Origin of the sequence: Bradyrhizobium sp. UBA2491 (assembly GCF_002341725.1) — a bacterium.
In the GTDB taxonomy this organism is placed as follows: Bacteria; Pseudomonadota; Alphaproteobacteria; order Rhizobiales; family Xanthobacteraceae; genus Bradyrhizobium.
On the sequence record NZ_DDOP01000028.1, the window covers coordinates 1 to 45,707 of the forward strand.

General features: G+C 65.2%; 49 protein-coding genes and 1 pseudogene. 31 read left to right on the forward strand and 19 right to left on the reverse strand.

Annotation, left to right across the window (positions count from 1 at the left end):
• The coding region (locus B2W55_RS08125) for a GyrI-like domain-containing protein (protein WP_291532210.1) at window positions 1–562 on the forward strand (562 nt) is incomplete at its 5' end.
• A gap of 5 nt (window positions 563–567) precedes the next feature.
• Window positions 568–1,287 carry an SIMPL domain-containing protein gene (locus B2W55_RS08130; RefSeq protein ID WP_024583231.1) on the forward strand — a complete coding sequence of 240 codons (720 nt, stop codon included), beginning with the start codon at window positions 568–570 and terminating at the stop codon, window positions 1,285–1,287.
• A gap of 145 nt (window positions 1,288–1,432) precedes the next feature.
• On the opposite strand, the gene B2W55_RS08135 is transcribed toward B2W55_RS08130, so the two are convergent.
• Window positions 1,433–2,497 carry an MBL fold metallo-hydrolase gene (locus B2W55_RS08135; protein ID WP_024583230.1) on the reverse strand — a complete coding sequence of 355 codons (1,065 nt, stop codon included), beginning with the start codon at window positions 2,495–2,497 and terminating at the stop codon, window positions 1,433–1,435.
• 464 nt (window positions 2,498–2,961) lie between these two features.
• Here B2W55_RS08135 and ffh point away from each other — a divergent pair, with 464 nt between their 5' ends.
• From ffh to rimM, 3 genes are all read left to right on the forward strand, one after another.
• Window positions 2,962–4,509, forward strand: a complete 1,548-nt coding sequence (gene ffh, locus B2W55_RS08140) for a signal recognition particle protein (RefSeq protein WP_024583229.1) — start codon at window positions 2,962–2,964, stop codon at window positions 4,507–4,509.
• An 82-nt stretch (window positions 4,510–4,591) separates the two neighbouring features.
• Entirely contained in the window at window positions 4,592–4,924 is a 333-nt protein-coding gene (rpsP, locus tag B2W55_RS08145; protein WP_024583228.1) for a 30S ribosomal protein S16, read from the forward strand.
• 17 nt (window positions 4,925–4,941) lie between these two features.
• The gene (gene rimM / locus B2W55_RS08150) at window positions 4,942–5,463 is read left to right on the forward strand and encodes a ribosome maturation factor RimM (protein ID WP_024583227.1); all 522 of its coding nucleotides are present in this window, start codon (window positions 4,942–4,944) and stop codon (window positions 5,461–5,463) included.
• Window positions 5,464–5,470: 7 nt separating this feature from the next.
• Here rimM and gcvA read toward each other — a convergent pair whose 3' ends face one another.
• Window positions 5,471–6,376, reverse strand: a complete 906-nt coding sequence (gcvA, locus tag B2W55_RS08155; RefSeq protein ID WP_024583226.1) for a transcriptional regulator GcvA — start codon at window positions 6,374–6,376, stop codon at window positions 5,471–5,473.
• Between the two features lie 171 nt (window positions 6,377–6,547).
• Here gcvA and B2W55_RS08160 point away from each other — a divergent pair, with 171 nt between their 5' ends.
• The 3 genes from B2W55_RS08160 (at window position 6,548) to rplS (ending at window position 9,080) form a co-directional block, all read left to right on the forward strand.
• Window positions 6,548–7,747: an MFS transporter gene (locus tag B2W55_RS08160; protein ID WP_024583225.1), complete on the forward strand. Its 1,200-nt coding sequence runs from the start codon at window positions 6,548–6,550 to the stop codon at window positions 7,745–7,747.
• A gap of 95 nt (window positions 7,748–7,842) precedes the next feature.
• Window positions 7,843–8,589 carry a tRNA (guanosine(37)-N1)-methyltransferase TrmD gene (trmD, locus tag B2W55_RS08165; protein ID WP_024583224.1) on the forward strand — a complete coding sequence of 249 codons (747 nt, stop codon included), beginning with the start codon at window positions 7,843–7,845 and terminating at the stop codon, window positions 8,587–8,589.
• A gap of 110 nt (window positions 8,590–8,699) precedes the next feature.
• Entirely contained in the window at window positions 8,700–9,080 is a 381-nt protein-coding gene (rplS, locus tag B2W55_RS08170) for a 50S ribosomal protein L19 (protein WP_024583223.1), read from the forward strand.
• A gap of 143 nt (window positions 9,081–9,223) precedes the next feature.
• Here the strand turns inward: rplS and B2W55_RS08175 are convergent, their stop codons facing one another.
• Window positions 9,224–9,421 (reverse strand): hypothetical protein, encoded by a 198-nt coding sequence (locus tag B2W55_RS08175; protein WP_157817084.1) that lies wholly within the window; start codon window positions 9,419–9,421, stop codon window positions 9,224–9,226.
• Here B2W55_RS08175 and leuC point away from each other — a divergent pair.
• Together leuC and B2W55_RS08185 are read left to right on the forward strand one after the other, a co-directional pair.
• Window positions 9,420–10,826 (forward strand): 3-isopropylmalate dehydratase large subunit, encoded by a 1,407-nt coding sequence (leuC, locus tag B2W55_RS08180; RefSeq protein ID WP_024583222.1) that lies wholly within the window; start codon window positions 9,420–9,422, stop codon window positions 10,824–10,826. The genes B2W55_RS08175 and leuC overlap by 2 nt on opposite strands.
• Window positions 10,827–11,030: 204 nt before the next feature.
• Complete coding sequence (locus B2W55_RS08185) at window positions 11,031–11,243, forward strand: hypothetical protein (protein WP_024583221.1); 213 nt, start codon at window positions 11,031–11,033, stop codon at window positions 11,241–11,243.
• A gap of 119 nt (window positions 11,244–11,362) precedes the next feature.
• On the opposite strand, the gene B2W55_RS08190 is transcribed toward B2W55_RS08185, so the two are convergent.
• Window positions 11,363–11,938: a hypothetical protein gene (locus tag B2W55_RS08190; protein WP_024583220.1), complete on the reverse strand. Its 576-nt coding sequence runs from the start codon at window positions 11,936–11,938 to the stop codon at window positions 11,363–11,365.
• A gap of 159 nt (window positions 11,939–12,097) precedes the next feature.
• On the opposite strand from B2W55_RS08190, the gene B2W55_RS08195 reads away from it, so the two are divergent.
• Window positions 12,098–12,391, forward strand: a complete 294-nt coding sequence (locus B2W55_RS08195) for a DUF1330 domain-containing protein (RefSeq protein ID WP_024583219.1) — start codon at window positions 12,098–12,100, stop codon at window positions 12,389–12,391.
• Window positions 12,392–12,452: 61 nt separating this feature from the next.
• On the opposite strand, the gene B2W55_RS08200 is transcribed toward B2W55_RS08195, so the two are convergent.
• The gene (locus tag B2W55_RS08200) at window positions 12,453–12,788 is read right to left on the reverse strand and encodes a hypothetical protein (protein WP_024583218.1); all 336 of its coding nucleotides are present in this window, start codon (window positions 12,786–12,788) and stop codon (window positions 12,453–12,455) included.
• A gap of 129 nt (window positions 12,789–12,917) precedes the next feature.
• Window positions 12,918–13,148 carry a hypothetical protein gene (locus B2W55_RS08205; RefSeq protein WP_024583217.1) on the reverse strand — a complete coding sequence of 77 codons (231 nt, stop codon included), beginning with the start codon at window positions 13,146–13,148 and terminating at the stop codon, window positions 12,918–12,920.
• Between the two features lie 316 nt (window positions 13,149–13,464).
• Here B2W55_RS08205 and B2W55_RS08210 point away from each other — a divergent pair, with 316 nt between their 5' ends.
• Window positions 13,465–13,716, forward strand: a complete 252-nt coding sequence (locus tag B2W55_RS08210; RefSeq protein ID WP_145987160.1) for a hypothetical protein — start codon at window positions 13,465–13,467, stop codon at window positions 13,714–13,716.
• Here B2W55_RS08210 and B2W55_RS08215 read toward each other — a convergent pair.
• Window positions 13,713–14,039, reverse strand: a complete 327-nt coding sequence (locus tag B2W55_RS08215) for a hypothetical protein (protein ID WP_029879677.1) — start codon at window positions 14,037–14,039, stop codon at window positions 13,713–13,715. The two genes, B2W55_RS08210 and B2W55_RS08215, sit on opposite strands and share 4 nt — an antisense overlap.
• A gap of 115 nt (window positions 14,040–14,154) precedes the next feature.
• Here B2W55_RS08215 and B2W55_RS08220 point away from each other — a divergent pair, with 115 nt between their 5' ends.
• From B2W55_RS08220 to B2W55_RS08230, 3 genes are all read left to right on the forward strand, one after another.
• Window positions 14,155–14,553, forward strand: a complete 399-nt coding sequence (locus B2W55_RS08220) for a metallopeptidase family protein (protein WP_024583214.1) — start codon at window positions 14,155–14,157, stop codon at window positions 14,551–14,553.
• 87 nt (window positions 14,554–14,640) lie between these two features.
• Entirely contained in the window at window positions 14,641–15,243 is a 603-nt protein-coding gene (gene leuD / locus B2W55_RS08225) for a 3-isopropylmalate dehydratase small subunit (protein ID WP_024583213.1), read from the forward strand.
• A 90-nt stretch (window positions 15,244–15,333) separates the two neighbouring features.
• Window positions 15,334–16,122 carry a hypothetical protein gene (locus B2W55_RS08230; protein WP_024583212.1) on the forward strand — a complete coding sequence of 263 codons (789 nt, stop codon included), beginning with the start codon at window positions 15,334–15,336 and terminating at the stop codon, window positions 16,120–16,122.
• A 168-nt stretch (window positions 16,123–16,290) separates the two neighbouring features.
• Here the strand turns inward: B2W55_RS08230 and B2W55_RS08235 are convergent, their stop codons facing one another.
• The gene (locus B2W55_RS08235) at window positions 16,291–17,169 is read right to left on the reverse strand and encodes an HpcH/HpaI aldolase/citrate lyase family protein (RefSeq protein ID WP_024583211.1); all 879 of its coding nucleotides are present in this window, start codon (window positions 17,167–17,169) and stop codon (window positions 16,291–16,293) included.
• A 144-nt stretch (window positions 17,170–17,313) separates the two neighbouring features.
• Between B2W55_RS08235 and B2W55_RS08240 the strand changes: the two genes are divergently transcribed.
• Window positions 17,314–17,967, forward strand: a complete 654-nt coding sequence (locus B2W55_RS08240) for a carbonic anhydrase (RefSeq protein ID WP_024583210.1) — start codon at window positions 17,314–17,316, stop codon at window positions 17,965–17,967.
• Window positions 17,968–18,030: 63 nt separating this feature from the next.
• Here B2W55_RS08240 and B2W55_RS08245 read toward each other — a convergent pair whose 3' ends face one another.
• Both B2W55_RS08245 and B2W55_RS08250 read right to left on the reverse strand, forming a co-directional pair.
• Complete coding sequence (locus B2W55_RS08245) at window positions 18,031–18,585, reverse strand: TIGR00645 family protein (protein ID WP_024583209.1); 555 nt, start codon at window positions 18,583–18,585, stop codon at window positions 18,031–18,033.
• Between the two features lie 32 nt (window positions 18,586–18,617).
• On the reverse strand, window positions 18,618–19,652 hold the full coding sequence (locus tag B2W55_RS08250) for an aspartate-semialdehyde dehydrogenase (RefSeq protein WP_024583208.1): 1,035 nt from the start codon (window positions 19,650–19,652) through the stop codon (window positions 18,618–18,620).
• Window positions 19,653–19,768: 116 nt separating this feature from the next.
• Here B2W55_RS08250 and B2W55_RS08255 point away from each other — a divergent pair, with 116 nt between their 5' ends.
• Window positions 19,769–20,563, forward strand: coding sequence for a hypothetical protein (locus B2W55_RS08255; protein WP_024583207.1), 795 nt, complete (start codon window positions 19,769–19,771; stop codon window positions 20,561–20,563).
• A 178-nt stretch (window positions 20,564–20,741) separates the two neighbouring features.
• Window positions 20,742–21,149, forward strand: a complete 408-nt coding sequence (locus B2W55_RS08260; protein WP_024583206.1) for a hypothetical protein — start codon at window positions 20,742–20,744, stop codon at window positions 21,147–21,149.
• A 113-nt stretch (window positions 21,150–21,262) separates the two neighbouring features.
• On the opposite strand, the gene leuB is transcribed toward B2W55_RS08260, so the two are convergent.
• Window positions 21,263–22,375, reverse strand: coding sequence for a 3-isopropylmalate dehydrogenase (leuB, locus tag B2W55_RS08265; protein ID WP_024583205.1), 1,113 nt, complete (start codon window positions 22,373–22,375; stop codon window positions 21,263–21,265).
• 149 nt (window positions 22,376–22,524) lie between these two features.
• Between leuB and B2W55_RS08270 the strand changes: the two genes are divergently transcribed.
• Both B2W55_RS08270 and B2W55_RS08275 read left to right on the forward strand, forming a co-directional pair.
• A complete protein-coding gene (locus B2W55_RS08270) occupies window positions 22,525–23,388 on the forward strand; it encodes an EamA family transporter (protein WP_024583204.1) in 864 nt (287 codons plus the stop codon).
• An 89-nt stretch (window positions 23,389–23,477) separates the two neighbouring features.
• On the forward strand, window positions 23,478–24,656 hold the full coding sequence (locus tag B2W55_RS08275; protein ID WP_024583203.1) for a YbfB/YjiJ family MFS transporter: 1,179 nt from the start codon (window positions 23,478–23,480) through the stop codon (window positions 24,654–24,656).
• Between the two features lie 127 nt (window positions 24,657–24,783).
• Here B2W55_RS08275 and B2W55_RS08280 read toward each other — a convergent pair whose 3' ends face one another.
• From B2W55_RS08280 to B2W55_RS08290, 3 genes are all read right to left on the reverse strand, one after another.
• Window positions 24,784–25,569, reverse strand: coding sequence for a molybdopterin-binding protein (locus B2W55_RS08280; protein WP_024583202.1), 786 nt, complete (start codon window positions 25,567–25,569; stop codon window positions 24,784–24,786).
• A 10-nt stretch (window positions 25,570–25,579) separates the two neighbouring features.
• Window positions 25,580–26,218: a cytochrome b/b6 domain-containing protein gene (locus B2W55_RS08285; protein WP_024583201.1), complete on the reverse strand. Its 639-nt coding sequence runs from the start codon at window positions 26,216–26,218 to the stop codon at window positions 25,580–25,582.
• Between the two features lie 180 nt (window positions 26,219–26,398).
• On the reverse strand, window positions 26,399–26,986 hold the full coding sequence (locus tag B2W55_RS08290) for a fasciclin domain-containing protein (protein WP_024583200.1): 588 nt from the start codon (window positions 26,984–26,986) through the stop codon (window positions 26,399–26,401).
• A 368-nt stretch (window positions 26,987–27,354) separates the two neighbouring features.
• Here B2W55_RS08290 and B2W55_RS08295 point away from each other — a divergent pair, with 368 nt between their 5' ends.
• Window positions 27,355–28,755, forward strand: a complete 1,401-nt coding sequence (locus tag B2W55_RS08295) for an MFS transporter (RefSeq protein ID WP_024583199.1) — start codon at window positions 27,355–27,357, stop codon at window positions 28,753–28,755.
• A 102-nt stretch (window positions 28,756–28,857) separates the two neighbouring features.
• Here the strand turns inward: B2W55_RS08295 and B2W55_RS08300 are convergent, their stop codons facing one another.
• Window positions 28,858–29,619, reverse strand: coding sequence for an SDR family oxidoreductase (locus B2W55_RS08300; protein ID WP_024583198.1), 762 nt, complete (start codon window positions 29,617–29,619; stop codon window positions 28,858–28,860).
• 86 nt (window positions 29,620–29,705) lie between these two features.
• Here B2W55_RS08300 and B2W55_RS08305 point away from each other — a divergent pair, with 86 nt between their 5' ends.
• Window positions 29,706–31,235, forward strand: coding sequence for a malonate--CoA ligase (locus B2W55_RS08305; RefSeq protein ID WP_024583197.1), 1,530 nt, complete (start codon window positions 29,706–29,708; stop codon window positions 31,233–31,235).
• Window positions 31,236–31,263: 28 nt separating this feature from the next.
• A complete protein-coding gene (locus tag B2W55_RS08310) occupies window positions 31,264–31,761 on the forward strand; it encodes a hypothetical protein (RefSeq protein WP_024583196.1) in 498 nt (165 codons plus the stop codon).
• Window positions 31,762–31,868: 107 nt separating this feature from the next.
• Here B2W55_RS08310 and B2W55_RS08315 read toward each other — a convergent pair whose 3' ends face one another.
• The gene (locus B2W55_RS08315) at window positions 31,869–32,729 is read right to left on the reverse strand and encodes a sulfite exporter TauE/SafE family protein (protein WP_024583195.1); all 861 of its coding nucleotides are present in this window, start codon (window positions 32,727–32,729) and stop codon (window positions 31,869–31,871) included.
• Between the two features lie 691 nt (window positions 32,730–33,420).
• On the opposite strand from B2W55_RS08315, the gene sdhC reads away from it, so the two are divergent.
• The 4 genes from sdhC to B2W55_RS08335 are packed head-to-tail and all read left to right on the forward strand — an operon-like array spanning window position 33,421 to window position 36,857.
• Complete coding sequence (gene sdhC, locus B2W55_RS08320) at window positions 33,421–33,819, forward strand: succinate dehydrogenase, cytochrome b556 subunit (RefSeq protein WP_024583194.1); 399 nt, start codon at window positions 33,421–33,423, stop codon at window positions 33,817–33,819.
• Window positions 33,820–33,833: 14 nt separating this feature from the next.
• A complete protein-coding gene (sdhD, locus tag B2W55_RS08325; RefSeq protein WP_024583193.1) occupies window positions 33,834–34,208 on the forward strand; it encodes a succinate dehydrogenase, hydrophobic membrane anchor protein in 375 nt (124 codons plus the stop codon).
• A gap of 3 nt (window positions 34,209–34,211) precedes the next feature.
• On the forward strand, window positions 34,212–36,053 hold the full coding sequence (sdhA, locus tag B2W55_RS08330; protein WP_024583192.1) for a succinate dehydrogenase flavoprotein subunit: 1,842 nt from the start codon (window positions 34,212–34,214) through the stop codon (window positions 36,051–36,053).
• Window positions 36,054–36,071: 18 nt separating this feature from the next.
• Window positions 36,072–36,857 (forward strand): succinate dehydrogenase iron-sulfur subunit, encoded by a 786-nt coding sequence (locus B2W55_RS08335; protein ID WP_024583191.1) that lies wholly within the window; start codon window positions 36,072–36,074, stop codon window positions 36,855–36,857.
• A gap of 28 nt (window positions 36,858–36,885) precedes the next feature.
• Here the strand turns inward: B2W55_RS08335 and B2W55_RS08340 are convergent, their stop codons facing one another.
• The 3 genes from B2W55_RS08340 to B2W55_RS08350 form a co-directional block, all read right to left on the reverse strand.
• Window positions 36,886–39,636 (reverse strand): bifunctional acetate--CoA ligase family protein/GNAT family N-acetyltransferase, encoded by a 2,751-nt coding sequence (locus tag B2W55_RS08340; protein ID WP_024583190.1) that lies wholly within the window; start codon window positions 39,634–39,636, stop codon window positions 36,886–36,888.
• Window positions 39,637–39,749: 113 nt separating this feature from the next.
• Window positions 39,750–41,624, reverse strand: a complete 1,875-nt coding sequence (feoB, locus tag B2W55_RS08345; RefSeq protein WP_024583189.1) for a ferrous iron transporter B — start codon at window positions 41,622–41,624, stop codon at window positions 39,750–39,752.
• Window positions 41,621–41,908 (reverse strand): FeoA family protein, encoded by a 288-nt coding sequence (locus B2W55_RS08350; RefSeq protein WP_024583188.1) that lies wholly within the window; start codon window positions 41,906–41,908, stop codon window positions 41,621–41,623. Before B2W55_RS08350 ends, feoB begins: the two co-directional genes overlap by 4 nt.
• Window positions 41,909–42,187: 279 nt before the next feature.
• Between B2W55_RS08350 and B2W55_RS08355 the strand changes: the two genes are divergently transcribed.
• The 4 genes and pseudogenes from B2W55_RS08355 to B2W55_RS08370 form a co-directional block, all read left to right on the forward strand.
• On the forward strand, window positions 42,188–44,332 hold the full coding sequence (locus B2W55_RS08355; RefSeq protein WP_024583187.1) for a hybrid sensor histidine kinase/response regulator: 2,145 nt from the start codon (window positions 42,188–42,190) through the stop codon (window positions 44,330–44,332).
• Window positions 44,333–44,512: 180 nt separating this feature from the next.
• Window positions 44,513–44,899 carry a VOC family protein gene (locus B2W55_RS08360; RefSeq protein WP_024583186.1) on the forward strand — a complete coding sequence of 129 codons (387 nt, stop codon included), beginning with the start codon at window positions 44,513–44,515 and terminating at the stop codon, window positions 44,897–44,899.
• Window positions 44,900–44,984: 85 nt separating this feature from the next.
• A complete protein-coding gene (locus B2W55_RS08365; protein WP_080890900.1) occupies window positions 44,985–45,218 on the forward strand; it encodes a hypothetical protein in 234 nt (77 codons plus the stop codon).
• Window positions 45,219–45,448: 230 nt separating this feature from the next.
• A pseudogene (locus B2W55_RS08370) lies at window positions 45,449–45,707 on the forward strand (OmpA family protein); the annotation flags it as partial.

The window sequence follows — 45,707 nt, forward strand, 5'->3', positions numbered from 1 at the left end:
CTCGGCAACCCCGGTGCCCCCGCCGGCCGAGACCAAGTCGCCAGCCGACAGTCCTGCCGCATCGCAGAGCCCGACGCCGCCGGCCGCGCCGGTCCAGACCGCCGATCCGTTCGGCGAGCCGTTCACGCTGGAGCCGAAAAAGGTCGTGATGCTGAAGGGCACCGCGAACTGGGATTCGGCCTTCGACGCGCTGATCGAGGCGTTCAAGCAGCTCACCGCGCTGCTCGACAAGGATGGCATCAAGGCGTCAGGCAATCCGATGATCGTCTACACGTCGACCGACGATACCGGCTTCACCTTCATTGCCGAAATCCCGGTCGACCAGGACGTGAAGAACCTCGGCAAGAGCATGAGCATGGGCAATTCGCCCGACGGCAAGGCGCTGAAGTTCGTCCATCGCGGCTCCTACGACAACATGGACAACACCTATGAGGCGATCACCAATCACCTCGACGACAAGAAGCTCGAAGCCAAGGACACCTTTATCGAGGAATACATCACCGATCCGCTGAAGACTGCCGAAGACAAGCTTGTGATCAACGTCTATGTCCCCCTGAAGTGAGCCAGATGACCCATCGCCTCCCGTTTGCCGCCGCCCTCCTCGCAACCACCCTGCTCGCCGCCCCCGCAATGGCCGATTCCGACTTCCCGCCAGCGATTTCTGTCACGGGCGAGGCCACCGTCTCGGTGCCGCCCGACCAGGCCCAGCTCGATGCCGGCGTCACCACCGACGCCAAGACCGCGCGCGAGGCCTCCGACGCCAACAACGTGACGATGGGCAAGGTGCTGGCGGCGCTGAAGGGCGCCGGGATCGCGGAGAAGGACTATCAGACCTCGCGGCTGTCGCTGCAGCCGCAATTCGCCAACCGTCCGCCATCGTCGCCGACCGCGCCGCCGAGCATCGTCGGCTACCACGCGAGCAACCGCGTCACGATCAGGCTGCATGACGTCAGCAAGGTCGCCAGCGTGATCGACGTCCTGGTCGGCGCCGGCGCCAACGACATCGGCGGCATCAACTTCTCGGTGTCGCAGGCCTCCAAGCTGCTCGACGACGCCCGCGAGAAGGCGGTCGCCGATGCCCGCCGCAAGGCCGAGATCTACGCCAAAGCCGCCGGCGTCACCCTCGGCGCGCCGCTGAGCATTTCGGAAGTCGGCTCGGCGCCTGTTCCGATGTTCCGCGCCAAGATGGCCACGGCAGGATTCGCTGCACCCACGCCGGTCGCGCAGGGCGAGGAAACGCTGACGGTCAATGTGAGCGTCTCCTGGGCGATCAAGGCCAATCAATAAGCCCGGCTGTCGTCCCTGCGAAAGCAGGGACCCATAACCACAGGCCCCAGTCGTTCTAGCGGGCTGTGGCTCCAGCGTTGTCCGACAATCAGCCTTTGTGGTTATGGGTCCCGGGTCGCGCTTCGCTTGCCCGGGACGACAGCTGTCAAATCTCGAACACCTGTCCCGGCTTCAGCGTCAAGAACCTCTCCCGCGGCACTTTCGCCGCATCCAGCGCCTCACCCAGCGCAATCACAGGCGCGTCGATCGCCTCGTCGGTCAATTGAAACGTGCCGTGGTGATGCGCCAGCGCCTGGGCTGCGCCGCAATCGGCCAGCGCCTTCACCGCATCTTCTGGGTTCATGTGCTGGTCCTGCATGAACCAGCGCGGTTCATAGGCGCCGATCGGCAGGATCGCGAGCCGCAACGGGCCATGCGCGTCGGCGACGCGGCGGAAATGCCGGCCGTCGCCATAGCCGGAATCGCAGACGATGTAGAGCTTGCCGCCCGGCGTCTCGAGGACAAAACTCGCCCACAGCGCCTTGTTGCGATCGTACAGGCCGCGCGCCGACCAGTGCCGCGTCGGCACCAGCGTCACCGCGAGCCCGCTGCCGAGCTCGGCGCGCTGATGCCAGTCGAATGCCTCGGCCCTGATCGCGGAATCCGCCGCGCGCATCGTGATGTCGTTGCCGAGCGGCGTGATCACGCGCGGGCCGAACGCGGCAGCAAGTTTCGACAGCGTCGCCGTGTCGAGATGGTCGTAGTGACCGTGCGACACAAGCACGACGTCGATCTTGGGCAGTTTCTCGAACGCGATGCCGGGATCGTTGTGCCGCTTGGGACCGGCGAAGCTGAACGGCGAGGCCCGCATCGACCACACCGGATCGACCAGGATGTTGAGGCCGCCAGCCTGGATCAGCCAGCTGGCATGGCCGACGAAGCACAGCCGCACCTTGTCGCCCTCGACGCGCGGCGGCGGCGTATCGGCATAGGGACTGGGCGCCCATTCCGGCCACACCTCGCGCTTGCCTCGTCCCCCTAACTGCCAACGCAGCACCTCGCCGAGCGACTTCGGCGGCGAACCATCCGGATCGAAGAAGTGCAGGCCGTCGAAATGATCCGAGACGGGGCCGTCGTAGGTTTTCATGTAAGTCATCCAGATCGAGGGCACGCCGATCGCAGCGGCGGCTCCGGTCAAGGTTGCAAGAACGCGGCGGCGGGTGATGGGCAAGCGGGTTCCCGAACAGGAGGCAGGCTCCGTTCATATGGGTGGCCCCAGCGAAATCGGAACCAATTCGGCAAACCGACGTGATTTCAGTACCTTAAAGCCAGGACCACGCGAATCGCGGCGAAACTTTCCTTGACTTTGCCGTCCCGGCAGCGTTTAACGCGGCGACTTTCTCGGAAAGCTCCGTCTTTTCGACCCGCCCACTGGTCCTGGAGGCCAGAGGCCAACGCCCGACAGCGCGATGCGCCCTCGGGCGCGAAAGTGTTTGGACCATCGTCTTGGCGCGCCGTCTTGGCACGCTTCCAAGGCGGACTATGTGGTCATCACCCGCGAAAGCGGGTGATCCAGTACTCCAGAGGCAGCGCGGGTTGAACCGAGCCGCCGCGGCGTACTGGATACCCCGCTTTCGCGGGGTATGACGAGCAACGAGTGACGCGCGCTCACGGGCGCAACGAAGGACAACGGCATTGTTCGACAATCTGTCGGAACGGCTTGGTGGCATTCTCGATCGTCTGACGGGGCGCGGTGCGCTGACCGAAAAGGACGTCGATGCCGCGATGCGCGAGGTTCGCCGCGCGCTGCTCGAGGCCGACGTCGCGCTCGAGGTGGTCCGCAGCTTCATCGACCGGGTCCGCGAGCAGGCGATCGGCGCAACCGTCGTCAAATCGGTGACGCCGGGCCAGATGGTGGTCAAAATCGTCCATGACGAACTGGTCGCCACGCTTGGCTCCGACGGCCAGACCATCGACATCAATTCCGTGCCGCCGGTTCCGATCATGATGGTCGGCCTGCAAGGTTCCGGCAAGACCACCACCACCGCGAAGCTCGCGCGCCGCATGGTCCAGCGCGACAAACGCAAGGTGCTGATGGCCTCGCTCGACGTCTACCGCCCGGCTGCGATGGAGCAGCTCGCGGTGCTCGGCCGCGACCTCGACATCCCGACCCTGCCGATCGTCGCCGGCCAGATGCCGCCGCAGATCGCCAAGCGCGCGCTCGAGGCCGGCAAGCTCGGCGGTTACGACGTGGTGCTGCTCGACACCGCCGGCCGCACCACGCTCGACGAAGACATGATGAAGGAGGCAGCCGAGATCAAGGCCGCCGCCAACCCGCACGAGGTGCTGCTGGTCGCGGACTCGCTCACCGGCCAGGACGCGGTCAACCTCGCGCGCTCGTTCGATGAGCGCGTCGGCCTCACCGGCATCGTGCTGACGCGCGTCGACGGCGACGGCCGCGGCGGCGCCGCGCTGTCGATGCGCGCGGTCACCGGCAAGCCGATCAAGCTGATCGGCACCGGCGAAAAGACCGACGCGCTGGAGGACTTCCATCCGAGCCGCATCGCCGGCCGCATCCTCGGCATGGGCGACGTCGTCTCGCTGGTCGAGAAGGCCGCCGCCAACATCGACGCCGAAAAGGCCGCGCGCACCGCCGAGCGCATGCGCAAGGGCCAGTTCGACCTCAACGACATGCGCGAGCAGCTACAGCAGATGGCCAATATGGGCGGCATCGGCGGCCTGATGGGCATGATGCCCGGCATCTCCAAGATGAAGAACCAGATCGCTGCCGCCGGCATCGACGACAAGATCCTGAAGCGCCAGGTCGCGATCATCGATTCGATGACGCGGCAGGAGCGCAAGAACCCGGACATCCTGAAAGCGAGCCGCAAGAAGCGGATTGCGGCCGGTGCCGGCCAGAACGTCGAGCAGATCAACAAGCTGCTGAAGATGCATCGGAACATGGCCGACATGATGAAGGCCATGGGTAGCGGCAAGCGCGGTCCGCTCGCCGGCATCGCGCAGGCGATGGGCTTTGGCGGCGGTATGAAGCCGCCGTCGCCGGAAGAGATGAAGGCGCTCGCCGAGAAGATGCAGGGCGGCGCCGGCGGCGGCCTGCCCAACCTGCCGAAGGATCTGCCGGCCGGACTGCGCGGCGGCCTGCCCAACGTTCCGGGCCTGACCGGCCTCAGCGGCAAGCCGATGCTGCCGGGCCTCGGCGGCTTCCCGGGCAAGAAGAAATGAGGAATTCGTCGCGACGGCTGAGATGCCGGCGCGGCGCGGAATGCCAATCAATCGAACACATCGACCTTTGAAGGAGAACTGAATGTCCGTTGTTATCCGCCTCGCTCGCGCAGGCACCAAGAAGCGTCCGGTCTATCACGTCGTCGTCGCCGACTCGCGCTTCCCGCGCGATGGCCGTTTCATCGAGCGTCTCGGCCACTTCAACCCGCTGCTGCCCAAGGACAGCGAAGCGCGTCTGAAGCTCGACATGGACAAGGTGAAGGCCTGGCTCGCCAAGGGCGCGCAGCCGTCGGACCGCGTGACCCGCTTCCTCGACGCCGCCGGCGTCAAGAAGCGCGCGCCGCGCAACAACCCGGAAAAGGCCGTGCCGCGCAAGGAGCGCAAGGCGCAGGCCGAAGCCGCCGCCAAGGCGTAAGCTGAACGGCGACGATCGTGGCCGCATCGGTCTGTGTCGCCCGGATCGGCGCTGCGCATGGTGTGCGCGGCGCCGTCAGGCTATGGACCTTCACCGAAGACCCGCTGGCCGTGAAGGATTACGGCCCGCTGATGACCAAGGACGGCGCGCGCCAGTTCGAGGTCACGCATCTCCGTGAGGCCAAGGACCATCTGGTGGTGACGCTGAAGGGCGTCGCCAGCCGCGATGATGCCGAACGGCTCAACGGCCTCGAGCTCTACGTCCCGCGCGAGCGGCTGCCGGACACCGACGATGGCGAATACTACCACACCGACCTGATCGGGCTCGCCGCGGTGACATCGGACGACCGGCCGCTCGGCAAGGTGATCGCGATCCATAATTTCGGCGCCGGCGACATCATCGAGATCGCTCCGCCGCAGGGCGCGACGATGCTGCTGCCCTTCACCAACGCCGTGGTGCCGACCGTCGATCTCGACGGCGGCCGCGTCGTGATCGACCTGCCGCAGGAAATCGACGGCGACGATCCGTCGGCGGCCTGATCAAAACTTAGCTTCGGCCCTGCTGCTCGAGCCAGTCGCAGAACACTGCGCTGTGCGGATCGTTGCTGCGCCCCGCGGGAAAATAAGCGAAGTAACTCCGCGCCGGCAGGCTGACGTCCGGAAACGGCGTCACCAGACGCCCGGCCACGAGATCGTCCGCGATCAACGCGGTCGGCCCCATCGCGACGCCGAGACCATCGAGCGCAGCCTGGATCGTCAGATAGAAATGATCGAAGGTCAGCGAGGCCGCCGGCTCCAGCGCGGATTGCCCGGCCTCGGTGAGCCAGTCGCGCCACAACCGCGGCATCGACGTGACATGCAGCAGCGTGTGCCGCGAGAGGTCCGCGATCTCATGCAGCGGCAATTGCGCCAGCAACGACGGACTGCACACCGGCAACCGCCGCTCTGACACCAGGAAGCGCGACGAGAAGCCGTGAAAACTATCCGGGCCACCGCGGATCACGACGTCGAATGACTCTGGCAATGCATCGACCGGATCGTTCGACGTGCTCAAGCGCACCTCGATGTCGGGATGCTCGGCGCGAAACCGGCTCATCCGTGGCAGCAGCCAGCGCAGGCTGAAGGTCGCGAGCGCATTGACGCGCAACACCGCGACCGCCGTATCGCCGCGCCGCTCGCGATGCTGCTGCACGGCGGCGGAAATCCGGTCGAGCGCGGGTGCGAATTCGGCCAGCAGCGCGGCGCCCGCCGGCGTCAGCACCACGCGCCGCACTGACCGCCGGAACAGGGCCGGCGCACCGAGCCATTCTTCGAGGAGGCGGATCTGCTGACTGACGGCGCCATGGGTCACGCTGAGCTCGGCGGCCGCTTCCTTGAAGCTGCCGAGCCGTGCGGCGGCCTCGAAGGCGCGGACCGCATTGAGTGGCGGCAGGCTGCGGCGTGGGATGAACATGACTCCTCAATACCAGATTTTCTAACCCATGATCCGATTATTACTGATTTGTGACAGCGGCATTAGCGGCGCATAGTATCCGGCAAGCTGCTTACATAGCTTTCTTTTTAAGGACCTCTGCGAAATGCATCGCCTCCCAATCTATAGATTTTCTTGCATCGAGCGGCGGCAATGAGCGTGTCAGCGGAAACCGGCATCTCGCGCCCCGCCGACCGACGGGCCACCCGCACGCTGACGGTGACCGGGCTCAACCACGCCCTCCACGACGGCTACACCGACCTGATCTACGTGCTGCTGCCGGTCTGGCAGGCCGAATTCGCCCTGAGTTATGGGCTGCTGGCGCTGCTGCGCGGCCTGTATGCCGGCGCCATGGCCGGTTTGCAGATTCCGGTCGGGCGCATCGCCGAGCGGATCGATGGCAAGATCATCCTGATCGCAGGCACCGCGCTGTCGGCGCTCGGCTACGTGCTTGCCGGATTTTCCGGCGGCGTGATCGGCCTTGGCCTGGCGCTGGCGCTCTCCGGCGCGGGCTCGAGCACGCAGCATCCGATCGCCTCCGCTGCGGTGTCGCGTGCGTATGGCGCGGCGGCGCGCGGCCCGCTCGGCATCTACAATTTCACCGGCGATCTCGGCAAGGCGGCGATTCCGGCCCTGACCTCGATCCTGCTCGTGGTCATGACGTGGCGGCACACGCTGCTGGTGCTGGCGCTGGCGGGCGTGCTGGTCGCAGCCTGCATCGCGCTCTGGATGCCGGCGGTCGGCAAGGGCGCCGAACACAAGAAAGCCGCCGCATCGCGCCGCGAGCGCGCGGGCCGCGGCTTTCACTGGCTGCTCGCGATCGGCATCCTCGACACCGCGGTGCGGATGGGCTTCCTCACCTTCCTGCCGTTCCTGTTGCGCGACAAGGGCGCCTCGCTGCCGACCAACGGCCTTGCGCTGGCGCTGGTCTTCATCGGCGGCGCCGCGGGAAAATTCACCTGCGGCTGGCTCGGTGCGCGCGTCGGCACCCTGCGCACCGTGCTGATCACCGAAGGCGGCACGGCGACGCTGATCGTCGCGGTGTTGCTACTGCCACTGGCGCCGGCGATCGTGCTGCTGCCGTTGCTCGGCGTGATGCTCAACGGCACCTCCTCGGTGCTCTATGGCACGGTGCCCGAGCTCACGCCGCCGCACCAGACCGAACGCGCCTTCGCGCTGTTCTATACGGGCACCATCGGATCAGGCGCGATCGCGCCTGTTATCTACGGCCTGCTTGGCGATGCGCTCGGCCCGACGCTCGCGACGGCTGCGACCGCGCTGACGGCGCTCGCGATCTGTCCGCTTGCGATAGCCCTCGCCCGGCATCTGGGCGACGATCCAAAGGCGGCGTGAAGCGCAGCCAACAAAGCCCGTAGCCCGAGATCCAGGGTCGCTTCTCATTGATGCAGAGTCTCGACCTCACGGCCGTGGTGCCGTAACCAGAGGCCATGACATCGCAACAGCCCATCTGGCGCGCCACCGTGCTGACCCTGTTCCCGGATATGTTTCCGGGACCGCTCGGCGTCAGCCTCGCCGGCAGGGCGCTGGCGTCGGGCCTTTGGGCGCTGGAGGCCCGCGACATCAGGGCGTCGGCGACCGACAAGCACCGCAGCGTCGACGACACCCCGGCCGGCGGCGGCCCGGGCATGGTGCTGCGGGCCGACGTGCTGGCGGCAGCGATCGATGCCGCTGAGGCCGCGGCTGACCGCCCGCGCCTGCTGATGAGCCCGCGGGGCCGGCCATTGGCCCAGGGCCAGGTCATAGAGCTGGCCGCCGGACCCGGCCCGCTGATCGTCTGCGGCCGTTTCGAGGGCATCGACCAGCGGGTGATCGAGGCGCGGGGGCTGGAGGAGGTCTCGATCGGCGATTACGTGCTGTCGGGCGGCGAGATCGCTGCGATGGCGCTGATCGACGCCTGCGTCCGTCTGTTGCCGGGGGTGATGGGCAAGCTGGCCTCGGGAACCGAGGAAAGCTTCTCCGAAGGACTACTGGAATACCCCCAATACACCCGGCCGCAGGAGTTTGAGGGCCGCCAGATCCCGGAAATCCTGATTTCCGGCGACCATGCCAAGGTCGCGGCCTGGCGGCTGGCCCAATCCGAGGCCCAGACGGCGGCCCGGCGGCCGGATCTCTGGGCCAGGCGTGCCGGCCAAAAAGCCGCGCCGCGACGGACAAAAAACACGACAGACGGGTGACAAACCCTGCGCTTTGCCTTATACGGGCGGCCAAATCCGCACACGCGCAGGATAGATGGACGTTTGCGCAGCCCCCATTCAGGCTGGGCGCGCCGCCGATGGAGATTTCGATGAACCTCATTCAGCAGCTCGAAAAAGAGCAGTTCGACAAGCTCGCCGCCACCAAGACCATTCCGGAATTCGGCCCCGGCGACACCGTGATCGTCAACGTGAAGGTGGTCGAAGGCGACCGCACCCGCGTGCAGGCCTATGAAGGCGTTTGCATCGGCCGCTCCGGCCACGGCCTCAACGAGAGCTTCACCGTGCGCAAGATCTCCTATGGCGAAGGCGTCGAGCGCGTCTTCCCGGTGATGTCGCCGATGATCGACTCGATCAAGGTGGTGCGTCGCGGCAAGGTGCGTCGCGCCAAGCTGTATTACCTGCGCAACCTGCGCGGCAAGTCGGCCCGCATCGTCGAGAAGCAGGACCGCCAGACCGCCGTCGGCGAGTAATCCACCCCGCAAGGGTTTGACGGAAAGCGCGGGGCCTGCCCCGCGCTTTTTTGTTGCGGCATACCTATCTGACGTGCAGGTCCGCGCATCGATCGATTGTCGCGGGCGCGAGCCCTGTGATAGAAATTTAGAATGGTTCCGGATCAAGCAAACCAGCCCTGCAAGCGCGTCGTGATCGACGATCGCTCGCGGCTGCCCGGCCGGTTCTTCGGACGCTTCGCGACGTCGGCGACATCAGAGCTTAGGCCCGCAGCGTAACGCTGCCTGGACCCTTTCGCCTGCTCGCGCGCGATGCGCTCAACGCCATCAATCAATGAATTTCTTCTGGAGCCGAAGCTCATGTCCAAACCGACCACGCTGTACGACAAGATCTGGAACGACCATCTGGTCCACGAAGCCGAGGACGGCACCTGCCTGCTCTATATCGACCGCCATCTGGTGCACGAGGTGACCTCGCCGCAGGCGTTCGAAGGCCTGCGCGCCGCCGGGCGCAAGGTGCACGCGCCGGAGAAGACGCTCGCCGTCGTCGACCACAACATCCCGACCACCGACCGCTCGAAGCCCAATCCGGACCCCGAGAGCATCGAGCAGATGCGGGTGATGGCTGAGAACGCCAAGGAATTCGGCATCGAATATTACAACGAATTCGACAAGCGCCAGGGCATCGTCCACGTCATCGGCCCGGAGCAGGGCTTCACGCTGCCTGGCACCACCATCGTCTGCGGTGACAGCCACACCTCGACGCACGGCGCGTTCGGCGCGCTGGCGCACGGCATCGGCACGTCAGAGGTCGAGCACGTGCTGGCGACGCAGACGCTGATCCAGAAGAAAGCCAAGAACATGCGCGCGATCGTCGACGGCAAGTTGCCGGACGGCGTGACCGGCAAGGACATCATCCTGGCGATCATCGGCGAGATCGGCACCGCCGGCGGCACCGGCTATGTGCTGGAATATGCCGGCGAGGCGATCCGCGCGCTGTCGATGGAAGGCCGCATGACGGTCTGCAACATGTCGATCGAAGGCGGCGCGCGCGCCGGCCTGGTGGCGCCGGACCAGAAGGCGTTCGACTTCCTGCGCGATCGTCCGAAGTCGCCGAAGGGCGCCGCCTGGGATGCCGCGATGCGCTACTGGGAGACGCTGCGCTCCGACGAAGGCGCGCATTTCGACCACGAGCTGCGGCTCGACGCCGCCAAGCTGCCGCCGATCGTCACCTGGGGCACGAGCCCTGAGGACGTCATCTCGATCACCGGCGTGGTGCCCGATCCGGACAAGATCGCTGACGAAGCCAAGCGCCTCTCCAAGCACCGTGCGCTGAAATATATGGGCCTGGCTGCCGGCACCAAGATCACCGACATCAAGCTCGACCGCGTCTTCATCGGCTCCTGCACCAACGGCCGCATCGAGGATCTGCGTGCTGCCGCCAAGATCGCCGAGGGCAAGACCGTCAACGCCCATGTCAACGCGATGATCGTGCCGGGCTCGGGCATCGTGAAAGAGCAGGCGGAAGCCGAAGGCCTCGACAAGATCTTCATTGCGGCCGGCTTCGACTGGCGCGAGCCGGGCTGCTCGATGTGCCTGGCGATGAATCCGGACAAGCTGAAGCCGGAAGAGCGCTGCGCCTCGACCTCGAACCGCAACTTCGAGGGCCGCCAGGGCTTCAAGGGCCGCACCCATCTGGTGTCGCCCGCGATGGCCGCGGCCGCCGCGATCGCCGGTCACTTCGTCGACGTCCGCGACTGGCGCTAGGGCCCTTCCCGTTCCGATCGAATCGGAACGGGACGCTGGGTCTTTTGTCTTGACGCGCGTTCTTCATGCGAACCGGTATTCACTTCGCTCGAAAACGCTCTGGCAAATCGTCTCAAGCTCGCGGCATTCCGGAAACCGCGCGTTAACGCCGCGCCCGCACACTGCCTCCTTGCGAAACCAAGCCTTCGCAAGGAGCTCAGTGCCGTGGCCGACAAATCCGAATTCGTCGATATGATCAGCGAGGCGACGCGACAGAAGCGCCGCCGCGCCACCCCACGCGTGATCGATCTGCCGCCTGCCGAGGTGAAGGAGACCTCGCGCCTCGGCCACTGGCCGCCAGAACGCTGGACGCAATGGCGGATGGAAAATCTGACGCCGTGGAAGATCAAGCCCTGGCGGCTGAAGGACTGGGACTGAAGCATGATCCGGAAAAGTGCGAACCGGTTTTCCGAGAAGGATCATGCTCACAGCTGAGTCTTCGCGAAGCATGCTCTGACAAAACGGGCGCCATCTGGCGCCCGCTGTCGTTTCATCTCTCACCAATAACCGTACGGCCGCCAGTGGTGACGGTGATGCCACCATGGCCGGCAGATCCGGCGCGGGCCGTAGTAGGTCCAGATCACCCGGCAGCGATGGTGATAATAGGCCGGGTAATAGTAGGACGATCCGTAGACGTAGCGCCGGTGATGGAAGTGCCGGCGGTAATGGGGCCGATAGCCGTAGCCGTAACCGCCGCCGTAGAAGCGATGATGATAGCCGCCGTAATGGCGTTGGAAGCCGCCATGGTGATAGCCACCATGAAACGCCGGCGCGGCGCGGAAACCGCCGCCGTGGAAGCCGCGGAAACCGCCGCCGTGAAATCCACCACCATGGAAGCCACCGCCGCGGAAGCCTCCGCCATGAAAGCCTCCGCCGTGGCCATGGCCGCCGCCACCGTGGCGAACCTCGGTCGTCATTGCGTCCGCCGCGGATTTCGCCGCCGGCACGCTGCCCGGGCTCGCCAGCGACAGCGCTTCGGCACGTTGCTGCGCGGCGATCGACAACGCGAAGACCGTGGCCGCCGCAACACCGACACGGCGCAGCAGCCCGCGCCGCAAACATCCTTCCCTCATTTCCGAACCTCCCTGACAATAGCAATCTGGCCCCGCTGCATGGCAGCCGGTCACATTGCGTTCATTGCAGTCGCTCCCGGCGTGACGCTAAGAACGCGCAACTGAATGCGCCATGAACGCACACGGCGCATGCGACGAAGTGTCCGGAAGGGAACGGCAGTGACTGTCTATGTGATCGTGCAACTCAAGATGACCGACCGTGCCGCCTATGATCGGTATCAGGCGCGCTTCTTCGATGTGTTCAGGAAGTTCAACGGGCGGCTGCTGTCAGCCGATGAACAGCCGGCCGTGCTCGAAGGCAATTGGGATCGCGACAAGCTGGTGCTGATGTCGTTCCCCGACGAAGCCGCGTTCCGCGCCTGGTCGGAATCGCCTGAGTATGTCGAGATCTCGCGGGATCGCAAAGCGGGCGCGCAAGGCATCGTGCTGCTGGCGAAGGGCTTTGCGCCTTGACGCCGCAGGAGCAGCACCCGTCGACCGGAGCTGCTCGCGCGTGTGGTGCGGCCAGACGCATTTACCAGAACGGACCGAACCCGAAGCCGAAGGTGAACGGCGCGGGCGCCAGATACGGATACGGCTGATAGGCATAGGGACGCCCGTAATAATAGGGTCCGTACGGCCGATAGGCGGGATAGGCCCGGTAGTACGGCCGATAATAGGGTCGATAGCCGTGGTGATAGTGGCGGTGATGGTAATGGTGATGACGGCGCTGCGCGCTGAAATCAGTTGCCTTGCCTGCATGCCGCAATTGCGCCGCAGCCTGCGGCTTGGTTGACGCCGCGGCAGTTGCCAATGCCGGCGCCGTCAGCGCGAATGCACAGGCGACCGCGGCAACACCGATCCATCTCATCATGATCACTCCTGCAGATTTCGATTGATGTCATCTCGCGCGGGCGAATCTGCCGGTTTGATGGCCACGAATGACAACAGGCCCGTTGCTCACGGGCCTGTGTCTCAACTGCGCTGATACGCCGCGCGATCAGCGGCGCCAGTGGCGACGATGGCCCCAGCCGCGGCGATGTCCACGGTCCCAGCCACGATGCCAACCGCGGCCATAGCGTACCTGCGTGGTCGACCGGTTCGCATTGTCCTGAACCGTCGTCGCGGTGCCCGGCGTGGCAAGCGACATCGCGTTGGCGCGCTCGGCCGGCGCCGCCAAAACCAGCACGGCGCCGACGGCCGCTAGCCCCAGAACCTTCATCACCTTCATGAGTTGTCTCCTTGATCCCTTGATGTCACGTCTTGCAACGACGACTCGAGCTTCTTGCTTTGACGCGTTTTCTTCACGCGAACCGGTGTCCACTTCGCTTGAAAACGCTTTAGCATTCGAATCGACCCCCGTTGCCGCGACGCAGATCGCAAGCAGGATGCGGACGACGTGAGCGGGAAGTGAATAACTGCGCCACGATGGTGAATGCCGCCGGCGCGATCAGGTTCCGGCGCCGCGCGCGTTTTTTCCCGATCGTGCGTAAAACCAGGCCTAGACTATCGTCGTATCTTGCGTGTTCCCGTTGCAGGAGATTGCCGTGACACGAACAGGCGCACGCGGGCGATCGCTTCGTCTCGCACTTGGTCTTGCACTCAACCTTGCACTCGCAACGCTCGGCGGTTCCATCATGCTTGCCGATGTCGCGCTCGGCTCGCAGGGACCGGGCGGTGGCATGGGAGCGGCGAGCCATCTCACGCAGATGCTGATGGCGATCGTGGTCTATGGAACGGCAGGAGCGATTGCGGCTATCGCGATGATCCGCGCAGCACGCCGACGAACGCGCAGCTAACCCGGGCGCCAGAAGCAGTTCATGCGCGGCGTGATCACGGTGCCGCTCGGCCGGTGCTCCTGCACATAGGTCGCGGTGCAATCGCGCACCGCGTTCGGACCGGGATTGTAGCGCGGGATGACATCCGGCTCCCAATGATCGGGCCGCGACCGGTAGATCGGCACGCGCCTGAGCCGACGGCGCTCGGCGACACGCTCGCGCGCCACCGGGGCTCCCTCGCCGATGCGCGCTTCAGCGGCTGCGCTCTGCGCCTGCGCCTCGCCCGCCGGAAGCGAGAGCCCGACTGATGCCGCCAACAGCGCTGCCGCCACGATCCGTTTCATCACGCCACCCAAGCCCCGTCCTTGAGCCCCATTGTCGGGCCGCACGGTCTCCCATTGCGCCGCCAAGGTCAACTGCACTGGCGCGCCCGGCGGCACTCGCGCTAAAGGGAGTGTCATGTGGACCACAGCCAAAGCCCCGTCACTGGCCGAGATGGAGGCCATGGCGCACGAGATCTTCGCGCGCCTGCCGGACACGTTCCGGGCCCTCTGCGAGGGCCTGATCATCCGCGTCGACGACTTCCCGACCGACGAGGTGCTCGACGACATGCAGGCCGAGAGCGAGTTCGACCTGCTCGGCCTGTTCCACGGCATCGGCCTGCCGCAGCAGAGCCATGGCGACGTCGCCCGGCTGCCGAACCTGGTCTGGCTCTATCGCCGGCCGATCCTGGACTACTGGTCGGAGCACGACGAGACCCTGGGGCACATCGTCCGCCATGTGCTGATCCATGAGATTGGGCACCATTTCGGCCTGTCGGACGCCGATATGGAGGCGATTGAGGCCGATGCGGGCTAGGTTTGCAGAAATGGCCCTTTTACCGCTGTCACATTCGCGATAAATAGCCGCCTCGTATCCCCTAGTTTTTGCCTGGGAAGTGCAACGATGGACAAATTCACCACGCTGGAAGGCGTCGCGGCGCCGCTGAAGATCATCAATGTCGACACCGACATGATCATTCCGAAGCAGTACCTCAAGACCATCAAGCGCACCGGCCTTGGCAAGGGGCTGTTCTCGGAACAGCGCTACAAGGATGACGTCAGCGAGAACCCCGATTTCGTCCTCAACCAGTCCGCCTATCGCCAGGCGAAGGTGCTGGTCGCCGGCGACAATTTCGGCTGCGGCTCGAGCCGCGAGCACGCGCCCTGGGCGCTGCTTGACTTCGGCATCCGCTGCGTGATCTCGACCTCGTTCGGCGACATCTTCTACAACAACTGCTTCAAGAACGGCATCCTGCCGATCCGCGTGTCGCAGGAGGACCTCGACAAGCTGTTCGACGACGCCGAGCGCGGCGCCAACGCGACGCTGACCATCGACCTCCCCAACCAGGAGATCCGTGGCCCCGACGGCGGCACGGTCAAGTTCGAGATCGACCCGTTCCGCAAGCACTGCCTGATCAACGGCCTCGACGACATCGGCCTGACGATGGAGAAGAAGAAGTCGATCGACACGTATGAGGCCAAGCTCAAGGAACGCGCCTGGGCTTGAGAAATCTGGCGTATCATCACGCCCCGGTGCCGTCAGGCGCCGGGGCTTTGCTTTGCCGCACGGCCTGTAACCCAGTGATAGCTGACGCACATGCAGCCTGACATCGTCACCTTCTGGCATGGCTCGATGGACGCGCTGCGCCGGACCTGCCTGCGCTCGCAGGTGGCGGCCGGGCACAAGGTGACGGTCTACAGCTTCGACCCAATCCCCGGCCTGCCGGATGGCGTCGGCAATGCCGAGGCCGAGGCGGTGCTGCCGCACGCGTTCTCGGAGCGGCTACGCCCGGCCGAGCGCGACGGGTCATGGCGCGACTGGACCATCCTGCAATTCAGCGACTTCTTCCGGATGCGGCTGATGAACCTGCGCGCCGGCCTCTGGCTCGACGCCGATGTGCTGCTGTTGAAAGCGGTCGAACTCGATCCGGCGAAACCTTATTTTGCCTGGGAACGGCCGCGGCAGCTCGGCAACTCCGCGCTGTATCTGCCGCAACATGATCCGATCGTGCGCGCCTTCGAGGCGCTGATGCAACAGGACGAGTTGACGCCGGACTGGCTGGCGCTGCGTCATCGCGTGACCTTTGCGATGCACCGGCTGCGCGGCAAGTCCAACCGCGTCGCCGACATCCGGGTTGCGATCTTCGGCCCGGCCGCGCTTACTGCGCTGGCGCGCCGCGAGGGCGAGTTGCAGTATGCGCTGCCGAAGCGCTCGTTCTACGCGGTACACGCGGAGCCGAAATTGTTCTTCGAGCCGTCGGACCATTCACGCTATCTGAACGATCCCGCGATCGTCGGCCTGCACATCTCGCCGAAGGGCCGCGGCGGTGAGACGCCTATTCCTGGCAGCTTGTATGCGTGGGCGGCGAAGAAGTTCGGGGCGTAACACAAGCACTGCTGCACCCTCTCCCCTTGTGGGAGAGGGTGGCTTCGCGAAGCGGAGCCGGGTGAGGGGCTCTCTCCACACGGACGAATCTCGCAAGCGCAGACAACCCCTCATCCGGCGCTTCGCGCCACCTTCTCCCACAAGGGGAGAAGGGAAGATAACCTGCCGCTAATGCCCCATCGCGGCGATCGCGTCCGCGATCGCGATCGTGCGCCTCGCCATCTCGGCGTGCAGGCGCTCCACCATGCGGCCATCGAGCTGAATCGCGCCGCGCGAGGCGTTCTCCGGCTTTTCGAATGCGGCAATGATCTTGCGCGCCTCGGCGACCTCGGCCTCCGGCGGCGTGAAGATCGCGTTGCAGGCCTCGATGTGACTCGGATGGATCAGCGTCTTGCCGTCGAAGCCGAGATCGCGACCCTGCGCGCATTCGTCGGCAAAGCCATCGACATTGCCGATGTCGCCATAGGGGCCGTCGAGGATCTCGAGCCCGTGCGCGCGGGTCGCCAGGATGCAATGGGTGATCATCGGGATCATCGCCGCGCGGCCCGGCTTCATCCGGATCCGGGTTTCACGCGAGATGTCGTTCGGCCCGAACACGAAGCCGGCGAGCCGGATTTCGGAATCCTTCGACGCCGCGGCGAGCTTGTCGGCATCCAGCACGGCGCGCGAGGTCTCGATCATCGCCCAGACCCGGATCGAAGCAGGCGCATTGATGTCGCTCAGGCGGTCGGCGACCGCGTTGAGATCGTCGACGGTGGAGATCTTCGGAACCAGGATGCCGTCCGGCTGCGCCTTGCCGGCCATGCCGATGTCGTCGACCCACCAGGGGGTGTCGAGCGCGTTGATGCGGATCAGGACCTCACGCTTGCCAAAACCCTTGGCGGCGACCGCCTTGGCGATCTGCTCGCGGGCCACCGCCTTGGCGTCGGGAGCGACCGAATCCTCCAGATCGAGGATGATGCCGTCCGCGGCGAGCGTACGAGCCTTTTCCAGCGCCCGAGCATTCGATCCCGGCATGAACAACAGGCTGCGGCGCGGACGGGTCATCGGCATTCTCCTGGGGTGGGCTGCGCCGCCAGCGTCCATTGTTTGGGCAGCGGCGCAGGAACCATGCTTCAGCGCTGCCGTATCATCTCAGGCGGCCCGCCGAAAGTCTTGTTCCCGTCACCCTCATGTGGTTAGCCAGAGGCCATGAAATTCTTTCCGAAGCAATTGATCGACGGCTACCGGACTTTCGCGACCCAGCGGCTGCCGACTGAACAGTCGCGATACCGCGATCTGTCGGAACGCGGCCAGTTCCCCGAGACCATGGTGATCGGCTGCTGCGATTCCCGCGTCTCACCGGAAGTGATCTTCGATGCCGGCCCCGGCGAGCTGTTCGTGGTGCGGAACATCGCCAACCTGGTTCCGGTCTATCAGCCCGACGGCAACGCGCACGGCGTCTCGGCCGCGCTGGAATATGCCGTGACCGTGCTGAAGGTGAAGAATATCGTGGTGCTGGGCCATGCCCAGTGCGGCGGCATCCGCGCCTTCATCGACAAGATCAAGCCGCTGACGCCCGGCGACTTCATCGGCAAATGGATGCAGATGTTCATCAAGCCGGGTGAGGTCGTCGAGCAGCGCGAGCACGAGAGCATGCAGGACTTCGTCACCCGCATCGAAAAGGCCGCGGTGTTCCGCTCGCTGGAGAATTTGATGACCTTCCCGTTCGTCCGCGAACGGGTGGAGAGCGGCGAGATGCAGCTGCACGGTGCCTATTTCGGCGTCGCCGAGGGCTCGCTGTTCGTGCTCGACCGGGTCGCCAAGGAATTCATCAGCGTCAACGATGCGATGAAAAGCGAATAGCGAGCAGAGGATGGCGAGCAGCGAATGGGGGACTTCCCATTCGCCACTCACCATTCACAGACCCTACTCGCCGCCGTGGTGGCCACCGCTCCAGCGATCGGAGATCGCGAGCATGAAGGCCGACACCACGAACACCAGGTGCACGCCGACCAGCCAGGCGAGCTTGCTTGGATCGAACGCCGTATCGATGTTCATGAAGGCTTTCAGTACCTGAATGGCCGAGATCGCGACGATCGACGCCAGCAGCTTCTGCTTCAGGCCGCCGAAATCGACCTTGGTCATCCAGTCCGGCCAGTCCGGGTGCCCCTCCGGATCGATCTTCGACACGAAATTCTCGTAGCCGGAAAACACCACGATCAGGATCAGATTGCCGGTCAGCGAGATGTCGATCAGCGCGAGCACGCCGAGGATGATGTCGGATTCCTTGGCCTGCGGCACATGCAGGATGAAGTGCCACAGCTCCATGCAGAACTTGAACAGCAATGCCGCGAGGCTGATGACGAGGCCGAAATAGAACGGCGCCATCAGCCAGCGGCTGTTGAACAGCAGGCTCTCGAAACGTCGTTCAACGCGCTTCAGCGTCGGATCGGACCGATGAGCCGCCGGATCTTCCGCCATGGCACGCGTTTCCCGACGCCGTCTTGTCGCTGCTACGCCGCCTTCTGCTTCGCGGTGATCAGCTTGCGGTTGATCAGGACTTCGGCGATCTGCACGGCATTCAGCGCCGCGCCCTTGCGCAGATTGTCCGACACGCACCAGAACGCCAGGCCGTTCTCCACCGTGGCGTCCTCGCGGATGCGGCTGATATAGGTGGCGTCCTCGCCGGCCGCCTCATACGGCGTGACGTAGCCGCCCGGCTCGTGCTTGTCGATCACGAGGCAACCCGGCGCATTGCGCAGGATGTTGCGCGCTTCGTCCGCGGTGATCGGATTGGCGAACTCGACATTGACCGCTTCGGAGTGACCGACGAAGACCGGCACGCGCACGCAGGTCGCGGTCAGCTTGATCTTGGGATCGAGGATCTTCTTGGTCTCCGCCATCATCTTCCACTCTTCCTTGGTGAAGCCGTCTTCCATGAAGACGTCGATCTGGGGAATGACGTTGAAGGCGATGCGCTTGGGAAACTTCTTATTGATCAGCTCGTCATTGGTGTAGACGGCCTTGGTCTGCGAGAACAGCTCGTCCATCGCATCCTTGCCGGCGCCCGACACCGATTGATAGGTCGAGACCACGACGCGCGTGATGGTGGCCTTGTCATGCAGCGGCTTCAGCGCGACGACGAGCTGCGCAGTCGAGCAGTTCGGGTTGGCGATGATGTTCTTCTTGGTGAAGCCGGCGGCTGCATCCGCGTTCACCTCCGGCACGATCAGCGGCACGTCGGGGTCCATGCGCCAGGCCGAGGAATTGTCGATCACGACGGCGCCGGCGGCGCCGATCCTGGGCGACCATTCCTTGGACACCGAGCCGCCGGCCGACATCAGGCAGATGTCGATATCGGAGAAATCATAGTGCTCGAGCGCCTTCACCTTCAGGGTACGGTCGCCATAGGACACCTCGATGCCGACGCTGCGGCGCGAGGCCAACACGACGACCTCGTCGGCGGGGAATTTGCGCTCGTCGAGAATGTTGAGCATTTCGCGCCCGACATTGCCGGTCGCTCCAACCACCGCGACTTTGTAACCCATCGTTCACTCTCCGACGAAAAATGCCTATTCCCCTGCAACTCACGGAAAGGGAAGCGGCAGCGCTTCTATGCGAGAAAGCCCGTCAAGACAACGTTGCGTAGCTTTTGAGCGTTTTGATGCGTCTGTTCCGGGCCGATCCGGCCGCGTCCCATCATACGGGAATTCCGTCCACACTGACGAGCTTCGTCGACGAGGTGTACGCCACGATCTCCGGGCTGTTCGCCTATGTCGCCGTGCTCGCGCTGTTCGTTGCCCTCGGCACCCATCTATGGCGGCAGCTGCCGGATGCAACGCCGACGGTCACCCCGGCGGTCGCGGACTGGAGCCCGGCCAGCCGCCAGGCGCCGGCTTTCGCCATCAGCAAGATAGATCTGCGAGATAAAACAGAGACTTATGAGGTGCTCCGGCACCCCGAGGGTGGCCGCAAGGATGTCTTTCACTGGGCCGACGCGGATGGCGCGGCGACAGCCGAGCTGGAAATCTACCGCCCTGGCAGCGAGGCCGTCGGACCCGCGATGACCGAGATTGCCGGGCGGCTCGACCCTGGCGGCGCCCGCGAACTCGAGGCCGCCGGCATCGTCGACAGCAAATTCGGCAGCGTCACCCTGCTGCGCCCGGCGCGGCAGGACGGCAGCCGGGCCTGCCTCGGCTTCCTCAAGCAGGCCGATGCGCCCGATCTGCGGATCTCCGGCTGGACCTGCCAGGGTGCCAGCCTGCCGGCCCAGCGCGCCGCGATCGCTTGCATGCTGAACCGCCTGACCCTGTTGGCGGCCGGCAACGACCCCCGGCTCGCCGCCTTGTTCGCCCATGCCGAGCTGCGGCGCACTGACTGCGTTACCTCCGGCACGCCCGCGCTGTCCTCAGACTGGGTGATGGGGAGCGAGAACCCGCTTCTGCGCGGTGCGCTTTGATGGCGAGACCGTGGCAAGGCACTGGTTTTCATGAAACTTTTGCGCTTGGACACGCATTATCTCAGCCGGTGTGGCGCAATTGACCTAGTGACGGCCTCGCCACCATGGCTACAATGTGTCCCGAGTGATTTTGGCTGATACGCCAGCCCCCGAACGGGGCCGTAATGACGAGGATGCGATGACCTTGAAATTCCCTGCCGCGAACAAGCTCGTGGTGTTGCTTGCCGCGGCCGCGGTCACCGCAACCGCGCTCAGTGTCACTGCGGCCAGCGCGCAGCAGGCCCCGAGCAAGCGCAAGCAGCAAGAGCAGTATGACCGCGACGGCCGCCGCTACTACGGCGCGCAGGGTCCGAACCGCGTCTATCAGCAGGGCCCGCGCACCCGCGTCTACGTCACCACGCGCTCCTGGCTCGACGCCGGCACCGAAGTGCTGCCCGGCGATCGCAAGTTCAACGACTATGCGTACCCGCCGGATGTCGGCTACCCCTCGTTCGCACGCGAGAACAACAACCGCCCGATCGATCGCCAGCCGCTCAGCCCGCCGTCCGATCTCGGCGGCTATCCGCGGAACTTCCCGCTGTACTGAGATTTTCGGCGCACTGCCGATACGAAAATGCCCGGCTCGAGCCGGGCATTTTCATTTGAGGCTCTGTCACTCCGGGGCGTGGCGACACATCGCCCCGGAATGAAGCGCGAGGCTTACGCGTGCAGCTTCTGCAATTCGTTCAGGATCGCCTCGCCCATCTGCGCGGTGCTGACCGGCGTGGTGCCGGCCGACTTGATGTCGGCGGTGCGCAGGCCGCTGGCGAGCACGGCGGCGATCGCGGCATCGACCTTGTCGGCAAGGTCGCCCATGCCGAACGAATAGCGCAGCGCCATGCCGAACGAGGCGATCATCGCGATCGGATTGGCAAGGCCTCGGCCTGCGATATCCGGTGCCGAGCCGTGCACCGGCTCATACAAAGCCTTGCGCTCCTTGGTCTTGGCGTCCTCCTTGCCGAGCGAGGCCGACGGCAGCAGGCCGAGCGAGCCGGTCAGCATCGCCGCGATGTCGGACAGCATGTCGCCGAACAGATTGTCGGTGACGATGACGTCGAACTGCTTCGGCGTCTTGACCAGGTTCATGCCGCCGGAATCGGCGAGCTGATGCTCCAGCGTGACGTCCTTGTATTCGCGCGCATGGACCTGGGTCATGACCTCGTTCCAGAGCACGCCCGACTTCATGACGTTGCGCTTCTCCATCGACGTCACCTTGTTCTTGCGCTTGCGCGCCAGGTCGAAGGCGACGCGGCCGATGCGCTCGATCTCGAAGGTGTCGTAGACCTGGGTGTCGACCGCGCGCTTCTGGCCATTGCCGATATCGGTGATGGTCTTCGGCTCGCCGAAATAGACGCCGCCGGTGAGCTCGCGCACGATCATGATGTCGAGGCCCTCGACGATCTCGCGCTTGAGGCTCGAGGCATCGGCCAGCGCCGGGTAGCACACCGCCGGACGCAGATTGGCGAACAGGCCGAGATCCTTGCGCAGCCGCAGCAGGCCGGCCTCGGGACGGACGTCATAGGGCACTGAGTCCCACTTCGGACCGCCGACCGCGCCGAAGATCACGGCATCGGCCGCCGTGGCCTTGGCCATGTCGGCTTCCGAGATCGACACCTTGTGCGCATCATAGGCCGAGCCACCGACCAGGCCCTGCTCGGTCTCGAACTTGGCGATGCCCTGCGCATTGAGCCAGTCGATCACGCGCTGCACCTCGGCCATCACTTCGGGGCCGATGCCGTCGCCGGGGAGAAGCAGCAGTTTATGGGTCGCCATCGTCGTTACCTCACTCAATCGGGCATGCCCGCCATTATTCGGCGCGAGTGCTAAAACGCCCCGCACCGATTGGCAAGGCACCCCAATGGGGCCAAAATGGCCCGGAAAGAGCCAGCCGCGCCCAATAAGAAGCCAACAAGACGGACCTCATGACCGCAGCCATCGTCTACGCCTTTGCCTCGGCCATTTTCCTCGGTGCCGGGGTGGTGCTGGCGCAGCTCGGCCTGCGCACCGTCGAACCGCTGTCGGGTGCGGCGATCAGCGTGCCCTCCTTCACCTTGCTGTTCCTGGTGCTGTCGCCGCTGATCCTGCATGGCGAGCCGGTGGTCTGGCGCGGCCTGCCGATCTTCATGGCGATCGGGCTGTTCTTCCCGGCCTCGCTGACGCTCCTGACCTTCGCCTCGAACCAGGCGCTCGGACCCGTGATCACCTCGACGCTGGGCAATCTGGCGCCGCTGTTCGCCGTCACCGCCGCCGTGGTGCTGCTGCACGAGCCGCTGCAACCGCAGCAGCTCATCGGCCTCGTCGTCGCGGTGGCGGGCGCGGCCGTCATCACCGTGAACCGGCCGCGCGACCTCGGCCACTGGCGGAGCTGGGCCCTGCTGCTGCCGCTCACCAGCGCGGTGGTGCGCGGCGTGGTGCCGCCGATCGCCAAGCTCGGCCTTGCGATCTGGCCGAGCCCGCTATGGGCCTGCCTGGTCGGCTACGTGATGTCCTCGCTGGTGGTGCTGAGCGTGCAGCGGATCCGCAAAGGCAGCTTCATGGTGGAGGCGCCGCGCGAGGGCCGATTCTGGTTTGCGCTCACCGGGATCAGCAACGGGCTCAGCGCGCTCAGCCTGTTCGCCGCGGTTCGCAACGGACCGATCACGCTGGTGGCGCCGCTCGCCGCGATCTATCCGCTGGTCACCGTGGCGATGAGTGCTGTCATGCTCAAACATGTCGAGATCACACCGCGGATCGTCGCCGGAACCCTGCTGACCGTGATCGGCGTCGCGCTGGTCCTGATCGCCTGATTGCCCGATCCGCAAGACAGTGTTGCCGCGTGAGGCGCTGGGCAGGACCGCCGCAGCCTGCCACAATGGCGGGATTGCCGGAGTGAATTGTGAGAGCCCCCGCCCCATCCTACGCGCATCCCGCGCGGCTGATCCTGATTCTATCGCTTGCACCGACGGTCGGCCTCGGCATCGGCCGCTTTGCCTATTCGCTGGTGCTGCCCGACATGCGCGACTCACTGGCATGGTCCTATTCGGCCGCCGGCTTCATGAACACGATCAATGCCGCCGGCTATCTGGTCGGCGCGCTGTTCGCCTCGCGCCTGATCCAGCGCTTCGGCCTCGCCGCATCGGTGCGCTGGTCGACGCTGATCTGCGCGCTGTCGCTGGCGCTGTGCGCCATCTCGGGCAATTTCATCGTGCTGAGCCTGTCCCGCCTGCTGGTCGGCCTCGCCGCCGCGGTCGGCTTCGTCGGCGGCGGCGCGCTGGCGGCAACGATCGCGCAGTCGCGGCCGGAACGCGCCAACTTCCTGCTCAGCCTGTTCTATGCCGGGCCGGGCGTCGGCATCCTGGCATCCGGCCTGATCGCACCGTTCGTGCTGCAAGGCTTTGGCGCCGGCTCGTGGTGGATCGTGTGGTGGGCGATGACCCTGCTCGCCGCGATCATGACGGTGCCGCTGTGGCTTGCACCGCTCCATACCGATACCGCCGCCGGCGGCATCGTACGCACCAAATTCGCGGTCACCCCCGTCCTGATCTACCTCGCCGCCTATTTCCTGTTCGGCGCCGGCTACATTGCCTACATGACCTTCATGATCGCCTATGTGCGCGACGGCGGCGGCGGCGCGGTGGCGCAGAGCGCGTTCTGGAGCCTGATCGGCGTCAGCGCATTCGTCACGCCATGGATCTGGCGGCGGGTGCTGGCGCTCGACCGCGGCGGGCTCGCCACCACGATCATTCTCGGCGTCAATGCGCTCGGCGCGGCACTACCGATCTTCGGGCATGCGCCGCTGTTGCTGGCGGTCTCGGCGCTGGTGTTCGGTGTCGCCTTCTTCGCGGTGGTCGGCTCGACCACCGCCTTCGTGCGCTTCAACTACCCGCCGCAGTCCTGGCCGACTGCGATCGCGGCAATGACCATCGCCTTCGGCATCGGCCAGACGCTCGGCCCGATCGTGGTGGGCGCGATCACGGATGCGGTCGGCAATCTGTCGGTTGCGCTCAACGTCTCGGCCGCGATGCTGGCGCTGGGCGCGCTGCTGTCGGCGCTTCAGCGGAAGGTGGGGCCGTGATTGGTCGTCCCGGCGAAGGCCGGGACCCATAACCACGAATGGCTGTGATGGAGGGAAGCGTCGCCCCGCTTGCCTATTTCCGCTGCCGCGGAGTATGGGTCCCGGCCTTCGCCGGGACGACCGCAGATCAGCTCCCACTAAACGAATTATAGCCCTGATCTTCCCAGTAGCCGCCCTTGTAGTCGTTGGTGACTTCCATCGAGAGCACGTATTTCGGGTTCTTGAAGCCGAGCTTGGTCGGCACCCGGATCTTCATCGGGAAGCCATAGGCGCGCGGCAGGATCTGGTCGGCGAATTTGAACGTCATCTGGGTCTGCGGATGCAGCGCCGTGCGCATGTCCAGTGGTGAATTGTAGCCGTCCTTGTCGGCGCACTGGAACCAGACATATTTCGCGCGGGTGTCGGCCCCGACCAGCTTGAGGAAATCGCGCAGCGGCGTGCCGGTCCAGCTGCCGATCGCGCTCCAGCCCTCGACGCAGATATGGCGCGTCACCTGCTTGACCTGCGGCAGCTTGTACAATTCGTCGAGCGTCCACGGCTTCTTGTTCTCGACCAGCCCGCGCACCTCGAGCTTCCAGTCCGCGGCCGCGATCTCGGGCGCATCGTCGAGATCGTAATAGGCGTTGAACGGAAACGGCTTGGTGATCATGCTCTCGGGGAAGGTCGGCGCCAGCGCATCCGGATTGAACATCCAGGCCTGCACCGCGTCGTTGAATTTCGAGACCTTCTTCAGCAATTCTTCCGCCGACGACGAATCGACCACGTCGCAGCCGGTCAACAGCGTCAGCGCGCCGAGGCTGGTGCCCGCCGTGATGAAACGACGGCGCGTCAGTTCCGGCATCGTCTTCACCGCATCGCGCACCAGCAGCTTCTTGTCGACGCCGGGGATCAGGAGCTTTCGGAGACGGCCCATAATATCCTCCTCAACGCCCGATGATCATGGCGCGCAGGCTCTTCGGTACCAGCAGTGCGAGCGCGACATGGATCACCAGGAAGGCGACGATCAGCGCCATGCAGGTGAAGTGGACGTAACGCGCGAAATCGTAACCGCCGAACAGCGACACCAGCCAGTGCAGCTGCACCGGCTTCCACATCGACAGGCCGGACAGCACGATGACGACGCCGACGATGATGATGCCGGCATAGAGCAGCTTCTGCACCGAATTGTACTTGCTGAGATCATCATGCGACAGCTTGAAGGTCAGCGCCGCCTTGGTGTCGGCGATCACGCCGCCCGGGGTGATCGGCAGCAACTTCCTGCGGAAGCGGCCGGTGGCGAAACCGAGCGCCAGATAGGTCAGGCCGTTGACCATCAACAGCCACATCGCCGCGAAGTGCCAGAGCAGCGCGCCGCCGAGCCAGCCGCCCAGCGTGATGTTCGAGGAGAACGTGAAGCCGAACAGCGGCGAGGCATTGTAGATCTGCCAGCCGGACATGATCATCAGGATCATCGCAACCGCGTTGATCCAGTGCACCATGCGCACCCAGACCGGCTGGATGATGACCTTGGCTGGCGTCGCGGTCTCTGCCCGGTGGTCGTCGCTGACGGCGAGGCTCGTCATTGGAATTCTCTGCTGGTGGTCGTTACCGGTTTATACGCCCGGAACCGGAGTTCCGTTACGGGGGGACGTATCATCCATTCGATATACGCCGCCTCCTCTGGTCACAAAAATGCGAGCCGGGGCGGCGCCCGGCTCGCTATGTCGCAAGTCCGAATATGGACTAAATCGAGCCGCCCGGTGCTACGACGCCGGCATCAGCACGGTGTCGACCACATGGATCACGCCATTCGACTGGTTGACGTTCGGAATAGTCACGGTTGAGGATCCACCCTTGGCGTCGACAATCATGACCGTGTCGCCGGAACGTTTAACAGTCAGGTCTTCGCCTTCGACTGTTTTGAGCTTCTTGCCGTCGGTGAGGTCGGACGCCTCGAGCTTGCCGGGCACCACGTGATAGGTGAGTATCTTGGTCAAGGTTGCCTTGTTCTCGGGCTTGACCAAATTGTCGACCGTGCCGGCAGGTAGCTTGGCGAACGCCGCGTTGGTCGGCGCAAACACCGTGAACGGCCCCTTGCCTTCCAACGTCGGGACGAGGCCCGCCGCTTTCACGGCGGCGACGAGTGTGGTGTGATCCTTCGAATTGACCGCGTTCTGGATGATATTCTTGGAAGGGAACATGGCCGCGCCGCCGACCATGACGGTCTTCTCGCCGGACATTTCGCTCTTCGTCATCTTCTTGTCTTCAGCATTGGCCGGCGCCATCACGGTGGCGGTGATTGCCAGCGCGCCGAGGGCTACAGCGGACAGAGTTGCAATACGCTTGGACATCTTTCATCTCCCGATGATTGGGCAGGCGGAGTTCGCCGGCGGCGTGGGATCAACGACGACGCAAAGCGCGTGCTGGCTCGCATCGCAGTCGTTCAAGCTACGGGATGGTTTTCGGACGGTTTCTTCGAATAACTTATCGTGATGCGTGAAACCATTGGCCGTTGGATTCGTTTGGCTCCCGCGATTTTGCGCGCACGATGGCGGCAGCGACCTACTCGCCAGCCGCGATAACGGGCAGCGCGCATGAGCAGCCCCGATCCTTATTAGTGCACCGCCGCGAGCAATTTGCTTGCCGACCTGCCTCGATCGGTTCAGCCTCAGTCCCGCGTGCAGCTTCGTGACACGTTGCAGCGGGGGGAAATCAAAACATGAGCAGCATCACGGCTGACAGCCAGGCCGCGTCCGCGGTGAACGATGCGGGCAGCGACGTCGGCCCGCTCGAACAGAAGCATCTGCAATACGCCAATTACCGCGCCGTCGCTGCTAGCACCGAGCTCACCAAGACGCACTGGCACATCGCCACCGCCAACGCGCTCGGCTGGGGCTTCGACGGCATGGACGGCGTGATCTTCGCGCTGATCGCGCCGATGGTGATCAAGGAATTTGCGCTGACCTTGCCGGAATACCGCTCGGGCATGCAGATCGCTTTGTTCGTCGGAATCGCCGGGCTCTATTTCTGGCCGTGGCTCGCCGACCGCTATGGCCGCCGCACGCTGCTCGCCGTCAACATCGCGCTGTTCTCGCTGCTGATGCCGGTCGCAGCGTTGTCGCCGACCTTCGCGGTGTTCGTGATCGCGCGCTCGCTGCTGTTCTTCGCGCTCAACGGCGAATGGTCGCTCGGTTCGATGCTGGTGGCGGAGACCTGGCCGGCGCGCTTGCGCGGCCGCGTCATCAGCATCACGCGTTCGGCGTGGTGCCTCGGCGCCACGCTCGCGGGTGCGATCACTGGCCTCGTGGCCGCCAATTACGGCTGGCGTATCGCCGTGATGGTCCCCGGCGCCATCGCGTTGCTCGCGATCTATATCCGCTCGACCTGTCCGGAATCGCCCTATTGGGTGCGCTCGCAGGACCGCAAGCGGCGCATCTCCGAGACGCTGGCGCGCGGCGGCACGGTGAGCGACGACGACCGCAACTGGTTCACCAAGGCCAAATCGGTCGGCATCAGTCAGGTGTTCATGCCCGACGTGCTGCCCTCGACACTGGTCGCACTGTTCGTTGCCTGCGCCTCGACCTGCATCTACGGCACGGTCGGTGCCTGGATGCCGCTGTATCTGTCGACCGAGAAGCATTGGTCGACCGCGGAGTACAGCCTGTTCTACGTGTTCTACGGCCTCTGCGGCTTCCTTGGCCTGTGCCTGGTCGGCTGGCTGATCGACAAGATCGGCCGCCGCCGCACCTTCATCGTGACCTTGATCGAAGGCGCGATCTTCATGACGCTCTGGGTCTATTCCGAGGATCGCGTCTGGCTGTGGGCGTTCGGCCTCGCTTGGTGTCTCGGCTTCCTCGGCTTCTGGGGCCCGAGCACGACGCTGACGGCGGAAATCTTTCCGACCCGGATCCGCGGCGCCGCCAATGGCGTGGTCTGGGCGATCGCCTATTTCGTCGGCTTCGTGCTGTTCCCGTTCGTCTCGATCGCGCTCCAGCAGCACACCGGCTCGTTCGCGCTGGCGTTCCTCTGCATCCCCGTGCTGATGATCGCGATGGCGATCGGCGTGTTCTTCTTCGTGCCGGAGCATACCGGCAAGGAGCTGAACGAGATCAGCGAGTGAGAGAAATCGTAGGGTGGGTTAGCCGAAGGCGTGACCCACCTCTTATCGCGCCGCGGCGCAAATGGTGGGTTACGCTTCGCTAACCCACCCTACGCATCTTTCCTAATCCCGGTTCGCCGGCGTCTGGATGAATCCCCGATTGTGGGTCGGGCTGATCAGGATCTCGTTCATGCAGACCCGTGCCGGCATGCTGGCAACGAAGGCGATGGTGCGGCCGCAATCCTCGGGTTGCAGCATCTTGGCCTGCTCGGCCTCGCTCGGCACCACCGGCCGCTGCTTGAGGATCGGGGTTGCGACCTCGCCCGGCGACAGGCAGCAGGCGCGCAGGCCATTGACGCATTCGTCCATGTTGAAGGAATGGGTCAGTGCCAGCACCGCGTGCTTGGTCGTGGTGTAGGCCGGGCCCGGCATCTTCGAGACGTGGCGGCCAGCCCAGGAGGCGACATTGATGATGCAGCCGTCCTGCTGCTTGCGCATGGTCGGCAGCACCGCGCGCATGCAGTAGAGCACGCCGTTGAGGTTGACCTCGACCAGCTTGTCCCAGCCTTCCAGTTCCATGTCGGCCCAGCTGCGCTTCGGGACGTTGATGCCGGCGCTGTTGACCAGCAGGTCGATGCGGCCGTGCTTGGCGACGATGGTCTCGGCCGCCTTGTTGACGTCAGCCTTGTTGCTGACATCGAGCGGGATCGCCTCGGCCTTGCCGCTCTTTTTGGTGATGTTGCCCACCACGCGGTCGAGCTCTTCCTTGCGGCGGCCGGAGACCACCACCGTCCAGCCGTCCGCCGCCAGGAATTCCGCCCCGGATTCACCGATCCCCGTTCCGCCGCCGGTGACCCAGGCCACGCGTTTCCCATGATTTGTCATGCAAACTGTCTCCGTTGCTTTCCGAAGGGCGTTTTTGCTAATCCAGCCAGACGTTTCCAGCCCTTTCGCCCCTCGGGGGATGTTGCATGAACACGACCACCAACGCCAACCTGTTTTCCCGCCTGTTCGACGGCCTCGACGACCCCAACCGGCTCGCCATCGAGCAGCTCGACGGCAGCCGCATCACCTATGGCGATCTGATCGCGCGCGCCGGCCAGATGGCCAATGTGCTGGTCGAGCGCGGCGTCAAGCCGGGCGACCGGGTCGCGGCACAGACCGAGAAATCGGTCTCAGCGCTGGTGCTCTATCTCGCCACCGTGCGCGCCGGCGGCGTCTACCTGCCGCTCAACACCGCCTATACGCTGAACGAGCTCGAATACTTCATCACCGATGCCGAGCCGACGGTCGTGGTCTGCGATCCCTCGAAGCTCGACGGCATCAGGGCGATCGCCGCCAAGGTGGGCGCCAAGGTCGAGACGCTCGATTCGAGCGGCAAGGGCTCGCTGACCGAGGCCGCCGACAAAGCGCCGAAGGCGTTCGCCACGGTACCGCGCGGCGACAATGATCTCGCCGCGATTCTCTACACGTCAGGCACCACCGGCCGCTCCAAGGGCGCGATGCTGTCGCACGACAATCTCGCCTCGAACTCCTATTCGCTGGTCGACTACTGGCGCTTCACCGACAAGGACGTGCTGATCCACGCCCTGCCGATCTATCACACCCACGGCCTGTTCGTGGCGAGCAACGTCACGCTGTTCGCGCGCGCCTCGATGATCTTCCTGCCGAAGTTCGATCCGGACGTGATCCTGAAGCTGATGGCCCGCGCCACCGTGATGATGGGCGTGCCGACCTTCTATACCCGCCTGTTGCAGAACCCCGGCCTGAACAAGGACGCCACCAAGCATATGCGGCTGTTCGTCTCGGGCTCGGCGCCGCTGCTCGCCGACACCCATCGCGAATGGTCGGCACGCACCGGCCACGCCGTGCTCGAGCGCTACGGCATGACCGAGACCAACATGAATACGTCGAACCCCTATGAGGGCGATCGCGTGCCTGGCGCCGTCGGCTTCGCGCTGCCCGGCGTCTCGGTGCGGGTCACCGATCCCGAGACCGGCAAGGAGCTCGCGCGGGACACCATCGGCATGATCGAGGTCAAGGGCCCGAACGTGTTCCAGGGCTACTGGCGGATGCCGGAGAAGACCAAGGCCGAATTCCGCGGCGACGGCTTCTTCATCACCGGCGACCTCGGCAAGATCGACGACAAGGGCTACGTCCACATCCTCGGTCGCGGCAAGGATCTCGTGATCTCCGGCGGCTTCAACGTCTATCCGAAAGAGATCGAGAGCGAGATCGACGCCATGCCCGGCGTGATCGAATCCGCCGTGATCGGTGTACCGCATGCCGATTTCGGCGAGGGCGTCACCGCCGTGCTGGTGTGCAGCAAGGGCGCCGATGTCAGCGAGGCCGCGGTGCTGAAGGCGCTCGACGGACGGCTCGCCAAATTCAAGATGCCCAAGCGCGTCTTCGTGGTCGACGAATTGCCGCGCAACGCGATGGGCAAGGTGCAGAAGAATATCCTGCGCGATAAGTACAAGGACATTTATTCGAAGGCTTGAGGGGACGCGACGACGTCGCGAGGGCCAAATGAACCGCGAGTATGCCGAGAAGATCTGTCTGCAGATCTTCGATGCTTTGGACGCAATGTACGAGGCTGAAAGGAACATCGCAGGGCTTGGCAAGCAGGAGCGGATTCGTTTCCATGATTCGGTTCAGGAGGTCATCGCGGCCATCGAGGACAAGCTTCTCCTTCCGATTTGCGAGCAACATCCGGACCTGCTGCCACCCACAGAGGAGCGAGAGCCAAGCATACTCTGCGGCGAACTGACATGGAGCGAGGTGAAACTTCCGCCTTCAGTGACTGAAGATCAACTCGACGAGGTGATCTTGTCGCTTTTGAAGCCGCGTTGGCTGAAGGTCGTGAGGTTCGTGACCATGGCAGAAGAACGCTTCAAGGAGCTTGGCTGGGCGATCAGCTATGAGGCGACCGCGGCGCGGCTGAAGGCGCTCTCCGATATGGATCGTATAGAGGGGGTCGGCGATATGCGGTACTGGGGCAACAGCGAGGTCCGGTTGAAGGACTAGAGTCGTTTCCGTTCCGATAGAATCGGAACGGGCTCTAGGTTCTTGTCTTGACGCGTTTTCTTCACGCGAACCGGTATCCACTTCGCTCGAAAACGCTCTAACTGCGACTAGTGCCCGCCCAGCAAACTGATCACGAAGCGCCCGCCGACGATAAAGAGATAGGCCCCGAACGCCACCTCCAGCGCCCGCTTCGACAGCGCGTGCGCAACCTTCACGCCGAGCGGCGCGGTGACGAGCGTGGTCGGCATCACCAGCAGCGCGCCGATCAGCGAGACGTAGCCGAGCGCGAACGGCAGTTGCAGCGCGGCGACGTCGGGGAAGCGCGCGGCGGCGGGCCAGCCGGCATAGACGTAGCCCAGCGCACCGGGGATCGAGATCAGCACCGCGAGCGCGGACGAGGTCGCAACCGCCTGATGGATCGGCCGGCCGTAGAAGGTCATCAGGAGATTGGCGAACAGACCGCCGCCGATGCCCATCAATGTCGAGAGCAGGCCGACGAAGAAGCCATAGACGCGCATCAGGAAACCTTTCGGCACGTCGTCGCCGAATTTCCAGGTCTCGCGCGCCAACAGCAGCCGCGCCGCCGCCGACCAGGCCACCAGGACGAACACGATCTTGAACAATCGCTCCGGCGCGAAGCGCGCGGTGACGCTGCCGGCGGCGACGCCGATCACGATCGGCAGCCACCAGCGCTTCAGGATCTCCATATCGACCGCGCCGCGGCGATAATGGGCGCGGAACGAACTCAGCGAGGTCGGGATGATGATGGCGAGCGAGGTGCCGATGCAGAGCGGCATCCGCACCTCGAGCGGGACGCCGGCGAGGCGAAAGCATTCGTAGAACACCGGCACCAGGATCGCGCCACCACCAATGCCGAACAGGCCGGCAAGAAAGCCGGACAGCGCGCCGACCGCAATCAGCAACAGTGCGAGTTCGAGCAATTCGCTGGGATCGAGGCCGGCCATCATCTTCTTCGTGCAGCATCGGGGTGCGTGTTGCCGGAGCAGGTGCTTCGGCGACGTTTCGCGACTGCGCGTCGCGAGCAATAGCCGCTTTTCGGATTCGGGAGTATCGGCGCCATCGCGCAGGTGCTCATGCAACGTCTCGCGTGACGCGTTGTCGACGGACCAAGGCGAATCGCAAATTCCGCATATCGGGTCGGCTCTGGATGAATGGCCGCTGCGCACGGATTGACGCGGTGCGGTATGGCGACGGCATGATCAACAGGTCGGTTCGACAGATGCAGTCCAGGGATTGCAGGTACAGGCGTGCGGCGCCTCTCACCCAGCCACGAACCGATGCGAGTGGCAGCGAATCCGTTGCTTCGGCCGTCGCCGGCCCGATCGCCTAAGATCAGGGCATTTGTCGATTATCTGGTGGAACAATGGGGCAAAACCGGCGGCTTCCGGTCCGCGTCCTTGCGCCTTCCGATGGCTCTTCAACGAGGCCGGAATATGGATTCACTTCTTAGTTCAGTCGACCTTGCATCTGGTATACCACACTGCGGATCAACCAGAATTCGGCAAGTCTAACAATGAACTTCGGTTCGACCGAAGGCTATTTGGCCGTTGCGCGGCGAGGTACGACTCCGTAAATAGAATTCGTCTACCGCGTTCCCCGATGGGCCGGCCGCGGTCCCTCACAACACAAAGCCCGCCGATGACCGCCAGGATCGAACGACCCCTTTCACCCCATTTGCAGACCTACCGGTGGACCCTGACGATGGCGCTGTCCATCGTCCATCGCGCCACCGGTGTGGCCCTCTATTTCGGCACCCTGCTGGTCGCCTGGTGGCTGATCGCAGCCGCCTCCGGCCCGACCGCCTACGCCAACGTCCAGGCCTTCACCGGCAGCGCGATCGGCAAGCTGATCGTGTTCGGCTATACATGGGCGCTGATGCACCATCTGTGCAGCGGCATCCGGCATTTCGTCTGGGACCTCGGCTACGGCTTCAAGGCCAATGAGCGCGAAGCCCTGACCTGGGGCGCGCTGGTCGCCGGCATCTCGCTGACCGTGCTGGTCTGGATCATTGCCTACGCCGTCGGGGGTGGACGATGAGCAGCCGCCCCTCAATGCGGACGCCGCTGGAGCGCGTCCGCGGCCTCGGCTCCGCGCATACCGGCACCTCGGATTTCTGGCGTCAGCGCCTCACCGCGGTCGCGATGACGCTGCTGATCGTCCCGGTCATCGTCGTGATGATCATGCTGATCGGCCGCAATCATGCCGGCGCGGCGCAAATCCTCGGCTCGATCCCGATCGCCATCATCCTGCTGCTCTTCATCATCGCCAGCACATGGCACATGAAGATCGGCATGCAGGTCGTGATCGAAGACTACATCCACAATGAGAAGCTGAAGATCGCCAGCGTGATGGCGAACAACTTCTTCTGCGTCGCGGTCGCCATGGCCTCGATCTACGCAATCCTCAAATTGTCGTCGGGAGTTTAACCCATGGCTGGAGAAGCTAACGGCAAGACCACCAACGGCAGTGGTCCGGCGACCAACGGCAAGGCCTATCCGATCCAGGACCACACCTACGACGTCGTCGTGGTCGGCGCCGGCGGCGCGGGCCTGCGCGCCGTGGTCGGCTGCTCGGAAGCGGGCCTGCGCACCGCCTGCATCACCAAGGTGTTCCCGACCCGCTCGCACACCGTTGCGGCGCAGGGCGGCATCTCGGCCTCGCTTGGCAACATGCACCAGGACGACTGGCGCTGGCACATGTACGACACCGTGAAGGGGTCGGACTGGCTCGGCGACCAGGACGCGATCGAATACATGGTGCGCAACGCGCCCGACGCGGTCTACGAGCTCGAGCATTGGGGCGTGCCGTTCTCGCGCACCGAGGACGGCAAGATCTACCAGCGCCCGTTCGGCGGCATGACCATGGATTACGGCAAGGGCCAGGCGCAGCGCACCTGCGCCGCCGCCGACCGCACCGGCCACGCCATGCTGCACACGATGTACGGCCAGTCGCTGCGCCACGCGGCCGAGTTCTTCATCGAATTCTTCGCCATCGACCTGATCATGGACGACCAGGGCGTCTGCCGCGGCGTGATCGCGCTCAAGCTCGACGACGGCACGTTGCATCGCTTCCGTGCCCAGACCACGATCCTGGCGACCGGCGGCTACGGCCGCGCCTACGCCTCCTGCACCTCGGCGCACACCTGCACCGGCGATGGCGGCGGCATGGTGCTGCGCGCCGGCCTGCCGTTGCAGGACATGGAGTTCGTCCAGTTCCACCCGACCGGCATCTACGGCTCGGGCTGCCTCGTCACCGAGGGCGCCCGCGGCGAAGGCGGCTATCTCGTCAACTCCGAGGGCGAGCGCTTCATGGAGCGCTACGCGCCTTCGGCCAAGGACCTCGCCTCGCGCGACGTCGTCTCGCGCGCGATGACGATCGAGATCCGCGAAGGCCGCGGCGTCGGCAAGAAGAAGGATCACATCTTCCTGCACCTCGATCACCTCGATCCCAAGGTGCTGCATGAGCGGCTGCCGGGCATCTCGGAATCGGCGAAGATCTTCGCCAATGTCGACGTCACCCGCGAGCCGATCCCGATCGTGCCGACGGTGCACTACAACATGGGCGGCATCGCCACGAACTATCACGCCGAGGTGCTGACCAAGCGCAACGGCGACGACAATTCGGTGGTGCCGGGCCTGATGGCGATCGGCGAAGCCGCCTGCGTGTCGGTGCATGGCGCCAACCGCCTCGGCTCCAATTCGCTGATCGACCTCGTGGTGTTCGGCCGCGCAGCGGCGCTGCGCCTCGCCGACAAGCTGACCGCGAACGCCAAGCAGCCCGAGCTGCCGAAGGATTCGTCCGACCTTGCGCTCGGCCGGCTCGATCACTTCCGCCACGCCTCCGGCGGCACGCCGACCGCGAAGCTGCGCGACAGCATGCAGCACGTGATGCAGAACAATTGCGCGGTGTTCCGCACCGGCGACATTTTGCAGGAAGGCCAGAACCTGATCCACAAGGTCTATGGCGGCGTCGGCGACATCTCGGTCTCGGACCGTTCGCTGGTGTGGAATTCCGACCTGATCGAGACGCTGGAATTCGACAATCTGATCGTGCAGGCGGTCGTGACGATGGACTCGGCGGCCAACCGCACCGAAAGCCGCGGCGCGCATGCGCGTGAGGACTTCCCAGACCGCAACGACAAGGACTGGATGAAGCACACGCTGACCTGGATCGATCCGGCCGGCAAGACCGCGATCGAGTACCGTCCGGTGCACAGCTACACGATGACCAATGACGTGCAGTACATCCCGCCGAAGGCGCGGGTCTACTGAGAACGAAGGCGAGCAGACATGGTTGAATTCGCACTTCCGAAGAATTCGAGGATTTCCGGCGGCAAGACCTGGCCTAAGCCGGCCGGCGCCACCGAGACCCGCGAATTTCGTGTGTATCGCTGGAATCCGGACGACGGCAAGAATCCGAGCGTCGACACCTACTATGTCGACACCCATGATTGCGGTCCGATGGTGCTGGACGGTCTGATCTGGATCAAGAACCACATCGACCCGACGCTGACCTTCCGCCGCTCCTGCCGCGAAGGCGTTTGCGGCTCCTGCGCGATGAACATCGACGGCCAGAACACCCTGGCCTGCACCAAGTCGATGCACGATGTCGGCGCCGGCGGCGCGGTGAAGGTCAATCCGCTGCCGCATCAGCCGGTGGTGAAGGATCTCGTCCCTGACCTCACCAATTTCTACGCCCAGTACGCTTCGATCGAGCCGTGGCTCAAGACCACGACGCCGACGCCGCAGAAGGAATGGAAGCAGAGCCACGAGGACCGCGAGAAGCTCGACGGCCTCTACGAGTGCATCCTGTGCGCCTGCTGCTCGACCTCGTGCCCGAGCTACTGGTGGAACAGCGAACGCTTCCTCGGCCCCGCTGCGCTGCTACAGGCGACGCGCTGGGTCACCGACTCCCGCGACGAAGCGACCGGCGAGCGGCTCGACAATCTCGAGGACCCGTTCCGCCTCTATCGTTGCCACACCATCATGAACTGCGCCAAGGCGTGCCCGAAGGGCCTCAATCCCTCGGAAGCGATCGCCGAGCTCAAGTTCAAGATGGTCGAACGCCAGATCTGATCCGACGCAACGGCGGCTGGCGTTTATATCAGCGCCCAGCCGCCGCCGGCCGGATCAGGATATCGGCACCGACCGCAGCGACCCCCGGCTTGCGGAGGTCGAGGACGACGTCGACGATGCTGTGATCCTCCGGATCCATCGTGACGGTGAAGCCGAGATCGCGGCACATTCCGATCATCGTGGTGTTCTCGGTCAGCACCTGGCCTGACAGCCGCTGCAAGCCCTCCGACTGCGCATAGTGGATCAGGAGCTGCATCAGCGCCCAGCCGAGCCCTTTGCCTTTGAGATCGGACTGCAACAGGATCGCATATTCGGCGTTCTCGTAGAGCGAGTCCGAATGCAGACGCACCGCGCCCATCATCTCGCCGGACGCCGGGTCGAGCGCCACAAAGGCCATCGCGCGCGCATAGTCGAGCTGGGTGAGCCGCGCGATGAAGGCGTGCGAGAATTCCTTCATGGCGTGGAAGAAGCGCAGCCTGAGGTCCTCGGCGCTCACGCGCTTGAAGAAGCCATCGACCATCGGCTCGTCCTCCGGCCGCATCGGACGCACGGTGACGCGCGAGCCGTCGCGTAACGCGAGCTCGCCCTCCCATTGCGACGGATAGGGCCTGACCGCGAGCCTCGTATGGCCCGCAAACAGCCGCGCGGGCTTGCGAATCGCCACCCGCGCATCGAGCGCGAGCACGCCGCTCTCATCCGCCAGCATCGGATTGATGTCGAGCTCGGCGACTTCGGGAATATCGGCCGCCATCTGCGCCAGCTTGACCAGCGTGAGCGGCACCACATCGGCCGGGACCGCCGCCACGTCGCCATAGCCGCCGAGCAGCCGCGAGACGCGGGTGCGCCCGACCAGCTCACGGGCGAGATTCATGTCGAGCGGCGGCAACGCCAGCGCCTTGTCATTGATCACCTCGACCGCGGGACCGCCGCGCCCGAACACGATCACCGGGCCGAAGGTCGGATCGTCGGCGATGCCGAGGATCAATTCGCGCGCCGCGCGGCGCACGATCATCGGCTGGATCGTCACGCCTTGCAGGATGGCATCGGGCCGCGCGCTTCGTGCGCGGTCCATGACCGTCCTGGCCGCTTCGACGACGCTGTCCCTGGTGCGCAGATCGAGGATCACGCCACCGACATCGGAGGCGTGCCGGATGTCGCGCGAGAACACCCTGACCACGATGGCATGTCCCTCGGCCAGGAACGGCGCCGCCTTCTCCGCGGCGTCCTCGGCTCCGTCGGCGACGATGGTCGTCACGATCGGGATCCGATAGGCCTCGAACAGGGCGACGATCTCGGCCGGGTCGAGCCAGGCCCGTCCCTCCGACAACGCGTTCAAGACGACGTGCCGCGCCGCCGCCGTATCCGGCGTGAACACCGAGGCAACGCCGGGCGGAATTGCGGCGAGTGCCGTGGAGGCCTCGCGGTAGCGCACCAGATACATGAAGGCGCGCACCGCATCGTCCTCGGTCGGGAAATGCGGGATCCGCGCCGCCTCGAAGATCGCGCCGGTGCGCTCGTCGGCGCCGACCCACGCCGCGAGCACCAGTGCGGCAACCGCGCTCCGCTTCGACCTGCGCTCACGGACGCATTGCGCCACCGCCTCGGCGATGCCCTCGGCCGGCGCCACCGCCATCTCGACATTCGCGACCAGCACCGCGTCGCTGTTGGCGTCATCGAGCAACGCGTTGAGCGCCACCACATACCGCGCGGCATCGGCATCGCCGGCGATGTCGACCGGATTGGCGCATGACCAGCCCGGCGGCAGCATCTTGTCGAGCCGTTCGATCGTCTCCGTCGCCAAGGTCGCGGGAACGCCGCCAAGCTCGGCGAGCCGGTCGGTCGCGAGGATGCCGAGGCCGCCGCCATTGGTCAGGATCGCCAGCCGGTTGCCGCGCGGAACGAAGCCGCGGCCGAGCAACTCGGCACAATCGAACAATTGGCGCAGGTCGTAGACGCGCAGTATGCCGGCGCGGCGGAACGCGGCGTCATAGACCGCATCGGAGCCGGCCAGCGCGCCGGTGTGGGTCGCAGCGGCGATCGCGCCCTGCGCCATCCGCCCCGACTTGACGATGATGACCGGCTTCAACCGTGCCGCGGCGCGCGCCGCCGACATGAACTTGCGCGCATCCTTGACCGCCTCGAGGTAGATCAGGATCGCGCTGGTATGGTCGTCGAGCGCGAAATGATCCAGCAGGTCGGCGACGTCGACGTCGAGCTGATCGCCGATCGAGGCGATGCCGGAGAAGCCGAGCCTCCGCTCCGCCGCCCATTCGATCATCGCCGATGCGACCGCGCCGGACTGCGAGATCAGTGCGACATGTCCATCGGACGGCTGATGCGAGGCGAAGCTCGCATTGAGCTTCGCACGCGGCACCATGACGCCGAGGCAATTCGGCCCGATCAGACGCATGCCGTGGCGCCGCGCCGTCTGCCCGGCGATGTCCGCAAGCGAGCCCGCGCCGTGGCCGAGACCGGCCGACAGGATCGCGGCACCGGCGACGCCGGCCAAGGCTGCCTCCGCCACGATCTCCGGCACGGCAGCCGCCGGCGCGCTGATGACGACGAGATCGGGCGTGAACGGGAGCGACTTCAGATCCGGAACGGTCGGCACGCCATCGACATCGGCATATTGCCGGTTGACGACGCCAACCTTGCCGCCGAAGCCGCTTGCCTTGATGTTTCGCAGCACCGCCGCGCCGAGCGATGACGGTCGCGGGCTGCCACCGACCACCGCGATGCTCCGCGGCGAGAATACCCGCTCCAGGCCGAAGGTCGACATTGCGTGGTCTCGCAGGCAAGCGCGTGATGCGCTCCGGATCAACTCTACTTCGTCGTTCGACCCATTGTAACCGCTGCGACCTCTGGTCCGTATGACGGAACGCAGCACTCCGCCTAATGCAGCCCCAGCGCCTGCGCCAGGTTGAAGGTCAGGAAGCTCGCGGCATAGGCCAGCGCCAGCATGTACAGGAACGTCACCACCATCCACTTCGCGCCGCCGGTCTCGCGGCGGATCACCGCGAGCGTCGAGGCGCATTGCGGGGCGAAGATGTACCAGACCAGCATCGACAGCGCGGTGGCGAGCGTCCATTTCTGGGCCAGCACCTGGCCGATCGCATCCGCCGCCTCCTTGCCGCCCTCGATCGAGTAGACGGTGCCGAGCGCGGCGACCGCGACCTCGCGCGCCGCCATGCCCGGGATCAGCGCCACCGCGATCTGCCAGTTGAAGCCGATCGGCCGCAGCAGCGGCTCGAGCGCGTGGCCGATCATCGCCGCGAAGCTGTAGTTGATCGCCGGCCCCTCGGCCCCGGCCGGCGCCTGCGGGAACGAGGCCAGGAACCAGATCAGCACCATCATCGAGAGAATCGTGGTGCCGGCGCGGTACAGGAACATCTTGGCGCGGTTGAACACGCCGATCGCGATGCTGCGCAGCCGCGGCATCTTGTAGTCGGGCAATTCCAGCATGAACGGCGCCGGCGCATGATCGCGCCACAGGAAGAATTTTGCGATCGCCGAGACCGTCAGCGCGCTGGTGATCCCTGCGGCATAGAGGCCGAACATCACGAGCCCCTGCAAATTGACGAAGCCCCACAGCGTGGTCGACGGCACGAAGGCGGAGATGATCAGCGTGTAGACCGGAATCCGCGCCGAGCAGGTCATCAGCGGCGCGATCAGGATCGTGGTCAGGCGATCGCGCGGATTGTCGATCACCCGCGTCGCCATGATGCCGGGAATGGCGCAGGCGAAACTCGACAGCAGCGGAATGAAGGCGCGGCCATGCAGCCCGGCGCCGCCCATGATGCGGTCCATCAGGAACGCGGCGCGCGCCATGTAGCCGAAATCTTCCAGCAGCAGGATGAATAGGAAGATGATGATGATCTGCGGCAGGAACACGATGACGCTGCCGACGCCCGAAATCACGCCGTTCTGCAGGAAGCTCTGCAACAGGCTCCAGTTCGCGGGCAGGATGTCGTGGATCAACTGCCCGAGCGCGGCGAAGCTGTCCGACAGCAATTCCATCGCCGGCTGCGCCCAGGTGAACACCGCCTGGAACATCACGAACAGGATCACGGCCAGGATCACGATACCCCAGACCGGATGCAGCACGACGGAATCGATCCGGTTGGTCAGCGTGTCGGGCTTGGCCGGCAGCGTCACGACAGCGGCGATGATGCGATCCGCCTCGCGCTGCGCCGCCTTGAGATCGGCGATCGTCGGCGCGGTCCATTCGCTGGCCGCCGCTTCATGCGACTTCGACAGGAATTCGTCGGTCCGCTTCAGCAGCTCGTCGACACCGCCCTTGCGGACCGCGACCGAGGTGACGATCGGCAGCCCCAGCTCCTGCGACATCCGGTCGAGATCGATCGTGACGCCGCGGCGCTTGGCGATGTCGATCATGTTGAGCACCAGCATCATCGGCCGGCCGATCCGCTTCAGCTCGAGCACCAGCCGCAAGGTCAGCCGCAGGTTGGTGGCGTCGGCGACGCACAGCATCAGATCGGGCACCGCCTCGCCCTCGAAGCGGCCGAGCACGATGTCGCGGGTGATCTCCTCGTCCGGGCTGCGGCCACGCAGCGAATAGGTGCCCGGCAGGTCGAGCACGGTCACGCTGCGGCCCTCCGGCGTGACGAAGCCGCCGGATTTGCGCTCGACCGTGACGCCGGGATAGTTGGCGACCTTCTGGGTGCTGCCGGTCAACCGGTTGAACAGCGACGTCTTGCCGGTGTTCGGCGCACCGACCAGCGCCAGACGCAAGGATGCAGTTGTCATTCGACGATCACGGCCATGGCTTCACTCCGGCGCAGCGCGATCGTGATGCTGTCGACGCGCACCGCGATCGGGTCCCTCCGGATCGTCCCCTCGTGCAGGATCTCCACGCGCGCGCCTTCCACAAATCCCATCTCGACCAGGCGCTGCTCCAGCTCCTGCGGGGAGAGCGATGAGCCCGTCACGAGCGCATCGAGCCTGACGATCCTGCCGACAAAACCGCGATCCGCATGTCCGAGCCGGGTGTCCCGAAAACTGTCCTGGGTGGTGTTTGGATCGCCTGTCATCCGGCCTGTTTTTCAGCAGGTAGTCACAGGGTCAAGCATTTGCCCGTGAGAGGTTTTAGAACTCCTAAAAACAGCACCTGCGATCGGCATCCCGGCCGATTTTCCGCTTGACTGAAGCTGTCTTGTTAACGGGGGCGTGATCGCGGCGGACGGCCTGTGTGCGCGGCCCGGCCGGACGCGGCGACGGCGACCGTACGCCCGCGGCGCCCTCCGGCGGCCGGGTTTGGGTTTCTCCAGCGCAACGGTTTGCGTTAAGGTCCGCAAGGAGCCGGAGCGCCCGTGCAACCCGCACAACGCAATTCGCTGAGACTGCTGCAATGGATGATGGCCGCCTCGCTGGCCCTTCCGCTGGCGCTGTTCGGCTTCGCATCTGCGATGTCGCGGATCTCGAACAGTGAGGCCGCCGACCAGGAGATCCAGCGGACGCTCGATGTCACCCATGAGCACGCGCTCAAGGTGTTCGAGACCATCGACCGCAGCCTGTCCGAGGTCACCGAGGTCGTCCGCGGCATGAGCGATGCCGAGATCGTCGCGCACGAGAAGAACCTACACGACCGGCTGCGCCAGGTCGCCGAGGCGCTTCCCCAGGTGAAGTCGCTCTGGGTGTTCGATGCCAACGGCCGGGCGCTCGTCAACAGCCTGGTCGAGCCGGCCCCCGACGTCGATTTCTCGGACCGGGACTATTTCCGGATCCATGCCCAGGGCAACATCGGCACCTTCATCGGCGAGGTGCTGACGCCGCGGCTGCCCTATCAGGGCGCGCGATTCTTCAGCGTCGGCCGGCGCCGCAACAATGAGGATGGCAGCTTTGCCGGCGTGATCCAGGCCTCGGTGCTTCCCGAATATTTCGAGAATTTCTACGCCCGGATCGGCCGCGAGCCCGGCAGCTTCCTGGCGCTGATCCGGACCGATGGCGCCGTGCTGGCGCACTTCCCGGTCGTCGACCACCAGGCGAGATTCGAGCCGAGCGGGCCGCTGGGACAACAAATGGCCGCCAATCCGCTGGCCGGCACCATGACGATCCGCTCCCCCGTCGACGGCATCGAACGGCGCATGCGCTACGAGCGGCTGCCCGAATACCCGCTTTATGTCAGCGCCGGCCTCGAAACCTCGGCGATCCGGGCGCGCTGGATCACGACCATGGCCCAGCATTTGATCTTCGGCATCCCGGCCACAGCCCTGCTGTTTGGCCTGCTGGCGCTCGCCTACCAGCGAACCGAGCGCCTGGAGGAGGAGGCCAACCGGCGGATCGAGGCCGAGGATGCGCTGCGGCATGGCCAGCGGCTGGAAGCGCTCGGGCAACTCACCGGCGGCGTCGCGCACGATTTCAACAATCTGCTCACCGTGATCCGCGCGTCGGTCGACATGTTGCGGCGGCCGGACCTGCCGGAGCCGCGGCGGCAGCGCTACATCGACGCGATCTCCAACACCGTGAACCGTGCCGCCAAGCTCACCAACCAGCTGCTGGCGTTCGCGCGCCGGCAGGCCCTCAAGCCCGAAGTGTTCGACGCCTGCCAGAACGTCCGGACCCTGTGCGAGATGATTGCCCCCCTGATCGGCTCGCGGATCGAGATCGCAGCGCAGGTGCCCGACGAGATCTGCCTGGTCAACGCCGATGCGGGCCAGTTCGAAACCGCCGTGATCAACATGGCGGTGAATGCGCGCGACGCCATGGATGGCGTCGGCCGGCTCACGATCGCGGTCCGCCCGGTGAGCAGCCTGCCGGCCAACGTGGCCGGCGCGCCGAGCGCGCACGGCCATGTCGCGGTTACGGTGACCGACACCGGCGTCGGAATTCCGCAGGAGCTGTTCGGCCGGATCTTCGAGCCGTTCTACACCACCAAGGAGGTCGGCCAGGGCACCGGCCTCGGCCTGTCGCAGGTGTTCGGCTTCGCCAAGCAGTCCGGCGGCGAGGTGGATGTCACCAGCGAAGTCGGCAAGGGCACGACCTTCACGCTCTATCTGCCGCGCGTCGTCGGCGACCACGACACCCCGTCGCCGCTCGCCGACGATGCGCTGCCGGTCGATGGGACCAACGCATCGGTCTTGATTGTCGAGGACAATGCCGAGGTCGGAAAGTTCGCCGCCGACACGCTGACCCAGCTCGGCTGCACCTGCGTGCTGGTGGAGAACGCCACCCACGCGCTGGAGGAGCTTGCCATTGACTCAGGCCGGTTCGACCTCGTGTTCACCGACGTCGTGATGCCCGGCATGAGCGGCATCGAGCTCGCGGAGGAGATCCGCCGGCAGCGGCTCGACCTGCCAATCGTGCTCGCCTCCGGCTACAGCCAGGTGCTGTCGCAACAAGGCAGCGGCGGCTTCGAGTTGCTACAGAAGCCCTACTCGGCCGAACAGCTTTCGCGCGTGCTGCACAAGGCCGCGCGCTCGCGCCGGCTGCGGCGGGACCAGGCGCCGGCGGAGTGAGTGAACCGCGCGCGCCATGCGTCAAAGCGGATGGTTGGAATGAGGTGCAGCCGCAGGTAACGGTAGCTGCCGAAAGAACAGATTGCGACCTGCTTTGCGCTCGGGTGCAAAGCGACCTCTCCAAGGCAGAGGCGAATCGAGATCGGGGATGCAAATGCCTCACGACAAGGGAGCCACGCGATGATCGACCATATCGGCTTTTCGGTCTCCGACTATCAACGCGCGAAGGCGTTCTACCAGACGGCGCTGGCGCCGCTCGACTACAGCCTGATCATGGAAGTGCCGGCGGAGGTGACCGGGCACGCGCCCGCGGCGGGCTTCGGCGCCAACGGCAAGCCGGACTTCTGGATCGGCGGCGAAGGCGCGATGGACAAGCCGGTACATATCGCCATCATCGCCAAGGACCGCGCCACCGTCGATGCCTTCTACGCGGCGGCGATGGCGGCCGGCGGCCGCGACAATGGCGCGCCCGGGATCCGCGCGCATTATCACCCCAATTATTACGGCGCATTCGTGCTCGATCCCGACGGGCACAATATCGAGGCGGTCTGTCACACGCCCGGTTGAGGAACGCCCCAGCACGCGGTCCGTTGTCGCTTCGCATCCCAACGGAGCGATCAACGTGCACGACGCGACGCAAGGGCTCGATACAATGCCGATCGAGCCTCCGGAGATTCCGCCGGCCACACCGGGCACGCCGAGCGAGCCACCCCCGGGGGTTCCACCGGGCAACCCGCAGCCGGAAATTCCGCCGCCGGTGCGCGAACCCGGCGAGCCGCCGCGGCCGGACGAATTGCCCGGCAAGACCCCCGACGAATCATCGCTGCGCGGACCGGCCGCGGCACCCCGCCCGCCGCCTGCGACAGATCGACCCGCCACCCGGTGAGACACCGCGCGCCGCAGTTCCCCGTCGATTGCAAGTGTGTCCAAGCGTTTCTTCTGAATGCGTCGTGAACAAACGCGCATGCAACCCGTTATAATGTCGAAATAAACTTGGCCGATGATTCGGCGCTCGCCACAATCCGGCCCAACGGCTGGCAATTCATCGTGCTGCCGAATTGTTCGGCTCTCTGTTTCCTTCCTGCCCAGACTTTTCCGCCGGGGACTCCAAAGACCATGACAAAGCTTCGTCTCGTGCTGCTTGCCACGACTGCGCTGACGGTGATGCAGTTCGCCACTTCAGCGTCGCACGCACAAACCTCGCCGCTGGTCGTCGCACAGGCGCAGCCAAAGGAAGAAACCGGACCTGACGGAAAGCCGAAGCCGCGGCCGGAACGCCCCGCGCCGGGCGCACCCGCACATCCGGCACCGCCAGCAGCCGCGCCGCACCCGCAGGCGCCACCACCCGCCGCCGCGCCAGCCGCGCATCCCGCTC

Coding starts and splice junctions, on each gene's coding strand:
- B2W55_RS08245 (WP_024583209.1), bottom strand. CDS start 18,585: ATGGCGGAAGATCCGGCGGCTCATCGGTCCGATCCGACGCTGAAGCGC.
- B2W55_RS08335 (WP_024583191.1), top strand. CDS start 36,072: ATGGTTGAATTCGCACTTCCGAAGAATTCGAGGATTTCCGGCGGCAAG.
- B2W55_RS08310 (WP_024583196.1), top strand. CDS start 31,264: ATGAACCGCGAGTATGCCGAGAAGATCTGTCTGCAGATCTTCGATGCT.
- B2W55_RS08205 (WP_024583217.1), bottom strand. CDS start 13,148: ATGAAGGTGATGAAGGTTCTGGGGCTAGCGGCCGTCGGCGCCGTGCTG.
- B2W55_RS08290 (WP_024583200.1), bottom strand. CDS start 26,986: ATGTCCAAGCGTATTGCAACTCTGTCCGCTGTAGCCCTCGGCGCGCTG.
- B2W55_RS08350 (WP_024583188.1), bottom strand. CDS start 41,908: ATGACAGGCGATCCAAACACCACCCAGGACAGTTTTCGGGACACCCGG.
- sdhC (WP_024583194.1), top strand. CDS start 33,421: ATGACCGCCAGGATCGAACGACCCCTTTCACCCCATTTGCAGACCTAC.
- leuD (WP_024583213.1), top strand. CDS start 14,641: ATGGACAAATTCACCACGCTGGAAGGCGTCGCGGCGCCGCTGAAGATC.
- B2W55_RS08220 (WP_024583214.1), top strand. CDS start 14,155: ATGTGGACCACAGCCAAAGCCCCGTCACTGGCCGAGATGGAGGCCATG.
- B2W55_RS08190 (WP_024583220.1), bottom strand. CDS start 11,938: ATGAGGGAAGGATGTTTGCGGCGCGGGCTGCTGCGCCGTGTCGGTGTT.
- gcvA (WP_024583226.1), bottom strand. CDS start 6,376: ATGTTCATCCCACGCCGCAGCCTGCCGCCACTCAATGCGGTCCGCGCC.
- B2W55_RS08315 (WP_024583195.1), bottom strand. CDS start 32,729: ATGATGGCCGGCCTCGATCCCAGCGAATTGCTCGAACTCGCACTGTTG.
- leuC (WP_024583222.1), top strand. CDS start 9,420: ATGTCCAAACCGACCACGCTGTACGACAAGATCTGGAACGACCATCTG.
- B2W55_RS08285 (WP_024583201.1), bottom strand. CDS start 26,218: ATGACGAGCCTCGCCGTCAGCGACGACCACCGGGCAGAGACCGCGACG.
- B2W55_RS08160 (WP_024583225.1), top strand. CDS start 6,548: ATGAGCGTGTCAGCGGAAACCGGCATCTCGCGCCCCGCCGACCGACGG.
- B2W55_RS08305 (WP_024583197.1), top strand. CDS start 29,706: ATGAACACGACCACCAACGCCAACCTGTTTTCCCGCCTGTTCGACGGC.
- B2W55_RS08340 (WP_024583190.1), bottom strand. CDS start 39,636: ATGTCGACCTTCGGCCTGGAGCGGGTATTCTCGCCGCGGAGCATCGCG.
- B2W55_RS08300 (WP_024583198.1), bottom strand. CDS start 29,619: ATGACAAATCATGGGAAACGCGTGGCCTGGGTCACCGGCGGCGGAACG.
- rplS (WP_024583223.1), top strand. CDS start 8,700: ATGAACCTCATTCAGCAGCTCGAAAAAGAGCAGTTCGACAAGCTCGCC.
- B2W55_RS08280 (WP_024583202.1), bottom strand. CDS start 25,569: ATGGGCCGTCTCCGAAAGCTCCTGATCCCCGGCGTCGACAAGAAGCTG.
- B2W55_RS08240 (WP_024583210.1), top strand. CDS start 17,314: ATGAAATTCTTTCCGAAGCAATTGATCGACGGCTACCGGACTTTCGCG.
- rpsP (WP_024583228.1), top strand. CDS start 4,592: ATGTCCGTTGTTATCCGCCTCGCTCGCGCAGGCACCAAGAAGCGTCCG.
- B2W55_RS08250 (WP_024583208.1), bottom strand. CDS start 19,652: ATGGGTTACAAAGTCGCGGTGGTTGGAGCGACCGGCAATGTCGGGCGC.
- trmD (WP_024583224.1), top strand. CDS start 7,843: ATGACATCGCAACAGCCCATCTGGCGCGCCACCGTGCTGACCCTGTTC.
- B2W55_RS08230 (WP_024583212.1), top strand. CDS start 15,334: ATGCAGCCTGACATCGTCACCTTCTGGCATGGCTCGATGGACGCGCTG.
- B2W55_RS08255 (WP_024583207.1), top strand. CDS start 19,769: ATGCGTCTGTTCCGGGCCGATCCGGCCGCGTCCCATCATACGGGAATT.
- B2W55_RS08200 (WP_024583218.1), bottom strand. CDS start 12,788: ATGAGATGGATCGGTGTTGCCGCGGTCGCCTGTGCATTCGCGCTGACG.
- leuB (WP_024583205.1), bottom strand. CDS start 22,375: ATGGCGACCCATAAACTGCTGCTTCTCCCCGGCGACGGCATCGGCCCC.
- sdhD (WP_024583193.1), top strand. CDS start 33,834: ATGCGGACGCCGCTGGAGCGCGTCCGCGGCCTCGGCTCCGCGCATACC.
- sdhA (WP_024583192.1), top strand. CDS start 34,212: ATGGCTGGAGAAGCTAACGGCAAGACCACCAACGGCAGTGGTCCGGCG.
- B2W55_RS08295 (WP_024583199.1), top strand. CDS start 27,355: ATGAGCAGCATCACGGCTGACAGCCAGGCCGCGTCCGCGGTGAACGAT.
- B2W55_RS08235 (WP_024583211.1), bottom strand. CDS start 17,169: ATGACCCGTCCGCGCCGCAGCCTGTTGTTCATGCCGGGATCGAATGCT.
- B2W55_RS08260 (WP_024583206.1), top strand. CDS start 20,742: ATGACCTTGAAATTCCCTGCCGCGAACAAGCTCGTGGTGTTGCTTGCC.
- B2W55_RS08270 (WP_024583204.1), top strand. CDS start 22,525: ATGACCGCAGCCATCGTCTACGCCTTTGCCTCGGCCATTTTCCTCGGT.
- feoB (WP_024583189.1), bottom strand. CDS start 41,624: ATGACAACTGCATCCTTGCGTCTGGCGCTGGTCGGTGCGCCGAACACC.
- B2W55_RS08175 (WP_157817084.1), bottom strand. CDS start 9,421: ATGAGCTTCGGCTCCAGAAGAAATTCATTGATTGATGGCGTTGAGCGC.
- B2W55_RS08360 (WP_024583186.1), top strand. CDS start 44,513: ATGATCGACCATATCGGCTTTTCGGTCTCCGACTATCAACGCGCGAAG.
- B2W55_RS08130 (WP_024583231.1), top strand. CDS start 568: ATGACCCATCGCCTCCCGTTTGCCGCCGCCCTCCTCGCAACCACCCTG.
- B2W55_RS08365 (WP_080890900.1), top strand. CDS start 44,985: ATGCCGATCGAGCCTCCGGAGATTCCGCCGGCCACACCGGGCACGCCG.
- B2W55_RS08215 (WP_029879677.1), bottom strand. CDS start 14,039: ATGAAACGGATCGTGGCGGCAGCGCTGTTGGCGGCATCAGTCGGGCTC.